At 71.4% G+C, this 56,588-nt stretch carries 50 protein-coding genes and 2 pseudogenes (1 of these 52 running past the window's edge); 24 read left to right on the top strand and 28 right to left on the bottom strand.

Annotated elements, in window-relative coordinates:
* Positions 1-250: 250 nt before the first annotated feature.
* The 3 genes from VFB40_RS15225 to VFB40_RS15235 are packed head-to-tail and all read right to left on the bottom strand — an operon-like array spanning position 251 to position 3,325.
* Positions 251-1,402, bottom strand: a complete 1,152-nt coding sequence (locus VFB40_RS15225) for an ABC transporter substrate-binding protein (RefSeq protein ID WP_324851187.1) — start codon at positions 1,400-1,402, stop codon at positions 251-253.
* Positions 1,403-1,416: 14 nt separating this feature from the next.
* The gene (locus VFB40_RS15230; RefSeq protein WP_324851189.1) at positions 1,417-2,217 is read right to left on the bottom strand and encodes an HAD family hydrolase; all 801 of its coding nucleotides are present in this window, start codon (positions 2,215-2,217) and stop codon (positions 1,417-1,419) included.
* Between the two features lies 1 nt (position 2,218).
* Positions 2,219-3,325, bottom strand: coding sequence for a TIGR03364 family FAD-dependent oxidoreductase (locus VFB40_RS15235; protein ID WP_349261490.1), 1,107 nt, complete (start codon positions 3,323-3,325; stop codon positions 2,219-2,221).
* Between the two features lie 305 nt (positions 3,326-3,630).
* On the opposite strand from VFB40_RS15235, the gene VFB40_RS15240 reads away from it, so the two are divergent.
* A complete protein-coding gene (locus VFB40_RS15240) occupies positions 3,631-4,413 on the top strand; it encodes a GntR family transcriptional regulator (RefSeq protein ID WP_349261488.1) in 783 nt (260 codons plus the stop codon).
* 10 nt (positions 4,414-4,423) lie between these two features.
* On the opposite strand, the pseudogene VFB40_RS15245 reads toward VFB40_RS15240, so the two are convergent.
* The 10 genes and pseudogenes from VFB40_RS15245 to VFB40_RS15290 form a co-directional block, all read right to left on the bottom strand.
* Positions 4,424-5,561 (bottom strand): annotated as a pseudogene (locus VFB40_RS15245) (FAD-dependent oxidoreductase).
* A 166-nt stretch (positions 5,562-5,727) separates the two neighbouring features.
* Positions 5,728-6,564: a class I SAM-dependent methyltransferase gene (locus tag VFB40_RS15250; RefSeq protein WP_324851195.1), complete on the bottom strand. Its 837-nt coding sequence runs from the start codon at positions 6,562-6,564 to the stop codon at positions 5,728-5,730.
* Between the two features lie 22 nt (positions 6,565-6,586).
* Positions 6,587-7,828, bottom strand: a complete 1,242-nt coding sequence (locus tag VFB40_RS15255) for a cytochrome P450 (RefSeq protein ID WP_324851197.1) — start codon at positions 7,826-7,828, stop codon at positions 6,587-6,589.
* A 7-nt stretch (positions 7,829-7,835) separates the two neighbouring features.
* Complete coding sequence (locus tag VFB40_RS15260) at positions 7,836-9,272, bottom strand: condensation domain-containing protein (protein ID WP_324851199.1); 1,437 nt, start codon at positions 9,270-9,272, stop codon at positions 7,836-7,838.
* Positions 9,269-11,857, bottom strand: a complete 2,589-nt coding sequence (locus VFB40_RS15265) for an aminotransferase class I/II-fold pyridoxal phosphate-dependent enzyme (RefSeq protein WP_324851201.1) — start codon at positions 11,855-11,857, stop codon at positions 9,269-9,271. Before VFB40_RS15265 ends, VFB40_RS15260 begins: the two co-directional genes overlap by 4 nt.
* 60 nt (positions 11,858-11,917) lie before the next feature.
* Positions 11,918-12,874 (bottom strand): efflux ABC transporter ATPase subunit, DrrA-related, encoded by a 957-nt coding sequence (locus VFB40_RS15270; RefSeq protein ID WP_324851203.1) that lies wholly within the window; start codon positions 12,872-12,874, stop codon positions 11,918-11,920.
* An 88-nt stretch (positions 12,875-12,962) separates the two neighbouring features.
* Positions 12,963-13,727 carry an ABC transporter permease gene (locus VFB40_RS15275; RefSeq protein WP_324851205.1) on the bottom strand — a complete coding sequence of 255 codons (765 nt, stop codon included), beginning with the start codon at positions 13,725-13,727 and terminating at the stop codon, positions 12,963-12,965.
* Positions 13,711-14,943, bottom strand: coding sequence for a glycosyltransferase (locus VFB40_RS15280; protein WP_324851207.1), 1,233 nt, complete (start codon positions 14,941-14,943; stop codon positions 13,711-13,713). Before VFB40_RS15280 ends, VFB40_RS15275 begins: the two co-directional genes overlap by 17 nt.
* Positions 14,940-15,275, bottom strand: a complete 336-nt coding sequence (locus VFB40_RS15285) for an acyl carrier protein (protein ID WP_324851209.1) — start codon at positions 15,273-15,275, stop codon at positions 14,940-14,942. Before VFB40_RS15285 ends, VFB40_RS15280 begins: the two co-directional genes overlap by 4 nt.
* A complete protein-coding gene (locus VFB40_RS15290; RefSeq protein WP_324851211.1) occupies positions 15,272-16,195 on the bottom strand; it encodes a methyltransferase domain-containing protein in 924 nt (307 codons plus the stop codon). The genes VFB40_RS15285 and VFB40_RS15290 overlap by 4 nt, the downstream gene beginning before the upstream one ends.
* A 795-nt stretch (positions 16,196-16,990) precedes the next feature.
* Here VFB40_RS15290 and VFB40_RS15295 point away from each other — a divergent pair.
* The 14 genes and pseudogenes from VFB40_RS15295 to VFB40_RS15360 all read left to right on the top strand — a co-directional run bounded on the left by VFB40_RS15295 (position 16,991) and on the right by VFB40_RS15360 (position 30,403).
* Positions 16,991-18,406, top strand: coding sequence for a class I adenylate-forming enzyme family protein (locus VFB40_RS15295; RefSeq protein WP_324851213.1), 1,416 nt, complete (start codon positions 16,991-16,993; stop codon positions 18,404-18,406).
* Between the two features lie 141 nt (positions 18,407-18,547).
* Positions 18,548-18,817, top strand: coding sequence for an acyl carrier protein (locus VFB40_RS15300; protein ID WP_324851215.1), 270 nt, complete (start codon positions 18,548-18,550; stop codon positions 18,815-18,817).
* Between the two features lie 2 nt (positions 18,818-18,819).
* The gene (locus VFB40_RS15305; protein WP_324851217.1) at positions 18,820-19,059 is read left to right on the top strand and encodes a hypothetical protein; all 240 of its coding nucleotides are present in this window, start codon (positions 18,820-18,822) and stop codon (positions 19,057-19,059) included.
* Entirely contained in the window at positions 19,052-20,227 is a 1,176-nt protein-coding gene (locus VFB40_RS15310) for a beta-ketoacyl synthase N-terminal-like domain-containing protein (protein ID WP_324851219.1), read from the top strand. Before VFB40_RS15305 ends, VFB40_RS15310 begins: the two co-directional genes overlap by 8 nt.
* Positions 20,227-20,877 (top strand): beta-ketoacyl synthase N-terminal-like domain-containing protein, encoded by a 651-nt coding sequence (locus VFB40_RS15315; protein ID WP_324851221.1) that lies wholly within the window; start codon positions 20,227-20,229, stop codon positions 20,875-20,877. The genes VFB40_RS15310 and VFB40_RS15315 overlap by 1 nt, the downstream gene beginning before the upstream one ends.
* Before the next feature lie 71 nt (positions 20,878-20,948).
* On the top strand, positions 20,949-22,193 hold the full coding sequence (locus VFB40_RS15320) for a beta-ketoacyl-[acyl-carrier-protein] synthase family protein (protein WP_349261491.1): 1,245 nt from the start codon (positions 20,949-20,951) through the stop codon (positions 22,191-22,193).
* Positions 22,194-22,292: 99 nt separating this feature from the next.
* Positions 22,293-23,393, top strand: coding sequence for a 4-hydroxyphenylpyruvate dioxygenase (gene hppD / locus VFB40_RS15325; protein WP_324851225.1), 1,101 nt, complete (start codon positions 22,293-22,295; stop codon positions 23,391-23,393).
* A gap of 11 nt (positions 23,394-23,404) precedes the next feature.
* Positions 23,405-24,394, top strand: coding sequence for a phytanoyl-CoA dioxygenase family protein (locus tag VFB40_RS15330; protein ID WP_324851227.1), 990 nt, complete (start codon positions 23,405-23,407; stop codon positions 24,392-24,394).
* A 22-nt stretch (positions 24,395-24,416) separates the two neighbouring features.
* A pseudogene (locus VFB40_RS15335) lies at positions 24,417-25,223 on the top strand (DUF3050 domain-containing protein); the annotation flags it as partial.
* Positions 25,224-25,342: 119 nt separating this feature from the next.
* Positions 25,343-26,398: a thiamine pyrophosphate-dependent dehydrogenase E1 component subunit alpha gene (locus tag VFB40_RS15340; protein WP_324851231.1), complete on the top strand. Its 1,056-nt coding sequence runs from the start codon at positions 25,343-25,345 to the stop codon at positions 26,396-26,398.
* Positions 26,398-27,393: an alpha-ketoacid dehydrogenase subunit beta gene (locus tag VFB40_RS15345; RefSeq protein ID WP_324851233.1), complete on the top strand. Its 996-nt coding sequence runs from the start codon at positions 26,398-26,400 to the stop codon at positions 27,391-27,393. Before VFB40_RS15340 ends, VFB40_RS15345 begins: the two co-directional genes overlap by 1 nt.
* 96 nt (positions 27,394-27,489) lie before the next feature.
* Positions 27,490-29,115 (top strand): class I adenylate-forming enzyme family protein, encoded by a 1,626-nt coding sequence (locus tag VFB40_RS15350; protein ID WP_324851235.1) that lies wholly within the window; start codon positions 27,490-27,492, stop codon positions 29,113-29,115.
* Positions 29,116-29,150: 35 nt separating this feature from the next.
* Positions 29,151-30,077, top strand: coding sequence for a 3-oxoacyl-[acyl-carrier-protein] synthase III C-terminal domain-containing protein (locus tag VFB40_RS15355; RefSeq protein WP_324851237.1), 927 nt, complete (start codon positions 29,151-29,153; stop codon positions 30,075-30,077).
* A 35-nt stretch (positions 30,078-30,112) separates the two neighbouring features.
* Entirely contained in the window at positions 30,113-30,403 is a 291-nt protein-coding gene (locus VFB40_RS15360; RefSeq protein WP_324851239.1) for a phosphopantetheine-binding protein, read from the top strand.
* 904 nt (positions 30,404-31,307) lie between these two features.
* On the opposite strand, the gene VFB40_RS15365 is transcribed toward VFB40_RS15360, so the two are convergent.
* Entirely contained in the window at positions 31,308-32,054 is a 747-nt protein-coding gene (locus VFB40_RS15365) for a 4'-phosphopantetheinyl transferase family protein (protein WP_324851241.1), read from the bottom strand.
* Positions 32,055-32,077: 23 nt separating this feature from the next.
* Here VFB40_RS15365 and VFB40_RS15370 point away from each other — a divergent pair, with 23 nt between their 5' ends.
* Together VFB40_RS15370 and VFB40_RS15375 are read left to right on the top strand one after the other, a co-directional pair.
* Complete coding sequence (locus VFB40_RS15370; protein ID WP_324851243.1) at positions 32,078-32,845, top strand: SGNH/GDSL hydrolase family protein; 768 nt, start codon at positions 32,078-32,080, stop codon at positions 32,843-32,845.
* 10 nt (positions 32,846-32,855) lie between these two features.
* Complete coding sequence (locus tag VFB40_RS15375) at positions 32,856-33,599, top strand: DUF6518 family protein (protein WP_324851245.1); 744 nt, start codon at positions 32,856-32,858, stop codon at positions 33,597-33,599.
* Between the two features lie 58 nt (positions 33,600-33,657).
* Here VFB40_RS15375 and VFB40_RS15380 read toward each other — a convergent pair whose 3' ends face one another.
* The gene (locus tag VFB40_RS15380) at positions 33,658-34,041 is read right to left on the bottom strand and encodes a LamG domain-containing protein (protein WP_324851247.1); all 384 of its coding nucleotides are present in this window, start codon (positions 34,039-34,041) and stop codon (positions 33,658-33,660) included.
* Positions 34,042-34,250: 209 nt separating this feature from the next.
* Here VFB40_RS15380 and VFB40_RS15385 point away from each other — a divergent pair, with 209 nt between their 5' ends.
* Positions 34,251-34,448: a UTRA domain-containing protein gene (locus VFB40_RS15385; protein ID WP_324851315.1), complete on the top strand. Its 198-nt coding sequence runs from the start codon at positions 34,251-34,253 to the stop codon at positions 34,446-34,448.
* Positions 34,449-34,633: 185 nt separating this feature from the next.
* Here VFB40_RS15385 and VFB40_RS15390 read toward each other — a convergent pair whose 3' ends face one another.
* Positions 34,634-36,889, bottom strand: a complete 2,256-nt coding sequence (locus VFB40_RS15390) for an alpha-galactosidase (protein WP_324851249.1) — start codon at positions 36,887-36,889, stop codon at positions 34,634-34,636.
* 203 nt (positions 36,890-37,092) lie between these two features.
* Complete coding sequence (locus tag VFB40_RS15395) at positions 37,093-38,757, bottom strand: hypothetical protein (RefSeq protein ID WP_324851251.1); 1,665 nt, start codon at positions 38,755-38,757, stop codon at positions 37,093-37,095.
* Positions 38,758-38,959: 202 nt separating this feature from the next.
* On the opposite strand from VFB40_RS15395, the gene VFB40_RS15400 reads away from it, so the two are divergent.
* The gene (locus VFB40_RS15400) at positions 38,960-40,111 is read left to right on the top strand and encodes a MalY/PatB family protein (RefSeq protein WP_324851253.1); all 1,152 of its coding nucleotides are present in this window, start codon (positions 38,960-38,962) and stop codon (positions 40,109-40,111) included.
* Between the two features lie 18 nt (positions 40,112-40,129).
* On the opposite strand, the gene VFB40_RS15405 is transcribed toward VFB40_RS15400, so the two are convergent.
* Entirely contained in the window at positions 40,130-40,489 is a 360-nt protein-coding gene (locus tag VFB40_RS15405) for a bleomycin resistance protein (RefSeq protein WP_324851255.1), read from the bottom strand.
* Positions 40,490-40,716: 227 nt separating this feature from the next.
* Between VFB40_RS15405 and VFB40_RS15410 the strand changes: the two genes are divergently transcribed.
* Positions 40,717-41,100, top strand: a complete 384-nt coding sequence (locus VFB40_RS15410) for a hypothetical protein (protein WP_324851257.1) — start codon at positions 40,717-40,719, stop codon at positions 41,098-41,100.
* Between the two features lie 90 nt (positions 41,101-41,190).
* On the opposite strand, the gene VFB40_RS15415 is transcribed toward VFB40_RS15410, so the two are convergent.
* A complete protein-coding gene (locus tag VFB40_RS15415; protein ID WP_324851259.1) occupies positions 41,191-42,006 on the bottom strand; it encodes a helix-turn-helix transcriptional regulator in 816 nt (271 codons plus the stop codon).
* A 286-nt stretch (positions 42,007-42,292) separates the two neighbouring features.
* Here VFB40_RS15415 and VFB40_RS15420 point away from each other — a divergent pair, with 286 nt between their 5' ends.
* On the top strand, positions 42,293-42,592 hold the full coding sequence (locus VFB40_RS15420; protein WP_324851262.1) for a LysR substrate-binding domain-containing protein: 300 nt from the start codon (positions 42,293-42,295) through the stop codon (positions 42,590-42,592).
* A 33-nt stretch (positions 42,593-42,625) separates the two neighbouring features.
* Here VFB40_RS15420 and VFB40_RS15425 read toward each other — a convergent pair whose 3' ends face one another.
* The 9 genes from VFB40_RS15425 to VFB40_RS15465 form a co-directional block, all read right to left on the bottom strand.
* Entirely contained in the window at positions 42,626-44,113 is a 1,488-nt protein-coding gene (locus tag VFB40_RS15425) for an RICIN domain-containing protein (RefSeq protein ID WP_324851264.1), read from the bottom strand.
* A gap of 81 nt (positions 44,114-44,194) precedes the next feature.
* Positions 44,195-44,959, bottom strand: coding sequence for a 2-dehydro-3-deoxy-D-gluconate 5-dehydrogenase KduD (kduD, locus tag VFB40_RS15430; RefSeq protein WP_324851266.1), 765 nt, complete (start codon positions 44,957-44,959; stop codon positions 44,195-44,197).
* 12 nt (positions 44,960-44,971) lie between these two features.
* Positions 44,972-45,796, bottom strand: coding sequence for a 5-deoxy-glucuronate isomerase (gene iolB / locus VFB40_RS15435; protein WP_324851268.1), 825 nt, complete (start codon positions 45,794-45,796; stop codon positions 44,972-44,974).
* A 62-nt stretch (positions 45,797-45,858) separates the two neighbouring features.
* Positions 45,859-47,043 carry a glycoside hydrolase family 88 protein gene (locus VFB40_RS15440; protein ID WP_324851270.1) on the bottom strand — a complete coding sequence of 395 codons (1,185 nt, stop codon included), beginning with the start codon at positions 47,041-47,043 and terminating at the stop codon, positions 45,859-45,861.
* Between the two features lie 93 nt (positions 47,044-47,136).
* Positions 47,137-47,799 (bottom strand): hypothetical protein, encoded by a 663-nt coding sequence (locus VFB40_RS15445; RefSeq protein WP_324851272.1) that lies wholly within the window; start codon positions 47,797-47,799, stop codon positions 47,137-47,139.
* A 2-nt stretch (positions 47,800-47,801) separates the two neighbouring features.
* Positions 47,802-48,686, bottom strand: a complete 885-nt coding sequence (locus tag VFB40_RS15450) for a carbohydrate ABC transporter permease (RefSeq protein ID WP_414642095.1) — start codon at positions 48,684-48,686, stop codon at positions 47,802-47,804.
* A gap of 8 nt (positions 48,687-48,694) precedes the next feature.
* A complete protein-coding gene (locus VFB40_RS15455) occupies positions 48,695-49,624 on the bottom strand; it encodes a carbohydrate ABC transporter permease (protein WP_324851276.1) in 930 nt (309 codons plus the stop codon).
* Positions 49,625-49,783: 159 nt separating this feature from the next.
* Positions 49,784-51,100: an ABC transporter substrate-binding protein gene (locus VFB40_RS15460; protein WP_324851278.1), complete on the bottom strand. Its 1,317-nt coding sequence runs from the start codon at positions 51,098-51,100 to the stop codon at positions 49,784-49,786.
* Complete coding sequence (locus VFB40_RS15465; protein ID WP_324851280.1) at positions 51,097-53,244, bottom strand: DUF2264 domain-containing protein; 2,148 nt, start codon at positions 53,242-53,244, stop codon at positions 51,097-51,099. The genes VFB40_RS15460 and VFB40_RS15465 overlap by 4 nt, the downstream gene beginning before the upstream one ends.
* A 240-nt stretch (positions 53,245-53,484) precedes the next feature.
* On the opposite strand from VFB40_RS15465, the gene VFB40_RS15470 reads away from it, so the two are divergent.
* The 3 genes in view from VFB40_RS15470 to VFB40_RS15480 are tightly spaced (at most 23 nt apart) and all read left to right on the top strand, a layout consistent with a single transcriptional unit that may run on beyond the window.
* Positions 53,485-55,443, top strand: coding sequence for a heparinase II/III domain-containing protein (locus VFB40_RS15470; protein WP_324851282.1), 1,959 nt, complete (start codon positions 53,485-53,487; stop codon positions 55,441-55,443).
* Positions 55,440-56,555, top strand: a complete 1,116-nt coding sequence (locus VFB40_RS15475; RefSeq protein WP_324851285.1) for a substrate-binding domain-containing protein — start codon at positions 55,440-55,442, stop codon at positions 56,553-56,555. Before VFB40_RS15470 ends, VFB40_RS15475 begins: the two co-directional genes overlap by 4 nt.
* Positions 56,556-56,578: 23 nt before the next feature.
* On the top strand, positions 56,579-56,588 hold the 5' portion of the coding sequence (locus tag VFB40_RS15480; protein ID WP_324851287.1) for a carboxymuconolactone decarboxylase family protein. It continues 602 nt past the right edge of the window; 10 of the gene's 612 nt are visible here — the first part of the coding sequence; the start codon lies at positions 56,579-56,581; the stop codon falls past the right edge of the window.

The raw sequence follows: 56,588 nt of genomic DNA on the forward strand, positions 1-56,588 counted from the left end.
CGCAGGGATCGGTCGGTGGGGCGGAGGTGCGGGAGGCGGGAAATGGGCTAGCGGACGAGGACCGCCCGAGCGGGATGGCCGCCCTGGCGGATCGGGTCGGCCGGGCGGCACGTCCAGCCGAGCGAGACGGGCAGCCGAGACGGACCGGACCGGCCGAGCGGGACGGGACCGGCCGAGCGGGACGGGACCGGCCGAGCGGGACGGGACCGGCGCGGTGCGCGCCGCGGTGCAGTCCCGTCCCGGTGTGCGGCTAGCCGAGCGCGGAGGCCCACTTGGCGGTGACGGTGTTCTGGGCGTTCGTCAGCTGCGTCGCGCTCGGGAACTGCGGCGTGCCGGTCACCTTCGGCAGGTTCGCCAGGTCGGCGGAGTCGAGGGTGCTCGCGGACTGCATCGCCGTGAACTCGGCCGGGCGGGCGTAGCCGCCCATGAAGTCGTTCTGGCCGGTGGTGGAGTACAGGTACTCCTCCCACAGCCGCGCGGCGGCCGGGTGCGGGGCGAACTTGTTGACGGCCTGGTCGTAGTAGGCCGAGTAGAGTCCGTCGCTCGGCACGGTGACGGTCAGGTCGATGCCCTTGGCCTTGAGGTCGGCGGCGTACTGGGAGTTGTTGAACTCCCAGTCGATGGAGATCGGGGTGGAGCCCTGCTCGATGGTCGACTCGGTCGAGTGCGTCGCGTTGAACACGCCGAGCGACTTGAGCTTGGCGAAGAAGTCGATGCCGGGCTGGATGTTGTCCAGGGTGCCGCCGGTGGCGAGGGCGGCCGCCCATACCGCGCTGAAGGCGGCGTTGGCGCTGGTCGGGTCGCCGTTGATGGCGACCTTGCCCTTGTACGCGGCGGCGTTCGCGGGGTTGGCCAGGTCGGCGAAGGTCTTGGGGCAGGAGGCGCCGGAGATCTTGGAGGCGTCGCAGGCGATGGTGATGTAGCCTCCGTAGTCGCCGTACCAGGCGCCGTTGGCGTCCTTGAGCGAGTCGGGGATGTCGGCCCAGGTCTGCACCTTGTACGGGGCGAACAGGCTGACGTAGGGCAGCGCGTGCGAGTTGCCGACGTCGACCACGTCGGGCGCGGAGGACAGGCCCTTCTGGTGCTGCAGGGCGTTGATCTCGTCGCCGCTGGAGCCGTCCGGGTTGGCGTCGGTGATCTTGATGCCGTACTTCTTGGTGAAGTCGTCCATGATCTTGCCGTAGTTCGCCCAGGTGCGCGGCAGCGTGATGACGTTGAGCTGCCCCTCCTTCTTCGCGGCGGCGACCAGGGCGTCGAGGCCGCCGCCGGCCGAGGCGGAGGTCGCCTTGGACCAGTCGGCGGCGGATCCGCCGGAGGAGGCGGCCGGGGCCGAGTTCCCGCAGGCGGTGGCCGCGAGTGCGAGGCCCGCGGCGAGCGACGCGAGCTTGGCGATGCGATTCATGGTCGGGTGCCCTATCAGTCGGGTGCGGTGGTGAACGTGGAGTGCAGCGGGTTGAGCGGTGCGGGCGCTTCGTCGGGCCCGGTGAGCACAGCGGGGAGCCGAGCCGCGCTGTCGGACGGGTGCGCCGCGCCGGGCGTGGGGCCGGGTGCGGCGAGCAGGGCGGGGAGGTTGGCGATGCTGTCGAGCAGGTGTGTGGCGCCGGCTTCGGTGAGGCGGTCGCGGTCGTGGGCGCCGGTCAGGACGCCTGCGACGATCGGGGCGCCGGCGGACAGGCCGCAGCGGATGTCGCCGGCGGTGTCTCCGGCCACGGCGACGCGGGCGGGGTCGCCGTCGGCGAGGCCGGCGGCCGCGGCGAGGACGAGGTCGGGGTGCGGGCGGCCGCGTCCGCCGACGTCCTGCGGGGTGAGGGAGAGGTCGATCAGGGTGCGCCAGCCGAGGTGCTCGAGCAGCGCGTCGGCGGTGGCGCGGGAGAATCCGGTGGTCAGCGCGATGCGGACGCCGCGCTCGCGCAGGGACTCCATGGCCTGGACGGCGCCGGGGACCGGGGCGGCGCGGTCGATTCCGCGGGCGTAGGCGGCCTCGAAGGCGCGGTTGGCGTGCTGTGCGCGCTGCTCGTCGCCGGGGAACAGCGCGCGGAACACGGTGATCTTCGATTCGCCCATGGTGGCGAGGACGTACTCGGTCATCCGGCCGCGTTCGGCCTCGCCGATGACGCCGAGTGCGTCGAGCGCGCCGTGGAACGCGGCGAGCACGGTGCCGCCGTCGGCCACGGTCGTGCCGGCCATGTCGAGGCAGGCGAGGGTGATCCGGCTCATCTCAGGCACCGGGTTCCGCCGCGGCGAAGGTTTCTTCGGCGATCGCCGGGGAGCAGGTCATGCCGCGTCCTCCGGGGGCGGTGACCGCGATGACGCCGGGGCGCACGGTGGAGCGGTGGTAGAGGGCGCCGTCGGTTGTCTCGCAGTAGACGCCGGCCCAGCGGCGCACGACCGGGGGCAGGGTTCTGCCGAGCAGCGCTTGGGCGACGTCGCGCAGGTGGCCGTAGGGCGCTTCGTCGAGCGCGAAGTCGAAGGGCTCGTCGTACGCGTGGGTGTCGCCGATGGTCAGGCCGCCGTCGGCGCGCTGCACCATGAGCAGCTGCATGCGGTGCTCGGCGGCGATCGGGCGCTGCGCGGGCAGCTCTTCGAGTCCGGCGTCGCGGTACGCCGGGTAGTAGCGCAGCGAGTCGGCGTCGGCGACCGCGGTGGTCAGTTCCTCGCCGAGCGGCGCGGTCTGCATCATCTGCAGGCGGCAGCGGCGGATCGCGGCCGAGGAGAGGTGCCGGCCGGCGATCGCGGTCAGCGCCGCGCCGGGCGTCAGGACGACCAGGTCGCCGGTGTGCCACACGCCGGTGTGGTCGCGCACCCCGGCGTCGCGCAGCTCGACGGCCTGACGGCCCGGCAGGTAGGTGTATCCGGGGTCGGATGACAGGTGGGCGCGGATCGCGCCGAGCACCTGTGCGGGTTCGACGGAGCCGTCGCGGTGGCACAGCAGCCCGCCGAGCAGGTCGCCGCGAAGCGCCGGGTTCGCCTTGCGTACGCCTTCGGCGTCGAGCAGTTCGAAGCCGCGCTCGGCCGCCTGGGCCGACTGCGCGGCGCGCTCGCAGACCGCGAACTCCGGCTCGGTGCGCGCGAGGGTCAGCGAGCCGCGCGGACGGAACCCGACCGCGGGTACCCGCTGCGCGATGTCGGCCCACAGGTCGCGGGCGCGCTGGGCGAGGGCGAGCTCGGGTCCCGCGGCGCGGCCGGAGACCCACACGAGGCCGAAGTTGCGCACCGAGGCGCCGCGCGGGCCGGCCTCCCGTTCCAGGTGCACGACCTGAAGGCCGCGCTCCCGGGCGGCGAGTGCATGCATCGTCCCGAGCACGCCGCCGCCCACGACGACGATCCGCGCTGCGCTGGGTGTCGATCCGGCCACGCTGCGTTCTTCCGTTCCCCGAACCTGTCTGGACAAGTCGAAGTAAGCACGGCCTCGGTGACCGAGCGGTTAACGGGATGCGAGTCGCCGCAGTCGCGGCGCGCAACAACGCGCGTCACCTGCCGCTGACCGCCGGATCCGGGTGCTGTTCCGGATACTGGCGCCCTTGCCCGGGCCCGCCGCGGCCGCGTTATGATCGCCGCACTCCAGCGCGCAGCGGTGCACCGAGGCGGCGCGGTCAGGCAGCGGCGTCAGCAGAGAGGAGGGGGTGCGGGGTGTCCGCGCGGTACCAGCAGATCGCCGCCGAGTTGCGCCTCGCCGTCGACCGGGGCGAGTACCCGATCGGTTCGGCGCTGCCGTCCGAGGGCGAGCTGGTGCTGCGGTACGGGGTGGCGCGCGGGACAGTGCGGCAGGCGGTAGCGATGCTGGAGCAGGACGGGGTGGTCGCGCACCGCCAGGGCGCGCGCCGCATCGTCGTCGGGCCGGTGCCCACCCAGAGCTTCAGCGAGATGCAGAGCTTTTCGATGTGGGCGGTCAGCCAGGGCCACGTCCCCTCCGCGCGGGTGCTGCGCGCGCAGATCCGGCGCGTGGCGCACGCGGACGCCGAGCGGTTGGGCGCCCCGCTGGGCGAGGAGGTGCTCGACCTGCAGCGGGTGCGGCTGCTGGACGGCGCGCCGGTCATGGTGGAGCGCACGCTGTACGCGGGCCTCGTCGCGCGGCTCGTGCTGGCGATGGACCTGACCACCGGATCGATCACCGAGCGGCTGACCGAGCGCGGGTTCGTCTACGCGCACGCCGACCACCGGATCGACGCGGTCAGCGCGGGCGTCGCGGAGGCCGGGCTGCTCGGCGTGCGGCGCGGCAGTGCGCTGCTTCGCCAGCGCCGGGTGACCACCTCGCCGACGGGGGTCGCGCTCGAGTGGTCGGACGATCGTTACCGCGCCGACGCCGTGACCATCAGCGTGCGCAATTCCATGTCCGCGAACACGCTCGCGCGGCTGTCCGCGCGCGGGCCGGCGCCGGCGCGCACCGTCCAGGCGGCCGAGCGGCCGCGTTGAGGCTGTTGTCTTAGGCGGGTAGCAGCGGGGTGGTCCAGTCGAGTTGCCGCAGCAGGTCGTCGTGCGGCGCGGGCGCGCCTTGCGGGGATGGCCGTCGTCCGGCGGTCAGCTGCGCGCTGGCCAGGATGTTGTGCTCGACCCTGGGGCGGCGCGCACGCTCGTAGGCGGCCAGTGCGGCGGCCGGGGCGGGGGCGTCGCGTAAGCGCCTTGGCCAGCACGACGGCGTCCTCGAGCGCCATCGAGGCGCCCTGTCCGGTCGCCGGGGACGCGGCATGGGCGGCGTCGCCGATGATCAGCGCCCGCCCGGTGCGCCACGCGATGCCGACGGGCAGGTCGCAGGCGTTGGTGACCATCAACTGATCACCGGTGGCCTGCACGATGTCCGCGGCCGGTGTCGCGTCGGGGCGCAGCACGGGGACGAGCCGCTCGCGCCACTGCCCGGGTGCGGTCGCGGCGATCTCGTCGGCGGGCGCCGGCGGGCCGGGGACGCGGGCGAACCAGAAGGTCTCGCCGTCGGGCGAGCATGCGTAGCCGAAGGCGGCGCCGCTCGCGCGGATCATGGTGATGTGGCCGCTGGGCTCGGGCGGCGCCTGGGTGGTGTAGCCGTAGAAGACCCGCTGGCCGGCGTATCTGGGTTCGATCGCGGCGGGGCCGAGCAGGGCCCTTACGGTCGAGTTGAGCCCGTCGGCTCCGATGAGCAGCGCCCCGGCGGCGCCGCTGCCGTCGGTGAACGTGGCGGTGACGCCGTCGTCGGTCTCGCTCAGCGCGCGCAGCCGTGCGGCGTGCTTGAGGGCGATGCCGCGGCGCTCGGTCTCCCGCTGCAGCGCGACGGCCAGGTCGGCGCGGCGCAGGCAGCGGTACCGGGTGCGCGGGTCCTCGTGCTCGCCGAGCGGGGCGTCGGCGACGGTGGCGCCGGACGCGTCGAGGACCCGCAGCCGGGTCAGGGGGAAGCCGGCGTCCGCGACGATCGAGGCTACGTCGATCTGCGCGAGCGCGCGCATGCCGTTGCTCGCCAGGGTCAGGAACGCCCCGAGGTCCTCGGCGCTCTCGGGATGCGCCTCGTAGACGACGGGTTCGAACCCTGCCTTGTGCAGCGCCAGCGCGGTGGCGCAGCCGGCGATGCCGCCGCCGATGATCAGGATGCGCATGCGCGCACGGTGTCGTGGAGCCGGCCGGCGTGCTCGCGCAGGGACAGCTCGAAGTCGCTCAAAGATCCTCCCGTGACGTACCGTCCCAGCCTAACGGCCGAGCGTGATCTGCGCGTGGGAGCGCAAGCCGGCGGCGGGTGTTCGAGCCCGAAGCAGCCGGCGAGGGTTAGGCGACGGCTTCGATGTAGATGGACTCGTCGCTGCGCATGCTGGTGTCCAGGTCCGCCACGTCGGCGCGCGCGCCGCTCCGGAAGCCGCACACGCTGATCTTCTCGGCGTCGAAGCCGGCCTCGCCGAGCACGAAGCGCAGCTCCTGCTCGTCGTAGATCCAGCGGTGCCCGAAGTGGTAGAAGATCTGGTTGACCATGAACGCGCGGCGCGCCGGCATCGGCGGGCCGACGCGCACCATGGCGAGCCTCCTGCGGTGCTTGGCGAAGAACCCGCCGCCGCCGTAGCCCTCGACGTACACGGCCAGGTCCGGCGTGGTCAGCCGCAGCAGTCCGCCGGGGGCCAGGACCCGTCGCACCTGCTTGAGCCAGCCGACCGCGACCGGCAGCGGCACGTGCTCGATCAGGTGCTCCGCGTAGACCCACTCCAGGCTGGCGTCGGCGAACGGCAGCGGCTGCGCGATGTCGAGTTCGGTGAACAGGCTCTCGCCGTCGACGCGGTACAGCGGGCCGCGCCGGGTGGCGAACGGGGCTTCGGCGCCGGCCTGCTCCTGCGGCAGCTCCTCTGACGCCGCGTCAGCCGAGCCGGGCTTGCGGGCCCGCACGCTCACCAGGTCGCTGGCCAGGCCCTGCGGGTGCTGGGTCTTGAACGCGGCGAACTCGATCCCGCTGATCCCGGCCGCGCGCAGTGCGGCCCGCTCGCACGGGAGCGCGGGGGCGACGCGTTCGAGGGTGTCGAAGGTGGCGATGTTCGCGGTGAAGGACTCGAATCTGGCGTCCAGCGCGTCCGGGTCGTGCCAGTCCCAGCCCTCGAACGGGTTCTGCTCGGCGTGCATCTTTCCCCTTCAGCTGTTCGGGTCATGCGACGGTGACCGGGATCTGCTCGTAGCCGTGGAAGGTCATCAGGTCCAGCGTGCGCGGTTCGCCGGCGACGGCGAGCTTCGGGAAGCGGCGCAGCAGCCGGGGCAGGGCGAGCTGGATCTCCAGGCGGCTCAATGCGGCGCCGAGGCAGTAGTGCGGGCCGACCGAGAAGGACAGGGGGTGGTTGTCGGGCCGGTGCGGGTCGAACACGTCCGGCTCGGCGAAGCGGCGCGGGTCCCGGTTGGCCGCGCCGAGCAGCACCAGCACCTCGCCGCCGGCTGGCACCGGCACTCCCATGACCTCGGTGTCCTGCGCCGCCCATCGCACGCCGAACTGCACGGGCGTCTTGTAGCGCAGGACCTCCTCGACGTAGGCGGCGGCCAGCTCGGGCCGCTGCCGGAGTTCGGCGCGCAGCGCCGGGCGGCGGCACAGCAGCATCAGGCCGTTGCCGATCGAGTGGACGCTGGTGAGGAACCCGGCGTTGTAGAGCCCGATGAGGTTGGCCACCAGCTCCTCGTCGCCGATGTCGGCCGCGCCGCTTTGCTGCGCCTCGATCAGGGCGCTGATCAGGTCGTCGCGGGGTGCGGCGCGGCGTTCGGCGACGAGGTGCGCGAAGTAGGCGGTCAGCTCCCGCGCCGCCCGGTCGCCCTTGATCAGGTAGCGCCAGTTGTGCGGTCCGGGCTCCAGCACCAGGGAGAAGGGCTCGGAGCGGGCGGGGAACCAGCCGCGGTCCTGCTCGGGCACGCCCATCAGCTCGCCGATCACGTCGCTGGGCACCGGGTAGGCGAAGTGCGCCATGAAGTCGAGCCGCGCTCCCCCGGCGCCGAGCTGTTCCAGCCGGTCGAGCCGCCGATCGACGAGCCGGATGAGCGCGGGCTCCAGGGCGGCGATGCGGCGGGCGCTGAAGGCCTGCGCCAGCGGCCTGCGCAGCCGCGTGTGGTCCGGGGGGTTGAGGAAGAACACGGTGCGCTGCAGGGTCCGCAGCGAGGGGCGGCGGCGCCACAGCTCGCCCTGGCCGCCGGTGCGCTGATCGAGGTAGGCGTAGTCGAGCATCCGGAACACCGGGTCGCGCATCACGCGCTCGACGGCCTCGTAGCCGTGTACGACCGCCGAGTACCGGTCGACGGCGGGGTCGAGCGGGCAGGCCTGGCCCAGCTCGTGCAGCCGGGCGTAGAAGGGGTAGGGGTCCTTGCGCCCCTCGGGCGAGAAGAGGTCCGCCAGGGCGACCATGGTCTGCATCAATGCCTCACCGTGCCTGGGTCTGCCGCGGGCCGGGGGCGCCGGCGGGTACGTCGGTGCGCAGGTCCGGATCGCGGGCGGCTTGGATCGCGAGCGATTCCAGTTCGCGCGCGAGCTGCACCATCCGGGCCCTGGGCACGTACGCGGTGTCGGCCAGGACCAGCAGCCCGGTCGCGCCCGGCACGTCGTCGATGGTCACCATCAGCCGCTCGTTGAAGAACGGCAGCTCGGTCCAGCGCGGCGGGCTGGTGCGCGGCAGGGCGGCCTCGATCTCGCGCATGGTGACCGGGGCGCCGGCCGGGTCGGCGCGGTGCTGCGAGGGCCGGTCGTTGTAGTAGCACTTGAGGTCGACCACCCCGCCGCGGTCCCGGTTGACTGCGGCGACCAGGTCCTTCCATTTGGCGAAGTCGAAGTACGCGTGCTTGTAGGCCTTCATCGAGGCCTGACGGGAGCGCGCGATCGCCTCGGCCACGGTGGTCTCCGCGACGTCGACGACGAACAGGCCGGCCTGGCTGACGTTGCTGACGATCTCGGCGAACCCGGGCCGGAAGCGGTTGCTGACCACCATCTGCGCGACCACCGGGTTGATCCCGGCGATGCGCGCCACCCCGACCGCGAACACGCCGAGCAGCGCGGTGCTCACGTCGGTGCCCAGGCGCGCGGCGATCGCCCGCAGCGCGAGCAGCATCGCGGGCGAGTCCATGCGCACCTGGCCGTAGCGCCCGGGGCCGGAGTCCGCCGGGTCGGGTTCTACCGGGTCGGGGAAGCGGCGCATCGGGATCGCGCGCAGCAGGGCGTCCCAGTAGCGCAGGGACGCCTCGCTCTGGCGCAGCGCCGCGGGCGTGCGCTGCTGCGCGGCCAGCTGGAGCGGGTGCATGGCCGGCGGCGTGCCCGCCGCGCCGGTGTGCGGGTCGCGGCCGAGGTAGTCGCGGTACATGGTCATGGCGCCGACGGCGTCGGTCGCGAAGTGGCACAGCGCCATCACCAGGTGCGTGAGCGCGCCGCCGCGGCGGATCAGCGTCATCTTGATGGGGAACTCGCGTTCGTAGTCGAACGGGGCGTCCTGCTGCCAGGCGGCCAGCTTCGCCGCGGCCTGCGCGGGATCCTCGTGCGCGGGCACGTCGAGGATGCGCAGCGGGATCTCCCCCGAAGCGACGACCTCCTGCAGGGGCAGCGCGCCGGGCACCAGCCGCAGCCGGGTGCGCATCGACTGGAAGCGGCTCGCGTAGAAGGACAGTTCGTCGGCGTAGTCCTGCACGCGCGCCCCGGCGGGCAGCTCGCGCACGGCGCACATGTTCATCGGCGAGCCGAGCTCCTGGACGGCGTTCCAGATGTGCTGCTGCCCCCAGGTCAGTGCGTCGACGCCGCAGCCCTCCCCGGCGAAAGGCACCATCACCACCTCGGCCGCCGCGGCCACGCCGGTCACCTGCGCGGTCTCTGTCACGTCGACTCCAGTTCCCGCGCGGGCCGCGGCCCGCGGCTCTCGGCCTCGATGAACCGCGCGAGCCGGGCCACCGCCTCCCGGATGCGCTGCGGTGTCAGGGCGCTGAAAGCCAGCCGGATCTCGTGCTCCCCGCCGCCCTCGGGGTGGAAGTAGGACATGGGCGTCCACAGCACGCCGAAGTCCCGGGCGCAGCGGGCCAGCGCGGCCTCGTCCGCGCGGAACGGCACCCGCATGCGCAGGAAGAAGCCGCCGGACGGCGCGTTCCAGCCGACGCGCGAGGCGGCGCGGCGGTGGGCCGGGAAGTGCCGTTCGAGCTCTTCGAGCAGCACGTCGAGGTTCCCCCGGTAGTGCTCCGCGGCCTGGGCGTTCGCGTCGGACAGCCGCCCGTCGCAGGCCAGCAGCAGGCCGGCCACCGCCGCCTGGCTCAGCGTCGCGGTGTTCACCGTCACCATGCTCTTGATCTTGGCCAGTTCGGCGGCGAGCAGGCCGCTGGACCCGTCCGGGTCGGTGACCACCTGGTCCGCGACCACGTAGCCCAGGCGCGCCCCGGGGAACGCCGACTTCGCGTAGGACCCGAGGTGCACCACGCGGCGGGCTCGGTCGAGGCTCTTGAGCGTGGGCAGCCGCCGGCCGGCGCTGACGAGGCGGTAGGGGCTGTCCTCGATGAGCAGCAGGTCGTGGCGGGCGGCGAGGTCGAGCAGCGCGCGGCGCGCCGGCAGGGACAGGGTGGCGCCGGAGGGGTTGGAGTGGTCCGGCACCAGGTAGAGCGCGCGCGGGCGCCGTCCGCTCGCCCGCTGGGCGAGGATCGCGGCCTGCACGTCCTCGGCGGCCAGGCCGTCGTCCCGCTCCCGGACGGCGGCGAAGGTGATGCCCAGCAGCTTGGCCGCGCCGATGATGCCGACGTAGCAGGGCGTCGCGACCAGCAGGACGTCCTCGGGGTCGGCGAACAGCGCGCGCAGGGTCAGCAGCATGCCTTCCTGGGCGCCCACCGTCACCACGATCGATTCCGGGGCCGCGTCGATCGCCTCGTCGCGGGCGAGCGAGTCGGCGATCAGCTCTCTGATCTGGGCCTGGCCCGCTGCCGGACCGTACTGGTAGAGGGCGGCGCGGATCTGGTCGGCGCCCAGGCCGCGCGCCGCGAGGTGGGCGAGGTAGCCGCGGATGTGCTCGAAGACCCGCTCGAGGTCGAAGGAGCCCTCGTGCGGCCGCCCGGGTGCGAAGGACAGGGCGTCCGGGAAGCGGTCGGTGACCTCGTTGAGGAACGCCATCGAGTCCAGGTCGGGATCGCAGAGGCTGGCGTGTAGTTGCGCCTTCGCCAGGTCGGCCCCGGCAGGCGGGTGCGCCGGCCGGGAGCGGTCTCGGGGGTGCTCGCGGACGCGCGGCGCGGCACGAGGCGGCGCGGCGGGTGGCGCGATCGCAGCGACGGGAGCGGAGAGCAGGTCGGGTCCGGCTTGCGCCACGGTCGCGATCCCGCACAGCGTCATCGCCTCGCGCAGCTCCCGCTTGAGGATCTCCAGCGCAGCGAGGGCGCCGTCGTAGCCGGCGACGGCCAGGGCGTGCAGCAGCGGACGACCCGTCAGCACCGCGTCCGCGCCGAGCGCGAGCGCCGCGAGGATGTCGGTGCCGCGCCGGATCCCGCCGTCGACCAGCACCGGGCAGGCGCCGGCGACCGCGGCGGCGACCGCGGGCAGGGCGTGCAGCGCGGCCGGTGCGCCGTCCAGCTGGCGGCCGCCGTGGTTGGACACGATGAGCGCGTCCACGCCCTCGGCGACGGCCCGCTCGGCGTCGCGCGCGCACAGCACGCCCTTGAGCACGATCGGCAGGGCGCTGAGAGAGCGCAGCCAGCCGATCACGCTCCAGTCGAGCCAGGGGTCGAACTCGGCCAGCGCGTGGGCCGCCGGGTCCGCGGCGTCCAGGCCGGGCAGGTTCGCCGGGCGCACGCCCGCCGGCAGCCGGAAGCCGTTGCGCAGGTCGCGCAGGCGGGAACCGAGCACCGGCGCGTCGACGGTCAGCACCAGCGCTTCGACGCCGCACTGCTCGGCCCGCCCGATCAGGTCCCTGACCCGGGTGCGCTCGCGCAGGCAGTACAGCTGCAACCACAGCGGCGAGCCCGCGAGCGGCGCGATTTCGGTCAGGGAGCGGCCGGCGAACATGCTCAGCACGGTCGGCAGCCCGGCGGTGGCGGCCGCACGGACCGTGGCCAGCTCGCCGTCCGGGTGCGCGAGCGTGTGGTACGCCATCGGCGCGACGGCGAGCGGCGCCGCCCACGTGCGGCCCAGGACGCTGACCGTGGTGTCGGCCGGGCCCGAGCCGGTCAGCACGCGCGGGACGAGCCGCACGGCGTCGAAGGCGGCGAGGTTCGCGGCCAGCGTGCGCTCCTGTCCGGCGCCGCCGTCGATGTAGTCCCACGTGTGCGGATCCATGCGCTGCTCGGCGAGCCGGGCGATCTCGCGCAGCGTCGGGCCGAGCGCGGGATCGGGACCCTTCGCCGGGGCCGGGGCCGGGGCCGGGGACGGCGCGGGGCGCGGGGGCTGATCGGCGGCGGCTCGCGACGTCACGGGCCCGTCCGTGTCAATGCTCGTCATCGCGCGGCGGCTCCGTCGCCCTTCGCGACCGGTCCGCGGCCGGGCCGGGGGCGGCGCACGTCAGGACTCCCGCAGCGAGCGGCCGGTCTTGGTCAGGAACACGTCGTCGAGCGTCGGGCGGTGCAGCTCGATGGTGGACAGCTCGATGCCGGCGCCCTCCAGCGTCCGCATCACCTGCGGGATCGCCGTCTGCCCGGCCTCGACGGTCAGCCGCAGCTCGTCGTCGTCGCGGGCCTCGACCGAGCGCAGGTACGGCTGGCCGGCCAGCAGCTGCGCGGCCTTCCGCGCCGCGCCGGCCAGCCCGACGGTGACCACGTCGCCGGAGATCGCCCGCTTGAGCGCGTCCGGGGTGTCCTCGGCCACGACCTCGCCGTGGTCGATGATCGCGATCCGGTCGCACAGGGCGTCGGCCTCGTCCAGGTAGTGCGTGGTCAGGAAGACCGTCATGCCCTCGTCGCGCAGCTTGCGCACCAGCTCCCACATGTGCGCGCGGCTCTGCGGGTCCAGCCCCGAGGTGGGCTCGTCCAGGAACAGCACCTTGGGCCGGTGCACGACGCCGAGCGCGATGTCCACGCGGCGGCGCTGCCCGCCGGAGTAGGTCTTGCAGTTGCGGTCGCCGTACTCGGCCAGGTCGAAGGAGTCCAGCGCGGCCGCGGCCCGCTCCTGCGCCTCGGCCTTGCCGATGCCGTGCATGCGCGCCTGCAGCACGAGTTCCTGGCGGGCGGTCACATCGTCCCAGGTGCCGCCGCCCTGCGCGACGTAGCCGATGTGCCGGCGCACCCGCGCCGGCTCGGTGCGCAGGTCCGCGCCCGCCACCCGGGCCTCCCCGTCGTCGGGCGGCAGCAGGGTGGCGAACATCCGCAGGGTGGTGCTCTTGCCGGCGCCGTTCGGGCCGAGGAACCCGAAGATCTCGCCCTCGGCCACTTTCAGGTCCACCCCGGCCACGGCCTCGACCACGCTGGTCTTGCGGCGGCGCTTGGTGCGGAACGACTTGCGCAGGCCCTTGGCCTCGATCACAGCACTCCTCCTTCGCTCGGCGCGTCCGGCTGCGGCCCGGTCGGGGTCACGGTCTGGGTCGTGGGCGCGGTCGGGGTCACGGGCGCGCTCACCGCACGGACCGGGTGAACAGGCGTGCCGACCAGGCCAGGGCGACCACGGCGATGCCCGCCATGATCGCGATGCTCTGCCAGACCACGGCGTCGGCGGCGTGCCCGGCGAACAGCGCCCGCATCCCGGAGACCGCCCAGCTGAACGGGTTCCAGTCGGCCACCCGGCGCAGCCACAGCGGGGCCAGCGCGATCGGCAGCAGCGTGCCGGACAGCAGCATCAGCGGCTGCGCCAGGTTGTTGATGACCTGGCCGAGCACCCCCGCGTTGCTGATCTTCAGGGCGATGCCGTAGGAGATCGCCGAGCTGGTCAGCGAGATCAGGGCGAGCAGCGCGTAGGCGAGCAGCAGGTCCCCGACGCGCACCAGCAGCCCGAGCGGCAGGGAGAGCAGGATGATGATGGCCGCCTGGATCGCGAGGGTGACCACGTCCCGCAGCGCCCGGCCGAGCAGCAGCGCCACCCGGCTGACCGGGGTGACTCTGGCGCGCTCGATCACGCCGGAGCTGAGCTCGGCCAGCAGCCCGAAGCCGACGTACAGGCCGCCGCCGAGCGCGAGCGCGACCAGCATGCCCGGGATGTAGATGCGGTAGGCGGCGGCCATCGACCCGTTGTCGAGGGAGGAGAGCGCGGGCTTGAGCAGCGGCGCGAACAGCGCCATGTACACCACCGGCTGCGCCACGCCCAGGAACACCCACAGCGGCGAGCGGACCATCAGCAGCAGATGCCGCTGGAAGACGATCCACACGTCACGCGACACCTTCATATGCCACCTCGCGTTCTACCGGCGGGACGGTTCGGGTCAGGGCCTCGAGCAGGCGGGCGGCCTGCGCGGCGCCGCCGGCCTCGCGGAATGAATCGCGCACGCACAGCGCCGCCGCGCGGTAGGAGGGATCGTCGAGCACTGCGACGAGCGCTTCGCGCAGCGCCTGCGGCCCGCTGCGGGCGAAGCGCACCCGCACGCCCGCGCCGGCCGCGGCGACCTGCGCCGCGTTGATCGGCTGGTCGCCCTTGATGGGGGCGATGACCAGGGGCACGCCGTGCGCCAGGGCCTCGCACACGGTGTTCAGGCCGCCGTGGCTGACCACCGCGTCCAGGCGCGGCATCAGCTCGAGCATCGGGACCTGGCGCACCGCCAGCACGTGCCCGGGCGGATCGGGGATCGCGTAGTGCGGCGCGACGACGATCGCCTGGAGCCGCTCGCCGAGGGGTTCGAGCGCCTGCGTCATCCGCCGGTAGAAGCCCTCGGCCAGGTCCATGGAGAGCGTGCCCATGGTGATCAGCACGTGTTTGCGGCCGGGGTCGAGCCAGTGCCAGGGGAATTCGTCGCCTGCGGCGCGCGGTCCGAGCGCGGGGCCGACGAACGCGGCGCCGCGCAGCCACGGCAGCTGCTCGGGGGCCTCTGGTTGGCGGCCGTGCGCTGCGGGTGCGCCGACCAGCGCGGTGCCGGTGAACGCGATCAGCAGGTGCGGTGAGAAGCACAGGTCGTGCGGCGGCCGGCCGGGCAGGCCGGCCTCGGTCCACAGCTCCTCGAGCAGGCCGAGGATCCAGGACTCCACCTTCGGCAGCGCCCGGTAGGGGCGGGTCAGCTCCATCGTGGTCGGCGCGAGGCTGGCCCACGGCAGGGCTCTGCGATGGGCGATCAGCGCGCCGGCCACGGCGTGCTGGTCCACCGCCAGGGCGTCCGGGCGGAAGGCCTGCACGGCCTGGTCGATGCCGCGCAGCGTGGTGCGGGCGTGCGGCACGATGTATCCGGCCCACCGCGACCTGACCGCGGCCATGCCCAGCTCGCCCTGGCCGCCGCGATGCGCGCGCAGTGGGATCGGGTGCACGCGCGCCTGCGGCCCGACCAGCGGGCGCAGGAAGCGTTCGGAGCCCGCCCAGGTCACCTCGTGGCCGCGCGCCTCGAGCTGCCTGGCGACCGCGGCGATCGGCAGCGCGTGGCCCATCAGCGGCAGCGTGACGAAGAGGTACCTGCTCACCGGCGCCCCCCGGCGGTGCGCGCGGCGACGTAGGCGGCCGCGTCGGCGAGGGTGAACTCGATGATCTGATCCAGCGCCAGGCCCGCCACGTGCGCGACCAGGTCCACCTGCTCGCCGTAGCGGCGGGCCAGCGCCTCGCCGAGCTCGGCCAGCTCGATGCTCTCCAGCAGCAGGTCCGCGTCCAGGCGGGTGTGCGGGCCGAGGGCCGCCAGCCACTGCTCGTCCTCGCCGGTGACCTCCCGCAGCAGCGCGGCGATCTGCGCGACCAGCGGGCCGTCCGCCGCGCCCGGCCCGGTGAGCGTCGTCGTGTCCTGCGATCCGCCGAGTGTCACGGGCGCGCCGCCGGTTCGGCTTCGGGCTGCGGCTTCACGGCGCGTACCGCGCCGTACGTCATGGCGCCGGTCTCGAAGCCTTTGAGCATCAGCGGGCCGGCGTAGAAGAACCCGAGCACGTCGACGCCGCGGTCGCGGGCCAGTTCGCGCATCGCCCGCGGGCCCTCGACCCTCGGCACCAGCGCGAAGGCCGGATCCCAGGAGTTGGCCACCGCCGCCGTCCAGTCCACCGCGGCGACGCGCTCGAACCCGGCCGCGGCCGCCAGCCGCTCGTGCTGCGGCAGCGAGGAGAAGCTCGGCATGACCTGGTGCCGCAGGATCTGCTTGACCAGCGCGTCCTCCTCCGCGCTCAGCTCCCCCTCGCGCACCGCCCAGGTCGCGATCGCCAGCACGCCGCCCGGCCGCAGCAGCCGCAGCGCCTCGGCGAAGAACGCCGCCCGGTCCGCGATGTGCATCAGGCTCTCCAGCGCCCAGATCGCGTCGAAGCACTCGTCTGGATATCCGGTGCGCAGCGCGTCCGCCTGGTGGAAGCGGGCCCGTCCGTCGAGTCCCGCGTCGCGTGCCTTCTGGCGCGCGCGCTCGACCTGGGCCGCGCTGAGCGTGACCCCGTCCACCGTGCAGCCCAGGCTCCCGGCCAGGTACAGCGCGGAGCCGCCGATTCCGCAGCCGACGTCCAGCACGTGCGCCCCGGCGCCGATGCCGGCGAACGCGACCAGCTCCCGCACCAGGCGGTCGGTCGCGGCGCGCCGGTCCGCGCCCTCGGCGCCCGGGGCCTCGCCGGGGTCCCAGTATCCGTGGTGGACGTGCTCGCCCCACAGATCCTCGTACAGATCAAGGGTCGTGTCGTAATAACGCTCCACCGCCGCGTTGAGCCCGGACGGCGCGGCGGAGGCGGGCGCGGCGCTCATGTCGACATCCACGGCGGCGAGTCTCCTGAAGATCCCCTGGAAGAATGCATTCGGAAATGGCTTTTCCGGGAGCACGGGAAAAGAGGCCGCGCTCCCCGGGAAATGAGCAGGCCGAACGCGGCCGCTTATTCGGCAGGCCGTCAAATCAGCCACTTGATGCGACCGCGGCGACGCTGGCGGCGCGGCGGCCGTGAAACTTACATTTACCTCGGATAACCAGCGAAGACATGGTATATACCAATCTCAGCTGGCGTAAAGACCGAATCTCCAGAGCTTGTGATCTGAGAAGGATTCGGCATACTGGCAGCTCAGACAAGGTAGTGCCTTGCCTTAGACCACCTACGTGCTGACCCCTCGCCAACACGATGACGAACATTAAATCAGTGCTGTCGGTCAGCGACGAGGTTGCCACGAGTGACTTCTTCCGTCAATTCCCCAATCCGTTCCAAGAAGCGGACCCTGTCATCCAGGTCGTGACCTGGGCAAAGAAAACCGATCAGACACAGGGTCTTGCGGCGCCCCAAATCCTGTGATGAGAATGGCGCCGAACGGGGGGTTGGCCACCGCTGAACCCCCGTCACCTCGCCGGTCCGACAAAGGGCCGGCTCCAGCCCGCCGACCGCTCACAACGGCGGGCACCCGCGACAGCACGCGCCGGGCCCGGTACGCCGGGCCTTTTGCACTCTGCGCCCAGCGCGCCGCACAACGCACCGCCATCAGGCAACACAGGCAACTTAGCCAAACGGCTCAAGACCGCGCCCGGTCTCAGTTCGCCATGCACCGGAGCGCGAAGGGGGAAGGTGTCTCGTGATCGACGGCGCGCACCCGCCGCTGGATCCAGGCTGGGTCGACGACGTGCTGCTGGCCGGCCGCCCGGCCGACCCCTGCCTCGACCTCGGCGCCCCGGTCACCCGACAGGCGCTCCGCGCACTCGTCGCCGACCAGCAGGCGGCACTCACCGCCGCTGGCCTGCGCGAGCGCGGCGTGGCCGCCCTGTGCCTCCCACCCTCCCTCACGTTCATCAGCACCCTGCTCGCGACATGGCGCATCGGCGCCCAGGCCATCCTGCTCGACCACCGGCTGACCCCCTACGAGGTGGACCGCGCGCTCACCCGACTAGCGCCCCAGGTCGTCGTCCGCGCGAAACAGGCACCCGACGGCGCGCTGCGCGGATACGCCCAGGTCGACGCAGAGGTCTCCGCCCGCCCCGGCCTGCCCGCCGCCGGACCGCACGCACTCGTCCAACTCAGCTCCGGCTCCACCGGCCCCTCCAAGGTCATCGGCCGCACCGCCGCCGACCTCATCGCCGAGATCGACCGGTACCGGCAGATCGACGGAGTACCGCGCGAAGGCGAACGCATCGTGTCGCTGGCCTCGATGGTCCACGTCCTGGGACTGGTCGGCGGCCTGCTCTACGGCCTGAGCGCCGGCGTACAGCTCGCGATCCCGCCACGCATGACACCGCACGGCATCCTCGACACCGTGGCCGCCAGCCGCGAGCCCACCACGCTGCTGGGCGTCCCCTTCCACATCGAACTACTCGCCTCCGTGGCCGAACCGCCGCCGCTGCCGCAGCTGACCGGGATGACCACCGGCGGCGAGCTGGTCCGCACCGGAGTGTACGAGTCCTTCGTCAACCGCTACGGCGTCCGGCTGGGCAACATGTACGGCATGACCGAGGCCGGCGTCATCGCCACCGACCTGTTCGGAGCCGGCCGCCCCGCCCTGCGCCCCGCACCCGGCCTGACCGTCCGCGAGCGCGACGGCGAACTGCACCTCGCGATGCAAAACTCCCCCTACCTCGGCGACACCGACCCCGCCCGCTGGTCCGACGGCTGGCTGCACACCCGCGACGCGGGCTCGGTCGACGCCGACACCGGCCTCGTGCGAGTCCTCGGCCGCCGCGACTCACAGGTCTCCGTCGGCGGACTCAAAGTCGACCTCACCGAGGTCGAGCACACGCTCGCCGACCTACCCGAAGTCGAAGGCGCGGTCGTCGTGTTCGACAAAGCCGTCGAGGCGTACATCATGCTGCGCACACCAGACGCCGAGACCCGCGTCAGGGAACTGCTGGCCCAGCGCCTCGCCGCGTACAAGCGACCCCGCGTCCTGCACATCGTCGACCAATTGCCGCGCACGGCGACCGGGAAGCTCGTGCGAGATCACAGCGTGCTGCGCGGCGCGAGGCAAGACCGCGAGGCCGCGCTGAACCTCACCCGCTGAGCACTCCATCGGGCCGCCCGCCCGCCAACGCAGCAGCCGACCAAGCCCGCGATCCGGGTCCGGTCGGCTCCGCGGGCGGCTGCCTCATCCCGCACCGCCGCCGCCCCCGCCCTCCCCCACCGCAGAAAGGACGCCTCCGAGATGACCGACGACGAAATCCGCGCGTTCATCATCCAGTCGCTCAGCGCGATGAACTACGACATCACCGACGTAGACGCCGACACCCTGCTCGGCCCGGCCGGAGCCGATCTCGAGTCGCTCGCACTGGCCGAGCTCTCCGTGCGGGTCGAGGACCAGTACGGCGTCCGGTTCGACGACGACGAGGCCGAGAAGCTCGTCGCGATGACCATCGGCGAGTTCGCACGGGCCGTGGCGCAGCGCGTCGAATCCGCGTCGGCGGCAGGGCGCTGAACGTGTCCGGCTTCCCTGAGCGCGCCGAGCTTCTCACCATGCTCGCGGCCTTCGGCGACCGCAGGCCCGAGCAGGTGCCGGAGAACATCGACTCGATGGAGCTGGCCTGGCTCATCCATCAGGTCGAGGAGCGCTACGGGCGGCGAATCGACCTCGACGATGCGGCACTGGCCCGCATGACGAGCGTCTCCGGCGCGGCCGAGGTGCTGCGCGACCACGTTTTCGAGGCGGCCGATGACTGACGCGATCGCCCTCGCCGATCCTCCGGTCGCACGGCGCGGCGCCGAGCCCGTCGTGATCACCGCGGCCGCCGTCTCCAGCGCGTTCGGGCGCGGAGTCGCACCGCTGCTCTCGGCGGCGCTCGAAGGCACACCCGGCTTCGAGACCGTGCGCCGCTTCGACGTCGCGGACCGGCGAGTCGGCGTCGCGGCGACGCTACCGGGATCACCCACGCTCGGCGACGAACTGGACCAGGTCATCCACGAGGCCTGCGACGAAGCCGGACTCTCCTCCGGCCGGCGCGCGCAGTGCCCGCTCTATCTCGCAGTGCACGGCGATCCAGACCTGCCACGAACGCAGGGCGCCGAGGCCAACGAGCACAGCGCGGCCGCCTTCGCACGATCAGTGGCAAAGCGCGCAGGACTGTCAACCGAAGCAGCCCGCGCATACACCTCCGCATGCGTCGCTGCCAGCACAGCAGTCGCCGACGCCGCAGCCGCCGTAGCCCGCGGACGCGTCAGCAGCGTCGTGATCGCAGCCGGTTACCTCGTCGATCCGGATCAATTCGCCCTCTTCGACGCAGGACGCGCACTCGCCCCCGACGGCCGAGTGCGGCCGTTCAGCGCGCGGCGCGGCGGACTGCTGCTCGGCGACGGCGTAGGCGCGCTCGTGGTCGAATCCACCTCGTCCGCCCAACGCCGCGGCGCCAAGATCCTCGCCAGACTCGCCGGGTGGGGCCGGGCCGGGGACGCCTACCACGTCTGCCGACCACGCCCCGACGGCGCCGGCCTCGCGCGGGCGATCACAGCGGCCATGCAGCGCGCCGCCATCCGCCCCGAGGCGATCGACTACGTCAACGCACACGGCTCAGGCACCGAACACAGCGACGCGGCCGAAGCTGCCGCACTGCACCTGGCGCTCGGCGAATCCGCCGCGACAATGCCGGTCAGCTCCACCAAATCAGTGCACGGCCAGGCGCTCGAAGCAGGCGCACTGATCGAGCTGATCGTGACGGTCCACGCACTGCGCGCCGGGCGCCTTCCGGTCAACGCCGGCTACCTCGGTCCAGACGAAGCCTGCCGGCTGAACCTCGTGCTCGAAACCGGACAAGAACGCCCGATCGACTACGCCCTCAGCATCAACAGCGCGTTCGGCGGAGCGAACACCGCACTGCTGGTAGGTGCACCGTGATGCCGCTGCACACCCCGAGCGCCGTGATGCCGGCCGAGGCAACCGACCCGGTCGGTGACGTGCCCCCAGTCCGCATCCTGCCGTCTCAGACTTCTGCGACAACGTTGGCAGACCGGGCGCAGGCAGCCGGCCTCGCCGTGCTCGCGGCCTCGGCCTGGCCCGAGTCTCCCGCCGACACCGCGCCACCCGCGGTCGCCGGATTCGTGAACTCCTCCTTCAGCCCGATGGCCGCGGAGGTGGCGCGGCGCTGCCTTCATCGGCGAGCGACCATCACCACGAACGCGGCCGAAGCCGCGTCGCCCTGCACTGCGGTCATCATCGCCAGCGCCCTCGGCGACCTGGCAAGCGCCCGACACGTAGCGCAAGCCGTCGACGCCGGAGTCCGGATCGGCCCGCTGCTGTTTTTTCAATGCGTGCCGAACGCAGTAGCGGGTCACGTTGCTGCCCAATTAGGACTTGTTGGGCCTGTTATCTCTGTCGGTGACGAGCGATCCGGGCTGGACGCCGCCGGACTGCTGATCGAGGACGCGGACGCCGACCAGGTGCTGCTGATCCGGGTCGAGCAGGCGGCCGCCGCGCACGACCGTGACCGCGCCGAGGCGGTCCTGCTCGCGGCCGGCGCCGCGACGCACGAGAGGAGTCGGACATGAGCGAGCGCAGCGTTGACGGTCGCGGTGTTGACGATCGCGGCGTTCGCCACCGCAATGTTCACGGCCGCGGCGTGGTGATCACCGGCATGGGGCTCGTGACGCCGGTCGGCGAGAGCGCCGACGCGATCATGTCGGCGATGTGCGAGGGCCGGTCGGGACTGAGCCGCCCGCCACAGGACCACCCGCTGGCCGAGTGCCTTGAGGTCGCGGGTTTCGCGCCGCCGATCGACCCGACCAGCGTGCTGCCGCCGCCCGAAACCCGCGTGGTGGACCGGTATGTCGTGATGGCGCTCAAGGCCGCCGCCGACGCGCTGGCCGACGCGGGACTCGTCGTGGGCCGCGATGCCGACCCGTTCCGGACCGCGGTGATCGTCTCCGGCACCGGAGGACTGGCCACCCTCGAGGACCAGGTGGTCACGCGCACGCAGCGCGGGCGCCTCGGCGTCAGCCCGTATCTGCTGCCCGGCATGCTGCCCAACATGGGCGCGGCCCGCATCGCCATCAAGTACGGAATCCGCGGCTACAGCTCGTCGATCGGCACCGCCTGCGCGGCCGGCGCCCAGTCGATCGGCGAGGCGACGCGGCTGCTGCGCGCCGGAGAGGCCGACGTGGTCGTCTGCGGGTGCAGCGAAGCCCCGCTGTTCCCGACCCTGGCCGACACCTTCTCCAATGCGCGGGCCCTGGCCCGCGGCTGGGCGCACGACCCGACCGCGGCGAGCCGCCCCTTCGACCGGCGGCGGGCCGGCCTCGTCCTCGGCGAGGGAGCCGGCATCTTCGTCCTCGAACGCGCGGAGCACGCGGACGCACGCGGAGCGGCCGCCTACGCGGACATCGTGGGCTGGGGCGCCACCAACGACGCGCACCATCCCACGATGCCGGACCCCGAGGGCGGCGGCGCCGCCGAATGCATCCGCCGGGCACTGGCCGACGCGCACATCGCGCCCGGCGACGTGGGCTACCTCAACGCGCACGGTACGAGCACGAAGCTCGGCGACGTGGCCGAGGCCCGCGCGATCCGCGCCGCGTTCGGCGCACACCTGCCGCCGGTCAGCTCCACGAAAGCGGTCACCGGGCACATGCTCGGCGCCTCCGGGGTCGCCGAGGCCGCGGTCACCGTGCTGGCGCTGCGCCGCGGGCTGCTGCCGCCGACGCAGAACCTCGACGACCCGGATCCGGACTGCGACCTCGACCACATCCGCAAGGCGCCGCGCCAGGCGCAGGCCGGCTACGCCCTGTCGAACTCGTTCGGCTTCGGCGGCCACAACATCAGCCTCGTCTTCGGACCGCCGAGCACCCGGCTCGCCCGCGCGGTCTGACGCACCGCAAGCCATAAACCAGACCCCTCAGACCCGATCCGTGAAGTCCGTTCCGCGCCGCCACACCATGCGGCCGCCGGCGAAAGGAAGGTGAGCGAAGTGGACGTGCTCGCTGTCGACCACGTCGAATTCTTCGCGGGCGACGCCCGGCAGGCGGCCTTCGTGCTGTGCCGCGCGTTCGGCTTCCGCGTCCTCGGCCAGGGCGGCCCGGACACCGGCGCGCCGGGACGGCGCAGCCTGCTGGTCGGGCAGGGCGAGAGCAGGGTGCTGCTGACCTCCGGCCTGGCCGCGCACCATCCGGCCGCCGAGTACGTGGCCAGGCACGGCGACGGCGTCGCGACGATCGCCTTCCGGGTGGAGGACGCCGCGGCCTCGTACGCCGAGTCCGTCGCGGCCGGCGCGACGCCGCTGCAGCAGCCGCGGGTCTACGAGCACGACGGCGAACGGATCGTCACGGCCGTGGTCTCAGGCTTCGGCGACGTGGCGCACCGCCTGGTGGAGCGCAGCGGCCCCGGAGCCGGATTCCTGCCCGGCCTGGTGGAGAGCGCCGACGCGCCGGCGCCCGGCGCCCCGGACCTGCTCACCGCGATCGACCACGCCGCCTTCTGCGTGCCGGCCGGCGAGCTGGAGCCGACGGTGCACCACTACCGCAAGGTCTTCGGGTTCGAGCCGATCTTCGAGGAGTACGTCGAGGTCGGCGACCAGGGCATGTTCTCCCAGGTGGTGCAGAGCCCGTCCGGCGCGGTGACCTTCACCCTGATCGAGCCGGACGTGAGCCGCCGCCGGGGCCAGATCGACGACTTCCTTGCCTGGCACGGCGGCGCCGGGGTCCAGCACGTGGCGCTGAGCACCGACGACATCGCCGGGGCGGTGGACGCCTTCGCCGCCCGCGGCGCGGGGTTCGCGCCCACGCCCGCCGCCTACTACGAGCAGCTCGGCTCGCGGCTCGGCCCGATCGACATCCCGGTGCAGCGGCTCAGCTCGCGCGGGATCCTGGCCGACCGGGACCACTGGGGCCTGATGTACCAGATCTTCGCCAGGTCCATGCACGTGCGCAGCACCTTCTTCTGGGAGCTGATCGAACGGCACGGCGCGCGCACGTTCGGCACCAGCAACATCCCCGCGCTCTACGCGGCGAAGGAGCGGGAGCTCTCCGCCGTGCGCAACCCGGCGCCCACCGAAACGCGGAGGCCTGCGTGAGCATCTCGCCCATGTCCATCTCAACCGTGCCCATCTCAACCGTGCCCAGCTCAACCGCGTCCGTTCCCCCGCTCACCGAGGCGGAGCGCGAGCTGCTGCCCACCGACGACGAGGTGGCGCATTACGAGGAGCACGGCTGGTATCTGACCAAGAAGCTGCTGACCGACGAGGAGATCGACGAGCTGGTCGACGCGAGCGAGCGGTTTTACGCCGGCGCGCGCAGCAGGACCCTGCCGCTGCGGCCGCCGCGCCTGGCGTACTGGGAGCCGGGCGACGGCGCCGTGCAGCGGCACAACGACTACATCCACGTCGAGAGCGACCCGATCGCGCGGATCCTGCGCAAACCGCTGATCGGCGCGGTCGCGGCGCGGCTGGCCGCGACGCAGCGGATCCGGCTGTTCCAGTCCACGCTCATCCACAAGCCGCCGGTCGCCGACGAGCCGAGCAACATCGTGCCCTGGCACTTCGACAAGCACTACTGGGCGACCTGCGCCTCCGAGCGGATGCTGACCGCGTTCATCCCGTTCCACGACTGCGGCCCGCGCATGGGCACGATCACCATGATCGACGGCAGCCACCTGTGGAAGGAGATCGGCCGCGAGGACTCGATGACGAAGCACTTCGCGGATCGCGACAAGTCAGACCTCGAACGCGTCCTGGCCGAGAACGCGGCCTACAACAACGCGCAGGTCCGCAAGGTGCAGATGGAGATTCCCAAAGGACACATGAGTTTCCATCACTGCCGCACCTACCACGGCAGCGGGCCGAACCGCAGCGACCGGCCGCGCCGCGCCGTCTCGCTGCACCTGCAAGACGGGGACAACGAATACCGCCGGTTCGAGCTGAGCGACGGCGCCGCCGTGACGTACAACCACGACGCGCTGGTGCGCCGGCTGCCCGATGGCCGCCCCGACTACGCCGATCCCGAGTACTGCCCGGTGATCTGGAGCGACGGTACCCAAAACTTCACCACCGAACTCGGCGGCGCCGCGCTCGGCTGAGCCACGACCGTCAGGAGGAGCCATGTCGCGCTACGACTGGGGACGCAGACACCCGGGGATCGACCGGCTAGAGCAGCGTATCGGCACGGCGCGCGAGCGCGTGGTCGGCCACCCGCTCTACGCCCGCCTCACCGACCTGCCCGCGATCCGCACGTTCCAAGAACACCACGTGTTCGCGGTGTGGGACTTCATGTCCCTGCTCAAGTCCCTGCAACGCTCACTGACCTGCGTCGAGGTGCCATGGGTGCCGACCGGGCCGACCGGCAGCAGACGACTGATCAACGACATCGTCCTGGTCGAGGAGAGCGATGAGCTGCGCGGCGGCTTCATCAGCCACTTCGAGCTCTACCTCGGCGGCATGACCGAGGCCGGCGCGGACACCGGCCCGATCACCGCGTTCCTGCGGCTCTTGCGCGCGGGGCGCCCGGTGCCGCAAGCCCTGGCCGAGGCGCAGGTGCCAACGCCGAGCGCCGAGTTCGCCGCCACCACCTGGCGGTTCATCGAGCAGGCTCCGGTGCACGCCCGCGCCGCCGCGTTCGCGTTCGGCCGCGAGGATCTGATCCCGGAGATGTTCCAGCAGGTCATCGCGGTCAACGAGCTGGTCGGCGGGCTCGACACCTTCGTCGACTACCTGGCCAGGCACATCGAGGTCGACGGCGAGCAGCACACCCCGATGGCCATGCAGATGCTGGCGGACCTGTGCGGCGAGGACGAACAGAACTGGGAGGACTGCGCGCAGACGGTCAACGCCGCGCTCGCGGCGCGGGCCCGGCTCTGGGACGGCATCCTCACCGCGATCGGCGAGCCGGCACACGCGCACGCGGGCGGCGCAGACCGCGCAGACCGCGCAGACGGCGCAGACGGCGCTGACGGCCCGGACGCAGTGACCGTCGCCGCGAGTGGAGCGGCACTCTGACCGGTTCGCGGCTGCACGCAGAAGGGACTCCCATGGGTCACGATGCCGATCTCGAGAGCGCTGATGTCGACAGCGCTGATCTCGACACTGCCAGCATCGACAGCGCCGGCTTGCACCACGCCGGCGTCGATCGGGCCGGGCTGTATCGGACCGTGCGGTTGATCCGGCGGTTCGAGGAGCGCGCGATCGAGCTGGTGCGCTCGGGCGTGATCGTCGGCGGCATCCATCCGTACATCGGCGAGGAGGCGATCGCGGCCGGGGTGTGCGCGGCGCTGCGCCGCGACGACTTCATCACCAGCACCCACCGCGGCCACGGGCACGTGCTGGCGAAGGGAGCCGATCCGGCGCGGATGCTCGCGGAACTGGCCGGGCGCGTCACCGGGCTCAACCGCGGGCGCGGCGGGTCGATGCACGCGGCCGACTTCGGCATAGGCATCCTCGGCGCCGACGCGATCGTGGGCGCGGCGGCCCCCATCGCGGCGGGCGCGGCCTGGGCGTCCCGGCGGACCGGCGTCGACCGGGTCACCGCGGCGTTCTTCGGAGACGGCGCGGTCAATCAGGGCGTCGTGCTCGAGACCTTCAACCTGGCCGCGCTGTGGCGGGTACCGGTCGTGTTCGTCTGCGAGAACAACGGGTTCGCCACCTCGACGCGGACCGAGGACGCGGTAGCCGGCACGATCACCGGACGCGGCGAGGCCTTCGGCATTCCCGCGCACACGGTCGACGGCATGGATCCAGAAGCCGTGTACGCGGCGGCCGCCGAGGCGGTGGCCCGTGCTCGCGCAGGCGACGGACCGTCACTTCTCGAATGCGTGACCTACCGGGTCGATGCGCATCACACCTTCGAGTACGCAGCCCGGCCGCGATATCGCAGTGCTGAAGAGGTGGAGGCCGCGCGAGCGCGCGATCCGCTGGAGATCCAGGGCGCGCGATTGCCGGAACCGGTGCGTGCGCGGATCGACGCCGAGATCGAGGAGCTGCTGACGGAGGCGGTGCTGTTCGCCGCCGGCAGCCCGCATCCGGATCCTGACTCGGCGCTGGACTACCTGTACGCCGACGGCACCCGGACCAGGAGCGGGGTGGGCTGATGGCCAACCAGTCTTACCTCAAGGCCCTCAATCGGGCGCTCGGCGACGAGATGGCGCGCGATCCGGCGGTGTGCGTCTTCGGCGAGGACGTCAGGTCCGCCGCCACCAACGTCACGGCCGGCCTGCTGACCCGGTTCGGCCCGCAGCGGGTGCTGGACACGCCCATCTCCGAGCAGGCCTTCACCGGCTTCGCCACCGGCGCGGCGCTGGCCGGCCTGCGCCCGCTGATCGAGTTCCAGATCCCGGCGCTGCTCTTCCTCGCCTTCGAGCAGATCGCCGACCAGGCGCACAAGCTCTCGCTGATGACCGGCGGCCAGGCGCGCGTGCCGGTGACGTACCTGGTGACCGGCTCGGGTTCGCGCGAGGGCTGGGCCGGGCAGCACTCCGACCACCCCTACAGCCTCTTCGCGCACGTCGGGGTAAAGACCGTGGTGCCGGCGACCGTCCGGGACGCGTACGGCCTGCTGGTCGCGGCCATCCGGGACGACGACCCGGTCGTGCTCTTCGCGCCGTTAGGAGCGTTGCGCCGCCGCGAGGATCTGGACTTCGCCGACGTGCCGCCGGTGCCGCTCGGGGTCGGCCGGGTGCAGCGCCCGGGCACGCAGGTGACCGTCGTCGCGGTAGGGCACCTGGTTCACGACGCGCTCTCGGTGGCCGAGGAGCTGGCCGGTGAGGTCTCGGTCGAGGTCTTCGACCCCAGATCGGTGCATCCCTTCGACTGGTCGGGCCTGGCCGCCAGTCTCGAACGCACCGGGCGGCTCGTCGTGTTCGACGATGCGAACCGGTCCTGCGGCATCGGCGCCGAGATCGTGGCCGCGGCGGCCGAGAGCATGCGGCTCGTCGCGCCGCCGAGGCGGGTGACCCGGCCGGACGGCGCGGTCCTGCCGTTCGCCCTCGAACTCGACCGGGCGCTGCAGCCGAGCCGGGAGCAGTTGCGCGCGGCGATTCTGACGACCGTCGGATCGGCGCAGCTCGCGGGAGCGGCACATGGCTGACGAGACACAGCACCCCGAGAAAGAGCACCCGAAACAGCGCTACCGAAACTGCGCTGCGGCGCGGGCCCGGGTTCCGAACAAGAGGGAGAGAACGCCATGAGTATCGCCGGCATCCGGGCGGCGCTGGCCGCGGATCCCGAGCTCGGTGCGGGCAACGTGCTGCCGAAGCTGATCGAGCACGGCGCGCCGCTGGACGGTCCGGGGATCGCCTTCGACCGCGCGGTGGACGGCCTGCCTGCCTGGCAGGGGCTCACCCTCGGGCAACTGCACGAGCGCGTCAGGGCCCGTGCCGCGTGGCTGGTGCGCCGGGGCGTCGGCCCCCGCGACCCGGTCGCCGTTCACGTGTCGAGCTCGGCCGACTGCTTCCTGAACACGCTGGCGCTGAACTGGATCGGCGCTATTGCGGCCCTGATGAATCCGGACCTGCCCGCGGACGTGGCGGCCGAGTACATCAGGCGGCTGCGCGGCACGGCCCTGCTCACGGACGCGGAGCACCGGCAGCGGCTGGCCGGCCAGGACCTCGCCGTCGGCCTCGTGATCGACGCGGCCGACACCGGCACCGGCGATCCGGGCGCCGCTCCCCCGCCGTACCGCCTGCACCCCGATGATCCGATCGCCATCACCCATTCGTCCGGCACCACGCGGATGCCCGCGGCGGTCGTGCATTCGCACGGCAGCCTTTTCGCGGCGACGCGGATGATTCGGCTCGGCTCGCCTCGCGCGCAGGGCACCGAGCGGATCCTCAGCGCTCTGCCCTCGGCGCACGCGGCCGGGATCATGACGGTCAACCACGCGCTGTGCAATCGCAGCGAACTGCTTTATCTCTCGCAGCAGCGCGACGGCGCCACGATCCTCGACGCGATCGCCCGATGGCGGCCGACCGGTGTCTTCGGCTTCGCGGTCACCTGGGCCGAGCTGGCCAGGTTCGATCTGACCGAGTATGACCTTGACTCGGTGTCGCTGTGGTTCAACACCGGGGACTGCGCGCACGAGCCGCACGTCCGGCACCTGGTCGCGGCCGGTTCGCGCAACACCGTCACCCGCGACGGCGTCCAGCGGGTCCCCGGCTCGAGCTTCGTGGACGGCCTCGGCTCCACCGAGATGGGGCACTCGGCCTTCCACATCACACACCGCACCGACACCGAGCGCTACGGCCGGTGCGTCGGCAGGCCGCACGTGTTCGCCGACGTCGCGCTGCTCGACCTGGCGACCGGGCGAGAGGTGCCGATCGGCGAGGTCGGCCACTTCGGGCTCAAGGCGCCGACCCTGGCGCCGGGCTACTGGAACGACTCGGTGAACACCTATCGCAACCGGCTCAACGGCTACTACCTGACCGGCGACCTGATGTACCGGGACGACGACGGCTACTACTACCACGTGGACCGTGCGGTCGACTCGGTGGACCTCGGCGGCGGCGAGTGGCTGTACACGGCCATGTCCGAGGAGCGCATCCTCAAGGCGTGTCCGGATGTGCGCGACTGCACCATCGTCGCCGCGACGGCGACCGGCGGCGTGTTCACGGACGTGCTGTTGAGCCTGCACACCTGGGCCGACCCGGGCGTGGACCGCACCGCCGCGATCCGGGCCGCCCTGACCAGCGCCGCCGCGGCGACGCTGCGCAACGTCGTCGTGATCGACGACGGGCAGCTGATCCTCGGCCCCACGGGCAAGGTGCGCAAGTTCCTGATGCGCCAGCGGCATCTGGCCGAGACGGCGGCGTGAATGCCGAGCAGAGCTGAGGAGCGGAGGAACGCGCCGTGACCGCGCTGCTGGACGTCGCGGTCCACCTTCCCGGGCAGCGGACGACCGTCGATGACGTCGCCTCCCGGTACAGGCTCACGCCAATGCAGGTCAAGGTCTTCCGCAGGTATCACAAGCTCGGCGAGGTGCGCCGGGACCCGGACGGCGACCTGATCGACCTGCTGCGCGCCGCCGTCGCCGGACTCGACGGCCTGCGCGGCCGCGAACAGCACGTCCGCTATGTCGTGCACGCGCGCACGTTCCCCTCCGTCGTCCCCTATCCGCTGCACCCGGTGCACGAGCTGTGCCGCGAGCTCGGGCTCGAGCGGGCCAGCGCGTTCGCCGTCGGCCACCACGCCTGCGCGTCCGGGCTGCTCGCGCTGGACGTCGTCGGCCGCCTGCTCGCCGCCGATCCCGATCCCGGCGCCCTCGCGCTCGTCCTGGCCGGGGAGAAGACGTTCACCGCCGAGGCCGAGATCCTGCCGGACACCACGTTCTTCAGCGAGGGCGCCTCGGCTTGCCTGGTCGGCGCCGACGGCCCGCGTGACCGGATGCTGGCTTACGCCGTGGACCAGCGCGCTGAGTACGACGACGACGCCGAGGAGGTCGCGCTGGCTTTTCAGCGCGACTACGCGCAACTGCTCGCGGACACGATCCGGGCCGCGCTCGAGCGTGCGGCGCTGCCTCTCGGCGCGGTCAGCGCCCTGCTTCCGCACAACGTGAACGCGCCGATCTGGCGGCAGGTCTGCCGGATCCTCGGCTTCCCGCTGGACCGGGTCGTGCTCGACAACCTGGCCGCATACGGCCACGTGTTCTGCGCGGACGCCTTCATCAACTACCGCACCGCCGTGCGCCGGGAGCTGCTCAGTCCCGGCGACCACTACGTGATGGCCGCGGGAGCGGGCCGTGGCGCGGCCTTCGCGGCCATGGTTTTCGAGCACTGACACACTGCGCCGGACGACTGGATAAGGGAGCGAACATGACCGAGCTGGACACCGCGGCCGATCCCGGGCTGCGCGATCGCGTCGTCGACGAGATATGCGGGCTGCTGCCGCGCGTACTCAAACGCGAGGTCTCCGGCGCGACGGCCGACACCACGCTCATGGAGGCGCTCGGTCTGAGCTCCACCGCCGCGCTGGAGCTGGTCCTCGAACTCGAGGAGCGCCTGGAGCGGGAGATCAGCGTCGAGGAGCTGGGCCGCGACGACTTCGCCACCATCGGCACGCTGGCCGGCTACATCGCCGCGAATCTGCTGCCCGAGGAGGATTGATGGCCTTCTCGGCGGTCGCGCCGCGCCGCGACGCCGCTGAACAAGCCGAACCCGCCGGCCTCGGCGACCCGGTATTGACGCAGGACCGGGCGGGTCACGCTTGGGGTGTGCGCGGGGCGGTGCGGATGGCGTTCCCGCAGCCGGCGCAGCAGGTTCACGACGCGGCGTACGCCGCGCGGCTCGACCTCTACATGCAGGACATGTTGCGCGAGCACGGGCTCGATGCGTCGTCCGACGATCGCGATTGGACTGGCTGGTCGTATAGCGAGATGGCGACCGCGCTGATCCAGCGTGCCGTGCCCGCGCACGAGAGCGTTGATCTGCTCGTGCTCGCGTACGCCATTCCGGACATCAACCCGGGCCGCAACATGGCCGCGCTGCTCAGCGGGCGCTGTCCGGGCAAGCCGCTTGCGTTCGGCCTCACCGATCAGGGCGTTGTGGCGCCGTTTACCGCACTGCGCCTGATCCGGGAGTATGCGCGGACCGCCGGGCTGCACCGCGCCCTGCTCCTTATCGTCGAGCAGGCCGCACTCCCCTACCGGGCAAGCGACGAAGTCGCGATTCCTGTCGGCCACACCGGTGTCGCCCTGCTTCTCGGGGACTCCCCGCGCGTGCCGAACTCGGCGCCGCCGCTGCGGCTCGGACCGATCGTCACGCGAGCTGGAATCCGCGAGGGCGCGATTGAGCAGGAGCTCAAGGCGCTGTCCGCGGAGCACTCCGCGTCGACGGTGATCTTCGGGTCGTCGTTGTCGGACCGGGCCGGTCACGCGGGCGCCATCGCGTCGGCGGGCGGCGGCAGGGTGCGCGTAGCGCAACCCGCGCAGCCGCTCACCGGCTTGTGGTGGGAACTCGCCGGCGAACTTGACGCACGCGTCGGCTCGCCGCGAAGCATCGCGCTGTGCGACTACGACTCGGTACAGGGCTGCGTCAGTCTGGCATTGCTCGGTGCCCACAGCGCTTCCGGCCACTCCCACGTCCGGGTCACAACGCGGAAGGGCTCGGCACCGATCAGCGCGACCGCGGCGCAATAGCCCGGTGGGGCCTCCAGATCCGCGACGCGGACCGGGTCCGGCGAAACGGCGGGCTGATGGACCGTCAGCGGGCCGGGGCCGTGCGCCGGTGCCGCGAGGCCCAGTATCAGACGGGAGCCGGCCGCTTTGACCAGCGCCTCCTTGCGGGCCCACAGTCGGGCGAACACGGCTCGCTGTTCGGCCGCGTCTTCGGCGGCGAGCACGAGCCGCACTTCTTCCGGCGGGAAATACCGCCGCGCCAGCGCTGCCGCCGTGGAATCGCTCGCCAACCGCTGGATATCGACGCCGACCGGACGCGACGCCGAGACCGCGACCATGCAGAATTCGTCCGAGTGCGACAGGTTGGCCTCGACGCGCCGCTCGTGTCCGCTCAGATGTGGCTTGCCATGCGGCCCGAGCTTCCACGCGACCTGCGACGGAGCGACGCCGATTCGGTCGCCGACGATGCAGTGCAAGGCGGCGTGTGCGATGACGTATTCGCGCCGGTCCGCCTCTGAGAGGCAGGCTTCGGCGCGCGTGCGCTCGTCCGGGCCGAGCAGCGCGCGCAGGTTCGCCAGGTCCGGGCATGACGCGCGGCCGTCGATCAGCCAGATTTCCACCGTGTCCGCGCCGTCGCCCATGAAACGGAAGTATCCCAACTCTGATGACCAGCGAGCATGCGGCGGCCACGCGAAGCCAAGGCGGCGCCGACTTCGCGGAGGCCGCCGATCCGTACTGTCTGGGTCCTGACGAGGCGCAGGCGCTGCTGGCCGGGCATCCGTGGCGTCGCTTCGCAGTGCTCGGGGACAGCATCGCGGAGGGTGTCGCGGAACCGATGCCCGGCTACAGCCCGCTGCCGCTGGCGGATCGGGTCGCCGCCGAACTGGACCGCGCCGGTCCCGGCACCGCGTACCTGAACCTCGGCCGCCGTGGTCTGCGCACGCACGAGGTGCGCGCCACGCAGTTGGATACCGCGCTGGCATTCCGGCCGGACCTGGCGCTCGTCGTGTGCGGAGCCAATGACGCATTGCGGCCCGGCTACGAGACGCGTGCCGACGGCGTTGACCGGGATCTGGCGGCGATGGTCGAGGCCTTACAGACACGAGGAGCGCGGGTGATCACCTTGTCGATCTTCGTGCGGTCCCTGTATCCGAGCCTGCCCGCGTGGCTCCAGCCGTCGCCGACCGAGCGCATGGCGACCCTTGGCCGCCGCACCAACGCGCTCGCGGCCCGACTCGGTACGACGCACGTCGACCTCGCCGACCATCCCACCGCCCGCGACCCGCGCACGATCAGCAGGGACGGGCTGCACGGCAACGGCCGCAGCCAGGCCGTCGCCGCGGCCGAGATCGTCCGCGCGCTCGGCGCATTACTGCCGCTGCCGCACACGCACGCCGCTCGGTTCACACCGGAGCAGGAGCGCGGCGGATAGTGTCGATCACATGACCGCTAACCCGCCGATGACCACGCCGGACGAACCTCCGCTCGCGGCCACGCCCGAGGGCGCGCCCGGGGCGTGGCGCGCGGATCAGCTGCGGCGGATCATCAGTGGCGTAGGCGCCGGTCGTGGGCGGGAATCCGGCTGGCACGCGGGCTTCGGCACCCTGCTCGCGCTCGCCGTGCTCGTCGGCGTACTGGTCGGTGTCGCCACGGATCTGCTTCAGGCGTACCTCGATTCGCCCTGGCTCAGCCTGGTGAACTCGGCGAGTCCGTGGCTCGCCCCGGCGTTCGCGGTCGGGATCGGGGCGCGCCGGTACTGGCATGCGGCCGTGGCGGGACTGGTGACCTGCGTGGTGGAGCTGATCGCTTACGACGTGACGGCCCACCTGCGCGGCATCGCGGTCGGCAGTGGAATCACCGCGTTCTGGGCCTTGTGCGGCGTGATCGGCGGGCCGACGTTCGGTGTCGCCGGGAAGCTGTGGCGGTCGGCGCGCGGGCCGGTTCGCGGGCTCGGGCTCGCGGTGCTGGCCAGCGCGTTCCTCGGTGAGGCGGCCATCGCGTACGGGCTGTATCTGGGCTACTACTCCAGCGCGGCGCTGTTCACGGTGATCGGCATCGTCCTCATCGCGGCGTTGGGCCGACGCGGGCGCCAACACGTGCGTAGCTGTCTTTGGATGCTCGTGACGCTTCCGGCCGCAGTGGTCGGCGAGCTGCTGCTGCATCTGGTCTACAGTCAGACCTTTTGATCCTCAGGTCGCGCCCCGGCCGGGAGATCCGGCCAGGGCGCGGCCCGCTGAGGTGGGGTCAGCTGTTCGGTACCGTGTCGACGAAGCTGGCGGCGGCCGACTGCAGTCCGGCCACGTTGCTGCTCACCTGCGCCGGGGAGAGGGCGACGCCGCCGGCGAAGTAGACCCAGCCGACCTGCTCCTCCCAGCTGCGCGGGGTCGAGCTGCCGTTCAGGTAGCCGTTGATGAACCACTCGTTGAAGTCGATGGTCAGGTTCCCGCGCGGATAGTACTTGCCGCTGGTCGACCAGTACTGGCTGCCGTCGATGTAGTACGTGACGGCGCCGCCGTGCACGGTCATCACCAGCGTGCGCCAGCCGGCGTCGCTCGCGGCGACGCTCGTGGAGCTGTTGTCCTGCGAGTAGGGGCTGTCGCAGTACGATAACCAGGTGGTGGTGTACATGCGCGGGCCGTTGACGCCCCAGCCGCCGTTGGGCAGGTATTCGAAGTCGTTCTCGCTGTAGTTCGGGTCATCGCAGCTGGCCAGCGGCGAGATCGTGTAGAAGGTCTCGTTGACGTCGTCGCCGTTCGGCCCGGAGATACGGCAGGATTCTGAGTCCGACGCCGGGGTTCCTGCCGATCCCGCTCAGCCTGGGCAACTTCGCCGACGCGATCCAGACCATCGAGCCCACGGTGACCAACCCGGACCAGGCCGACCTGCTCGACGTGCCGCTCTACTCCCCGGTCCTGCTGATCGAGCGCACCACGCGCGCCGCGACCGGCCGCATCGTCGAGTTCGCCCGCTCGATCTACCGGGGCGACCGGTACCGGATCACCTCCAAGCTGCGCTTCGACAGCTCGTCGGGTTGACGCCGCCGGCCGTCCGGATCTGACCTCGCTTCGATCACGGCGAGGGCGTGTGGCCGACCGCGGTCCGGTCGGCCACACGCCCGGTCCACGCGAGTGCGGTCGCGTGGTCTTAGCGCGGCGCTGCGCGTCGGCGGTCAACGCAGCGCCGCGCGGTCATAGAGGCGGTGTTGTCATGGAGGCTGTGGTCACGGGGCTAGGGTCCAGCGCTGGTTGAGTCCTCCGTTCGAGGGCCACTGGATCACGGCGGTACCCGGCGCGGTGCCGCCGTTGGACAGGTCGATCAGCTGGCTGTCGTACACGCTTTGCAGCGCGATCACGCCGGGCCCTTCGTCGACGAGCGTCCAGCGCGAGTTGCTGTTGCCGTCGTCCTGGTACTGGATCAGCTGGGTGCCCTGCGTGGTCGTCGGGCCGGGGATGTTGACGAGTTTGCCGCTGTTCGCGTTGACGATCGTGTAGGCGCCGCCGGACTGCTTGACGAAGGTCCAGCGCTGGTCGCTGCTGCCGTTGTCGGACCATTCGAGCAGCTGCGCGCCGTTCGCGGTGGAGTCGTTGTTCACGTCCAGCCGCCCGCCGGTCAGCCAGTTCTCCACGCGGTAGCCCTGGTTGGCGTCCGGGACCGGCGTCAGCGTCCAGCGCTGGTTGGCCCCGCCGTTGGACGGCCACTGGATCACCGGGGCGCCCGCGCTCGTCGAGGCGCCGGAGACGTCGGCCAGCAGTCCGTCCGAGACTGCGGTCAGCGTGTAGGAGCCGCTGCCTGCCGAGGCGAACCGCCAGCGCGAGTCGCCGGCGTTGTCGTCAGCCTTCTGTATCAGCTGGGCTCCCTGCGCGGCGGACGGAGCGGTCAGTTGCAGCCGGCTGGTGCGGTTGACCACCTTGTAGGTGCCGTCGCCGACCGGGACCAGCTGCCACTCCTGGTCGAGGGCGTTGTCAGCGCTCTGCTGCACGATCGCGGCGCCCGAGGCGGTGGAGTCGCCGGAGACGGCCAGGTTCATGCCGCTGTTGACGTTGACGATGTTGTAGGACATGGCGGTGTAGGTGACCGCGCTCGTCGGTGTGACCTTCAGCAGCGCCGAGCCGTGAGCGGGCAGCGCGGCGCTGTAGCCGGTGGAGAAGCTGCCCAGGTCGGCGTGGGACCAGTCGTCGTGCACGCTCGCCGCGGAGCCGGTGAAGCCGATGTCCTGCCAGTTCGCCGCGACCGTGGCGGCCGAGTCGGCGAGGTTGAAGAGGGCGAGCGTGTAGCTGCCGTCGCCGTTCGGCGCGTACCAGGCCTGCGACGTGGTGGTCGCGTCGACCGGGCGCGCCGGGTGGCCGGCCTGGTCCACGGCCAGCACCTCGGGGTTGGTGATCAGGCCGAGGTCCGTCGAGTCCAGGTTCGTCAGGTCCACGCCGAGGGTGAGGTTCGAGTTCTCGATCGCCCACAGCGTCAGCTGGGTCTTGCGCTCGTCCAGGGTCAGGCCGTCGTTGCTCCCGTTGCCCACCTCGATCGAGTCCAGGTCGTTCCAGCCGCCGGTGACGCCGTCGCCGATCCAGCGGGCGGCGTCGGTGAAGCGGCCCTTGACGTTGTTCCAGTCGGTGAGCGGGAAGGAGGAGCCGTTCGAGCCGCAGTAGCACTCGATGTCGCCGTCGATGCGCCAGCCGTTCGAGTACTGCTGCCAGGAGGCGATGTCGGCGGTGGTCAGCGAGTTGGACAGCTCCAGGTGGATGGTGCGCCCGCTCTGGTTGAGCGCCTGGGCCCAGTGCTGGACGTCGGCGACGGCCTCGGTGTCGCCGTCGTTCGGGCTGACGCCGTCCACCTTGAGGTAGTCGATGCCGTATCCGGCCAGCTGGTCGGCCCAGGAGTTGAGGTAGGCCTGCGCGGCGGCCGGGTTCTTGGCGTAGTCGATGTAGTACATGACGTTGCCGAAGTTGTAGTTCGTCTCGTGGCTGCTGGTGTCCGAGACGATGTCGCGGGCGTGGTACGAGGTGCCTTCGATCGGGGTGTTCTGGTTGTACGCGGCGACCGGGATGCCGGGCGTGAGGTACATGCCGAACTTCTCGCCGAAGCCGTGGATGTAAGAGCCCAGATTCGCCATGCCGTCGGGGAATTTGGAGGTGTCCGTCACCCAGCGGCCGTAGCTGTCGACGGTGGTGGAGGGGTTGAGGTACCAGAAGTCGTCGAGGTTGACGTACTTGTATCCGGCGGCGACCAGGCCGGAGGTGGACATGGCCTGCGCCTGGGCCTTCATTTTGGCCTCGGTGGGCGAGCCGCGCAGAAACGACCAGCTGCTCCAGCCCATCAGCGGGGTGAGCGCGGCCCCGTTGTTCTGCGCCCTGGCCGGGGTGCGCGGCCCGGCCACCGCGAACAGGGCGAGGGCGAGCGCGAGGCAGGCGGTGAAAAGGCGGCGCGGTCCGGTTCGCGGGGGCGGTCCGGTTCGTGCGGGCGGTGCTGATGCGATGCGCATGTTCGGACTCCTCGTTGCACGGTGGGTGTCGGGCGCCGCCGAGAAACAAACAGAAAAGCAAACATCACAACATTCATTAGAAAATTGTTAAACGAAAGTAAACGCAACCTCCCAAGGCGTCAAGTAGTCGGAGGTCTGCGGGCGTGCGAAGGGCCTACACCTGGAGAAGGTGTAGGCCCTTGACTTGCTGCCGCCGTATCGGCCTACCAGAGGTCGGAGCGCGGAGCGAAGGAGACGCCGCGGAACACGTCGCCGGGGCGGGCCGTGCGCAGCGTGCTGAACTGCTCGTCGGCGGGCAGGGTGATGGCCGCGGTCTCATCGGTGATGGCGACCAGCTTGTTCGGGTCGGCGCCGTAGTCGGACACGCCGCCGATCGAGGTGGTGACGCCGTAGAGGGTCACGGTGCCGTCGCGGTCGACCTTGCCGGTGAAGTTGCGGATGCCGTCGACGGCGGGCGTCCAGGGCCGGCCGGTGACGGCGTTCGTGCCGGCCGGGAGGCCGGGGACGGTGTACGGCACGCCGAGTCCGAGCCCTGCGTTGAGGGTGTAGTCGTAGGTCCAAGCGCCGTTCACCAGCGACCACTTCTGGATGCCGGCGAGGTTCTCCGCCGCGGCGTCGGTGTAGGTTCCGTTGCTGAAGGCGTCCGAGCCGTTGCCCGAGTCGGCGACGTAGAGCGTGGTGGGGTTGGCGAACCACAGGGCGCCGAACGCGGCGGTGTTGGCCGGAGCGCCCGTGTCCGGGGTCTTGATCGACTTCGCCAGCGCGGTCGGGAACCCGGCCAGGACGCACATGTTGCCCGCCGGCTGGCCGGTCACCGGGTCGTAGGCGTCGGGAGTCGAGGGAAGCGGCGCTCCGGGGACGGGCAGCCCGACGCCCTGCGGGCAGGCCTTGCCGGTGGTGTCCACGAAGTAGACGGTGTCGATCCCGTTGCCGCCGCTGCCCTTGGTGTAATACAGCACGTTGTCATGGATGGTCAGCTCCGCGAAGTTCGTGTCCTTGCCGAGCTTGTCCGCCTTCGTGTTGGCGGGCAGCTGGGTGATGCTGAAGCCGCCGGCCGGGGTCGGGCTGCCCGGGGTCTGCGCCTTCTCCGGCGCGTGCGCCGGGGTGATGAGCTGGGCGCCGGTCCCGAAGATCACGCCGGGCACGGAGGTCCCGGTGCCGTTGTTGGAGTTGCCGGCCGCGTAGTACCGGCCGGTGCCGTTGTCGAGGATCGCGGCGCGGCCGTTGTCGCCGCTGTAGGCGTTGCTCTCGGTGATCCGAATCCTGCCGTTGACGTCGAGCTCGGCGACGGCGCGGTAGACGGCCTGCGTATCCGGGTTCGTCGGGTCGACGACGCCGGGAGTGTTGCCGTTGGAGGCGTCGAGGGTGTTGGCCGGGGCGACGTAACCCATGAACGTGACCGCCGAACCGTCGGTGGACAGGTTCAGCGCCAGTTCGGACTTCGAGGAGAAGCTGCCGCTGAGCAGGTCGCGGCCACGCCCGGGCGCGCCGGCCGCGGCGTCCGGCACGGCGATCGAGCCGACCACGGCGCCGCGCCCGGTGAGCCGGTCGAGGTAAATCGGCGCGGTGACCCCGAAGTTCGCGTCGACCTGGACGTTGTCCCAGACGTGGGCGAAGCTGCCGTCGGCGATCGCGACGGCGCCGGTCGGCAGCACGGTGACGCCGGGGGTGATCAGGCCGGCGTACCCGGCGTAGTGCACCCGGCTCAGCAGCAGGTCGCCCGGGATGAACGGCGACCTGTCCCCCGCCGCCTGGGCCGCGCCGCCGCCGGACACGGTCACGACGCAGGCGGTGAGCGCGAACGAGGCGGCCAGCCCGAACCCGGTACGCCTGCCCCGCACCGGCTGGTGGCTTGAACGGTCGAACATGCGGCAGTCCCCTCCCATGGATCACGCGCGGAGCCGCGCGGCTCGCTTCGGATCAGACCATCGAGGGCCCGGTGGGAGGGCGGAGCGGGGGTGAACGGTGAGCAAACCTTCTTCGACGTCGACGACCCTCCGGCGGTGCGTCCAGGGGAAGGCGCCTCGGTGGGCTCGGTCGCAGCCGCGCTCGTCGCTCTACGCTGGCTTCATGCTCGATGATCTCGACCTTGCCGCCCTCACCCGGCGGCCAGGCGCCAAGTGGGCCCTGGCCACCGCGCGCGGAGCCCTGCCCGCGTGGGTCGCGGACATGGACTTCCCAGTGGCCGAGCCGATCCGCGACGCGCTGGTCGAGGCGGTGCACACCGATCTCGGCTACCCCGCCTGGGACGACAAGCCCGGGGAGAATCCGCTGGCCGAGGCGTTCGCGGACCGCATGAAGTCAAGGTACGGATATGTCCCGCAGCCGGAGCACGTACGCGTGTTCACCGAGGTGATCCAGGCGCTGCAAGCGGTACTGCACGTCGCGACGGATCCGGGTGACGCGGTGGCGATGCACACGCCCGCATATCCGCCCTTCGTCCGGACGCTCGAAGCGATGGGCCGGCCCCTCGTTCCGATCCCGATGCTGGATACCGACGAGGGCTGGTCCTTCGACCTCGACCGGCTCGCCGCGGACGTGGCGCGGCAGCGATGCAAGGCGCTGATTCTGGTCAACCCGCACAACCCGACCGGCCGGGCGTTCTCGGCCGGTGAGCTCTCCGCGCTCGCCGAGATCGCTCAGCGGCACGACCTGCTCGTCATCTCCGACGAGATCCACGCCGAGCTGACCTACCGGCCGCACCGGCACCTGCCCTTCGCCGCGCTGGCACCGGACCTGGCCGCGCGTACCGTCACGCTGACTTCCGCGAGCAAGGCGTTCAACCTGGCCGGCCTGCGCTGCTCAGTCGCGGATGTAGCGCCCGGCTCGGTCCGCGCCGCGCTCGACGCGCTGCCGCCGGTGCTGCTCGGCCAGTCCAGCAGCCTCGGCGTGACCGGTACGCTCGCGGCTTGGCGGCACGGCGATCCGTGGCTCGCCGAGGTGCTCGCCCTCCTTGACCGCAACCGGCTCCTCGTCGCAGACGGGCTGCCGTCCGGAGTGCGCCATCATCTGCCGGAGGCGACCTACCTGGCCTGGCTGGACTGGCGCGCCCTCGGACTTGGCGACGATCCCGCCGCCGCGCTGCTGGCCCGCAACAAGGTCATGCTCAGCCGCGGCCCGGACTTCGGGCCCGGCGGGGCCGGCTACGCGCGGCTCAACTTCGCCACCTCGGAGCCGATCCTCGCCGAGATCCTGCGCCGGCTAGGCACGGCAGAGTCCTGATACTCCCCGCGTGAGCCGCTAGTCCTCGGCCGCTTCCCTCATCGGCGAGCCGAAGCGGATGACGTTGCCGTCGCGATCGACGACGGCGCCCTCGTGCTGGCCCCACTCGGTGTCCTGCGGGGTGTGCACTTCGATGCCTGCGGCGCGCCACTCGGCCGCCAGCTCGTCGGCGTCGTCGACGAACAGGTACGCCGAACTGGTGCGCTTATCGCCCTCGGGCGCGACGCCCAGGTGGAGTTCGACGCCGTCGCGGGTGGCGAAGCCGTAGCCGCCGCCGGAATACGGCCGGACGGAGAAGCCCATCCGCGCGTAGAACTCCAGCGCCGCGTCCAGGTCGTGGACGGCGAAGATCGGTGCGATCAAGCGTGCAGTAGCCATGGCGTCAGCTTCGCACAAGGCTCCGACACCGACGGCCCTCAGGTGAGCGGGCGTCGCGGGCCCGTGCTCACGACTTTAGGATCGAGATAGCGGCCACACAATTACCCGAAGGTGGAATACCGTCGCCTTCCACCTTCGGGTAATTGTGTGGCCGCGAATGTCATGAATACGCTTTTTCTGGGAGCCCGCTGGTCGGCGGGCAAGGCCCAAACAAACGGGAGTTTTTCATGAAGGCAAGGACGTTCGGGGCGGCGGCGATTTCCGCCGCGGCCCTGGTGACCGTGGCCGTAACCGGCGCCGCGTCGGCGGCGTCGAGCAAGGTCCCCACGCCGGTGTCGCAGACACCGGTCAAGATCGTGCACGAGGCCGCGCCCCCGCAGAAGCCCGGCGGAATCCGTCCCATGCACGTCTCGGAGGTCGATCACGTGTGGGGCAGCACCTACGAGTGGGGTGCGAACGTCACGGTGGACTACGGGCTTTCCGGCGCGGTCACGGGGTGCAGCGACGGCACGGTCATCTACGGCCCGCTGGTCGGTCCGGGGTACTGGCAGTTCGGCGGCAACTGCTACGGTCACGGCTACTTCAGCTGGTACGACTTCTACAACGGCTGAGCCGCGAGACGGCGCGAGAGCCGGCTGTCAGGTGAACGGCCCGCCCCGCAGCCCGCGCGGGGGCGGGCTGCGGGGCGGGCCTCTTGGCGGTCAGCTGGGGCCGCTCGGCCGAACCGTGTCCTTCGCTGAGAAGAGCAGCGCGAGCTGGGTACGGTTGGCGCACTTCGTCTTGGCCATGGCATGAGTCAGATGCTTCTTGACCGTCTCGACGGTCACATACATGTGATCGGCGATCTGCGCGTTGGTCATACCGTCGGCCGTCAGCTGCGCGACCTGCCTTTCGCGTGGGGTGAGGACCGCCTGGGTCCGCGTTTCGCGCAGTCGTCCGAAATGAGCCTGAAGCCATGGGCCGACGTGGCGGTTCAGATGTTTCATCAGGGTGCGCTCGCGCCCTCGGATGAGGTTCTCGTCCGAAGCATAAGCGCAGACGAGTATGCCTCCCTCCGGCCCGGCGTCGATGGTGCCGTTGAGGACGTCGGCGATCCGGTGGCGATGGAGGTACTGATCGACGAATTCCCACTCGGCAGGCGTGCTGTGCGGATACATGTCGCACAACGTGATCGGGTGTTTGCGGCCCAGCAGGGAGTTGGCGCGGGAGGTCTTGAACGGGTTCCGGAGATACCATCGGTCAATGTATTCCTCAAGGAAATCGGCCGGCCGGTTGCTATGCAGATGATCGAGCAGAGCGGACTTCTCCGGAAAAGATCCGTGGCTTTGCGGTATGTCCACCAGGACCGTGTCGTCCCAACCGAGATGGCGGGCCAGCCCTTCCCGGAACTGATCGAAGAACTGCTCCTGGCCGACGCAATTCGCGACCGTTTCCAGGACGGCGAACAGGTTTCTGAAATCCTCCGGTTCCAAGATGTGCGGTTCCGCCCCCGCCGGACGGTCGAACTGAGCGATCACTTCACCGGCTCCCCGACTGCTTCTCGCTGTTGCGCAGTTCGCAGCTGGAAGCCGCAGACCTGCGCACCAAGCATCACCAGGGGAAGGCCGCTTAGGCATCCGAGTTCTCAGAGCTTGTGCTTCGTGCGTGCAGCTGCTATGCCCCGAGCAGGTCGAGGCGGTGATCCGGCGTCTCCGTCGCGGCGGCGAGGCAGCGCAGTGCGGCGTCGCGCGACGCGGGCGTGGCGGGAAGGAGCGGCAGCCGCACGTCTGGAGTCGGGATGCGGCCCGGGGTTTCATTGCGGCCTTGAGGACGGTCGGGTTGGGTTCGGCGAACATGGCCGAGGAGAGCGGGGCGAGTCTGCGGCCGAGCGCCAGGGCCTTCGCGACCGTGCTGGCTCTGGTCGCCGCAGGCCAGGGGGTCTCGCTGGTGCCGCAGCTGGCGGCCCGTGAAGCGCCGCCCGGTGTGCGGCTGCTTGCGCTGCGTACCCGCCGCCACACCCGGATCGCGTGCCGCCGCGGCGCCTCGCAGCATCCTGCGATCTCCGCATTCGTCCGCGCCATGCATGAGACCGCCGCGCACCAGCGGCCCGTCAGTGGGTGTTGAGACGCTGGTGCGCGGCGGCGTTCGGCGGTCAGGTCAGCCTGCGGGCACGAACTGCCACTGCTGGTTGGTGCTGCTGGACGAGCTGTACTGGCCGAGGTCGGAGCCGGAGGCGGTGCGGCCCATCCCGTCGATGTACAAGCCGGTGGCGCGATCGGCGAAGCGCACGTTGCTGCCGTCCGCCGAGGCCGTCCACTGCTGGTTGGTGCTGTTGGTGTCGCTCCACTGGCCCACCGCGGAGCCGTTGGCGGTGCGGCCCATGCCGTCGAGGAACAGGCCGGTGGCGCGGTTCTGGATGCGCTCGTAGCTACCGTCGGCCACGATGGCCCACTGCTGGTTGGTGTTCGCGCTGTCGCAGGTGGACTGCTGCGCCGTGGCTCCGTTGGTGGTGCTCCCGGTGCCGTCGATGCACAGGCCGGTCGCGGCGTTGCGGATCTGGTCGTAGGTCGCTCCGCCGCCGCTGCCACCGTTGCCGATGCCCCAGGCGTACTGCAGGCGGTCCAGCCCCGAGGAGTTCACCAGCGACAGCGTGATGCTCGCCCCGCTTCCGGTCTTGCTGGTCATGCTGTACCAGTCGCCGTCGCGCAGGCCGGGCCAGTAGACGCTGCCGACGCCGAGGGTACGCATCTCGCTGCTCTCGCCGCGAACGTAGTCGTCGAAGTAGTTGGTGTTGGGGACGTCGTAGTTGATGGTGTTGTAGTAGACGCCGTTCTTGGTGCCCGGGCTCATCGGGGCGCCCCACTCGGTCACCACGGTGCGGCTGGCGAAGCCGCCGATCTCGCCCGCGAGGTGGTTCGCCCACTGGGATTCGGTGGTGTAGGGCGGGCTGACGAAGAACGAGTAGTCGTGGATGCCGATCAGCGTGTTGGCCAGGCGGCTGTCGTTGCCGACCGCGGCGGCGTTCTGCGCGTAGCCGGAGCCGTCGAGGATCACTCGGCCGCGCGGCACGCTCGGGTACCTGGTCAGCCACGTGTTGTAGAGGTTGTCGAGGTTGGTGGTGCTGTAGGAATAGGGCTCGTTGATGACCTCGAAGTAGGCGTTGGGGTTGCTGCCGTACTTCGCGACGACGGTGTCCCACATCGAGTTGAACGCTGACGTGCTCGCCGGCGCGCCGCCGCTGTACGCCCAGTAGGCCAGGATCACGTTGCCCTTGCTCAGCGCCGCGTCGATCGCGCCGGTGTAGGTGCCCCAGAACGTTGACACGGTCGGCTCGTTGATCGGGATCCGGACCGTGTTGGCCCCGGTGATCGAGTACATCTGGCCGACGACCTGGCTGGCCACGGTGCTCGCCGAGGAGTAGGTGTCGGACGAGCTGAGGCCGGACGGGTAGAGCACGCCGTTGACGAAGTTGTCGCGCTGGTCGGCCCAGTTGACGCCGCGCAGCTGGTTGGTGGACGCGTTCGCCTGGTGCTGGCCGATCGCCACGGCGGCGGTCCCGGCAAGCGCGCAGGCCAGCAGCAGCCTGATCGCGCCGCGCCTGACCGCGTGGCCCCTGGTGCGAACGGATGGTCTCGCGATGTTCATCCTGTTGATCCCTTCAGCGTGGGTACTTCCTTGTACTCCGGTGGATCAGGAGAGCTCGTAGAGCCCGCTCTTAGGGTGCTGCTACCGGGCGAGCCACCCGCCGTCGACGGGCAGCACCGTCCCGTGCAGGTATCGCGCCGCGTCGCTGGCGAGGAAGACCACGGCGCCCATGAGGTCTTCCGGCTCACCCCACCGCCCGGCGGGAATGCGCTCGAGGATGCTCGCGGCGCGGACCGGGTCCTCGCGCAGCGGCGCGGTGTTGTCGGTCGCCATGTATCCGGGTGCGATGGCGTTGACGTTCACCCCGCGCGCGGCCCACTCGTTGGCCAGCGCCCTGGTCAGGCCCAGGACGGCGTGCTTCGCGGCGGTGTACGCCGGCACGCGCAGTCCGCCTTGGAAGGAGAGCATCGAGGCGATGTTGACGATGCGGCCGCCGCCTTGCGCGAGCATGACGCGGCCCGCGGCCCGCGAGAGGTGGAACACGGCGTCGAGGTCGACGGTCATCACCTCGTCCCAGTCCGCCGCGGTGACCTCGGCGGCCGGGGCGCGGCGGATGATCCCGGCGTTGTTCACCAGGACGTCGAGCCGGCCGAGTTGTCCCGCGGCGGCGTTGACGGCGTCCGCGAGCTGCGCCGGGTCGGCGGTGGCCAGGTCGCAGGACAGGTATACGGCGCTGCGACCCAGCCCTTTGACATGCGCGGTGGTTTCGGAGGGCTCGGTGCGGCCCAGCAGCGCGATGTCGGCGCCGGCCTCGGCGAGGGCGATCGCGCAGGCCTGGCCGAGGCCGCGGTTGCCGCCGGTGACCAGGGCGACGCGGCCGTCGAGCCGGAAGCTGTCGAGGATCATCCGTGCCGCCCGCTACAGCCCGAGGTCGCGCAGCATCGGGACGGTGCGGCCGACCCAGGCCAGGTCGGCGTCTTCGGTCGCCCCCTGCGTGCGCTGGGTGCCCGCGAGGAACCACAGGTAGTAGGTCGTGTACCCGGGCGCGCTGACCACGGTGTGATATCCGGACGGCATCATCTGCACGGCGTGGTCGCGAGCCGTGTAGTTCTCCTCGTAGCCCTCGTCCGTGTACACGCGGCTGATGCCGAAGCCGTCGCCGGGCTTGGTGCGGAAGTAGTACATCTCCTCGTGCTGCGCTTCGCCCGGCAGGTTGTCGAACGCGTGGCGGTGCGGCGGGTAGGTGCTCCAGTTCCCTGACGGCGTGTACGTCTCGCCGACGATCAGCCGGCGGGCCGGCAGGTCGGGCTGCGAGATCTCGGTGAGGATCTGGTGGTAGGTGCGGCCGAAGTTCGCGGCGCCCCACCGGCCCGCGGCCACGCGTGCCGGCTCGATGACGTACGGCTCGACGTCCAGGTCGCTGGGCGCGCTGGGCAGCGCGATCTCCACCGGCGTGGCCGCCTCGACGGTGACGGAGGATCCGGCGGGGATGTAGACCGAGTGCGGCTTGCCGGAGAAGACGTCGGCGCGCCCGCCCACGTCGGCGAACTTGTGGCCGCCGACGGTGAACGTGGCCGTTCCGCCGAGCACGACGGCGAGGATCTCGCGGTCGCCGGACTCACCGGACCAGGATCGGCCCGCGCCGAGTCTCAGCAGGTTGAGGCCGAGGAGGCGGCACGGGTTGAACGGCAGCGCGTTGAGGCCGTCCTGCGCGGGGATGTCGCAGTGGTACCGGTAGTCCATGAGTCCTGTCTTTCGTGCGTCGCGGTGCTGGCTGCTCTCCTGCGGAGTGGCGCGGCGGCGGCTTACCAGGGGTCTGACCAGCCGGCGCAGGTCGCGCGGGTGAGCGCTTCGAGGTAGAAGTAGTCGCCCCAGAGGGTGCCTTCGTCGACGCCGACGCCCTTGGGCTTGTCGTACACGCCGTGCAGCAGCAGCGCGTTCGAGTGCGGGTCCTCGGCGGTGGAGTATCCGCTGATGAGCGAGGTCAGGATGCCGGCCGCGGCGGCGCGGTAGCCGTCGGCCTGCGGACCGTTCGGCAGCTGTTCGGCGAGTTCCATCAGGCCCGCGGCCGCGATCGCCGCGGCCGAGCTGTCGCGCTCCTGCGCGCTGCCGTCGGTGAATTCGAGGTCCCAGTAGGCGACGCGGTCGGCGGGCAGGTGGGCCAGGAAGTAGTCTGCGCAGCGCCGCGCGGCTTTGAGGAACGAGTCGTCGCCGGTGTAGCGGTAGTTCAGCGTGAAGCCGTAGACGCCCCAGGCCTGCCCGCGCGCCCAGCAGGAGTCGTCGGAGTTGCCCTGCTCGGTCTCCCCGCGCCGCGGCTCGCCGGTCTCCAGGTCCCAGTAGAAGGTGTGGAACGTGGTGTCGTCGGGTCGCAGGATGTTGTCGCGCAGCTGCTCGGCGTGCCGCCGGGCGGCGTCCCGGTAGCGGGGATCCCCGCTGGTCTGGCTCGCCCAGAACAGCAGCGGCGTGTTCATCAGGCTGTCGATGATGGTGCGGCCGCGCTGGCGCGGGTCGTCGAGGTCCCCCCAGGCCTGGATGATTCCGGCCGGTTCGAGCACCCGGGTGAGCAGATGGTCGGCGGCGCTGAGGGCGGCGCGGCGCGCGGTCTCGTCGCCGGTGCGCCGCCAGGCGGTCACGCAGCCGAGGGTGTAGAGGAACCCGAGGTCGTGGGTCGCCAGATCGATGCGGCGCTCGACGCGGTTGACGAAGCTGCGCACGTGGGCGCTCGCGGCGGCCAGGTACGCCTCGTCCTCGGTCAGGTCGAAGGCGAGCCAGAGCATCCCCGGCCAGAAGCTGGTGGTCCAGCCGAGGTTGGCGCCCTCGGGCAGGCCGAGGGCCGCGGGCCGCAGCCGGTACCTGCCGTGCACGGTCGTGTCGCCGGGATAGCGCTCGCCGAACTCGGCGATGTTCGCGTCGATGGTGCGCAGCGCGGCGGCCACCGCAGGTCCCGTCGCTTCGGCGTCGGGGCTCGGACGGACGTCGATCGCCGTCATTGCTGGTCCTCTCCTGGTTCATACGCGGGCCCGCGGCGTGCGCGGGCCGGCACCTGCGCGCCGGGTGCGGCGCAGGCGGTCGGGCGGTGCGGCTCAGCCGGGGATCGGTCCCAGCGCCTCCCGCAAGGTGAAGCGGCTGTTGGCCCAGACGACGTACAGCAGCGGCGCCGCCGCCAGGCCGAACGCGATCGCCGGCCGGCTCGCCGCGAGCGCTTCGAGCAGCGCGAGGACGGCCAGCGAAAACGCCGTCAGATACCAGCGCCGCAGCGACAGGTAAAGGCAGGCGCGCAGTGCGTCGCGCAGCCGGACCGCCGGGCGTTCGGCGATCACGACGAGGGCAAGAAGCGAGGTCGCCGTGATCAGAACCATTGCCGTGATCAGCATCGGAATCGCGGCGGCGCCCACCGCGTGCCCCCAGGCGGCGCGCGCGTCCACGCCCAAAACCACCAGCGCCGCGGTCGCGAGGGCGCCCAATGCGGCGGCCCGGCGCAGCGATGCACGCCAAGCCGCGACGAACGTGCGCGCCACCGCGTTATTGCCCGTGCTGCTGAAAGCGGAGAGCACCGCGAACGCCGCGCACACGCCGGGCGCGCACAGCGGCGCGACCAGCGCCAGCAGCGGCCAGGAGCGTGCCGGGTCGGTCGCCACCAGCCCCGCCACGAGCGGCAGACAGCTGACGACGAGCAGCAGATTGGTCATGAGCGCGACGTAGACCAGGTCGAACACCGTGCCGAGCGTCTCGTGCTTGATCCGCATGGTCATCCCTTCAGGCCGGTGGTCGCGATGCCCTCGACGAAGTAGCGCTGGCCGAGCAGGAAGATCACCGCGATCGGCAGCACGGAGAGCACCGAGCCGGTCATGATCAGCGCGTACTCGGCGTTGTACTGCGAGATGAAGGTGCTCAGCCCCAGCTGGATGGTGCGCAGGTTCGGGCTGCGCAGGTAGATCAGCGGCCCGAGGTAGTCGTTCCAGGTGTTGACGAAGGTGAGCAGCGCGAGGCTGGCCAGCGCCGGGGCCGAGAGCGGCAGCATGATGCGGCGGTAGATGCCGTATTCGCTCATCCCGTCGATCCGGGCCGCCTCGCTCAGCTCCTCCGGGATCGACTCGTAGTACTGCTTCATCAGGAACACGCCGAGCGCGCCGAAGGCCTGCAGCGCGATGATCGACCACAGCGAGTTAGACAGGTGCAGGTGCGACATGAGGATGAACTGCGGGATCATGTACGACTGCCAGGGCACTGCGATGGTGCCGACGTAGACGATGAAGAGCAGGTCGCGGCCGGGGAAGCGCACCTTGGCGAAGCCGTACGCGGCGAAGCTGCCGGTGAACAGCTGCAATGCGGTCACCACGAAGGACAGGATCAGCGTGTTCTTGAGCCACGTGGTCATCTGCGACTTGCGCCAGATGTCCAGGTAGTTGTGCCAGATCACGCTGTGCGGCAGCCACTTGATCGGCACGGTGAACACGTCGTTGTCCGTCTTCAGCGACGAGACGACCATCCAGTAGAACGGCAGCAGCACGCCGGCTGCCGCCGCGATGAGCAGCACGTAGATGAGTACCCTGACGACCGGGTTGGCGCGCTTTCCGGGGCGCCGGCGCGCGATGGGCGTCAGCAGGGCGTCCGCCGGCGCGGACTGCAGCATCGTGTCCATCACACGCTCCTGCGCTTGTTCACGAGGAACTGGACGATGGTGACCACGAAGCAGAGCACGAACAGCACCACGGAGATCGCCGAGGCGTATCCGAAGTGGTTCTCCTGGAAGCCGGTCTGGTAGATGTACTGCGAGAGCACCAGGGTGGACTGGCCGGGGCCGCCGTTGGTCAGCAGCAGGATCAGGTCGAAGACCTTGAAGCTGCCGATGGTCAGCATCACCGTGACGAAGAAGGTGGTCGGCCGCAGCGACGGGACGGTCACCGCCCGGAACCGCTGCCAGGCGTTCGCGCCGTCCACCCGGGCCGCCTCGTAGAGCTGCGCGGGGATGGTCTGCAGTCCGGCCAGGAAGATCAGCATGTAGTAGCCCATCTCCCGCCAGGTGCCGACCAGAATGACGGCGGGCATCGACCAGGTGGTCGAGACCGTCCAGCCCGGCGGGTGGGAGATCCCGACCACCCGCAGCACCGCGTCGACCGGCCCGTACTGCGGGCTGAACAGCATGTTCCACACCTGGGCGGCGGCCACGATCGAGGTGATGTAGGGGAAGAAGGCGACGGTGCGGAAGAAGGCCACGCCGCGCAGCTTCCGGTTGAGCAGCAGCGCCAGGCCGAGCGCCGCGCCCATGGTCAGCGGGATGTGCAGGGCCGTGTAGTAGAGGGTGTTCTCCAGCGCCGTCCAGAAGCTCTGGTCGTGGATCAGCCGCTGGAAGTTGGCCAGGCCGGTCCACTTGGCCACGCCGAACACGTTCCAGTCGGTGAAGGCCAGGTAGAACAGCACCAGCACCGGCGCCAGCGTGAGGACCGCGAAGCCGATGAAGTTGGGCAGCAGGAAGGACCATCCCACCGCGGTGTTGCGCCACACCTGCCGGCTGCGCCGGCGCCGCGCGGGCCGGGTCGGCCGGGCGGGGGCTTCGATCGTCGTTGCCATGGGCTCTCTCGGTTCGATCGGCGGCGCGTGACCGGGTGTGGGGCGCGGTGCGCGGGTGCGGCGCGCACCGCACGCCGCACCCGGTCACGCATTCACTGCCTTTTCTGTGCTTTTCTCACTGCCAGCGCATTGTGGCGGCCGCGGGTGCGGCGGCCTGCGTCACTGGTTGAGCACTTGGCTCTTGGCCTGGGACTGCGCGGAGCTGATGGCGCCGTCAATGTTCTTGCTGCCTGACATCACGGCCGTGTGCAGGTCGTTGAGCAGGTCCTGCAGCTGCGCGGTGTACTTGGACACCGGGTTCTCCGGCTTGGTGTCGTGGGTGGCGAAGGCGAACTTCGACAGGGAGTCGCTCGGCATGCCCTTGAGCGAGAAGAAGTCCGAGGCCACCGCCGCCGTGTCGGCGGGGGTGATGCCGATGCCGGCCAGCGACTTGGCGCCTTGCACGCCCGCCGCGTACTCGAGGAAGGCCTTGGCCGCGGAGACCTTGTCGGAGCTGATAGCCGGGTTGATGCCCAGACCGGTCGGGTCGCCGAAGGTGACCGGGGTCGCCGAGGTCCCGGCGGTGCTCGCGTCGAACTGCGGCGCGGGCGCCATGCCCCACGGGAACGTGTCCGCGTCACCGGTGCCCTGCTGCTTGAGCAGGGTGGCGATGTACCAGGTGCCCATGAGCATCATCGCGGCCTGCTGCTTGCCGAACTCGGCCTGGTACGTGAGCTTGTTGGTGCTCACGGTGCCGAAGGTCGGCTGCGCGCCCGCGCTCTGCAGGGCCAGCGCCCGGTCGTAGTACGGCTTGAGGTAGCTGAAGTCGCCGCTGGTCAGCTTGGCGCCGGGGGTCTGGGCCAGGGCGAAGCCCTGCACGGTGGACTGCCAGATGTGCTGGTAGTCGCCGACCGCCTTGGAGCCCTTGCCCTTGAGCGCCGTGGTCAGCTGCTCGGAGACGCTCACGTACTTGTCCCAGGTCCACGAGCCGTCCGGGTAGGCGATGCCGGCCTTGTCGAACAGGGCCTTGTTGTAGAACAGCACCCACGAGTCCTGGCGGTACGGGATGGCGTAGGTCTTGCCGTCGACCTGATAGTCGGACAGGCCGCCCACCTGGCTGCCCAGGGTCTTGGCGACGTCTGAGACGTCCACCAGCTGTCCGCCGCTCTGGTAGGTGTAGAAGTTCTTCAGGTTCTTGAGTACGTAGATGTCCGGGGCGGAGTGCGCGGCCAGGTCCGCGATCATCTGCGTGTCGTAGTTGGTGGCGTCGTACTCCTTAAGCTGCACGGTCACGTTGGGATGAGCCGCGTGGAAGCCGTCCGCGAGCGTCTTGAACTCCGGCGTGGTGGACAGGCTCCAGCCCGCCAGCGTCAGCGTTGTCGGGCCGCTGGGCACGCCGGCGCTGGCCGACGCCGCGGGGGATCCGCTGCTGCATCCGGCCACCAGCAGCGAGGTCGCCGCCGTGAGGCCGAGCGCGGCGGAGATGAGGCGCTTCATCCGCTCTCCTTTGAGACGAGGGCCCGTGGCCGGGCCTGGATTGCCGCCGGGTCGCCGCTGCGGCTCCCCCGGGGTGTGCGCGTGGATAGGCGCGTGTACGTGCTGCGGCCGTCCGGCCACTCGACCCTGACGCCGGGCGCCTGATCACCCGAGCCGGGGTACACACGATCTTGAATGCCAGAGCCCTGGTCAGCCGGGCCCTGATCAGCCGCGTCGAGGGTGACGCGGCAGGTCCCCCGGTGCCGGCGGGCTGCGTTTCCCGAGAGTCCGAGGAGCGCGGCGACCCAGGCACCGGGACGAAGAGCGTGATCCAGCCACGGGACGCGCACCGGGTTGCCGAGCGGGCCGGCGTCGTCGTGGACGGAGACGCCCGCTTTCGCGGCCGCCGGCGCATCCGGTCCGGCGCCGTCGATCGGGACGCTGTCGACACTGGAAGTCAGTGCCGCGCCGGTCGCGGTCGCTCCGGTAGCGGTCGCGCCGTCCGCTGAGATATCTGCCGCTCCGTCACCCGCCACCGCCCAGCCGGTGATCCGCAGCCGCAGCTCGCCGGCGTCGAGCCCCTCGGCTACAGCGTCAACTCGGCAGAGGCGCAGCTCCCAGGCCCCGCGCACCAGTGAGTACACGGTGAGCTGACCTGCCGGTACGACGTTTCCGGTCCGGCCGCTGCCGTGATCGCGCTGGCCGGGCGCTGGATCGACCCAGTGCGCGAGCGTAGTCGATCCGGTGACCCCCACAGGCCCGGCTTCGCCCTCGTCGACACATACGATCAGCGTTCGCATTCCGCTGCGATGCGTGGCTCGCCCCCGCGCGTCGAGCACGGCGACGCACTGGTCGGCCGGTCCGGCCCATCCGTCCTCGTCGAGCACGGGGGCTGTCGCGGTGGAGTAGCCCAGACGCGCGTAGAGCGGGGAGTCGGAAACGGTCGATCCCTCGACGGCGTGGTCGGTGCCGTGGTTGTTCACGCGCACGATGCCGTCCGCGCGGGTGCCTGAGATGAGCCAGCCCGGCGCGCGCACCGCCCGCACGAAGTCGTCGGTCTCTACCGGCAGCGGTTCAGCTGGCGAGGTCCACACCGGGTGGTCCTCCGGTAGCGCGAGGCCGAGCAGTCCCTTGCTGGCCCAGTACGGTGAACCCGGACCGGAGTAGGCCTGCGCCAGCCGCGGCCATGAGCCGTGCCAGCCGAGCGTGAGCAGGCCTCGCTCATCAGGCACGCCGCGCTCGGCGAAGTGCGCGACGACGCGGCCGGCGGCGTAGCGCAGCTGACCGGGCATCAGCGAGGGCACGCCTGCTATCGCGCCCACCCAGAACGGCGCCGCGGCTGCGAACCGGTAGATCAGGCTGCGACCTTGGATCAGTGGCGATCCGTCCCCGCCGACGAGGGCAACGGCGTCCTGGAGGAACCGGTCAAGCGCGGCGACATCGCGCTCGCGCCGTTCGGCCGCCAGATCTGCGGCGCCCGACATCCGGGCCCAGAGCGTGGGATACAGGTGCAGCGCCCAGCCGGCGTAGTGGTCGAAGGCGCGCTCCTGGCCGTCGGACAACCAGCCGTCGGCACGGAGGAAGGTGTCGTGCGTGGCCAGGTCCTGCGTGATTTCGTCGATGGACGACGGTCCGCCCACCGAGCGAAGGAAGGTCTGCACGACGATGCGGAACCAGACCCAGTTGATCTGCGGATAGGTCGGGTCGCCGACCACCGGGGCGAGGTATTCCACTACGCGTTCCTGTGCCGAAGGCGTGAGCCGGTCCCAGATCCACGGCCTGGTGAGGTCGAGCACCAGCGCGATGGACGCGGCCTCGACCTTGGCTTGCGCGTGCTCGGTAAGGCGCACCCACCGCTCCGGCGAGGCGGGGTCGGTTCCGGTCGCGATGCCGGCGGCGTACCAGTCGGCCAGCTCGTCGAGTCCCGCGCCGCGCTCTCCGGCGATGCGGAAACCGGCGAGCAGGAACGTGCGGGCGAATCCTTCGAGCCCGTCGACAGCCCGGCCGTAGCCGCCCTCGGGTCCGGGCGGCGTGATCCGCGCGTGGCCGGGCGAGGCGTAGCGACGCGCGGAGGCGAGCAGCAGGTCAGCGAAGCGAATCCAGTCCTGGCGGGTCCAGTCCGCCTTGAGCGCACGGCCCTGATCCGCCACCGGATCGCTTCGCATTTCCCCTCCTGCGCCGTGCTCACAAGGTGAACGGGTGTGTTGCAGGGACATGAAATCGATCGAAAGCGAGCATGTCAAGACTGCCAGCAGCGTCATATGATCAAATCCGATCCCATACGGTCGGACGATCCAGACATTTAACGCAGTCACGGGCCCTCTTGTAGCCAAGCGACCGCTACACATCGATCTGATACGATCAGAATCGATCAGCCGGGCCTCGTGGACGCGTGATGGGGAGACATGTCGATCAGCACGGACCGTTTCGCCGGGCCGTTGGCGTCCGCATGGCCGCAGCTCACGCCCGCACGGATAGCCGGGCTGCTCGCTCCCCCGCGCGATTGCCTGCCGGTGCCGCCGGCTTCGGACCGCGACTGCTGGGATCCCGGGCGGCTGGACCAGGCGACGATCAGGGTTCTGCGGGAGCGCGCCGAGGCGGATCTCGCCTCGCCGTGGCCGATTCCGCTCGCGAACGGCTACGCCCGATACTTCCGCGACGGCGACCGCGACGCCTATGAGCAGGTGATCTGGGCGCGGGAGTACCGCCTCACCCGCGCCGCCGTACTCGCCGCCGTCGACCTCGAACCTGTGTCACTCAACAACGCCGTGTCGCTCAAGAACCTCTGGCTCGACGAGGTAGCCGACGGCGTGACCCTGCTGTGCGAGCAGAGCAGCTGGTGCTGGCCTGCCCACGATGACACGCTGCGGCGGTACGGGGCGCTCGTGCCGACCGTGACCGACCCCTTCCTCGACCTCGGCGCCGGCGAGGTCGCCGCGCAGCTGGCGTGGATCGATCACCTGCTCGGCGAGCAGCTCGACGCGCGGATCCCGGGGCTGCGGGCCAGGATCCGGCACGAGGTCGACCGGCGCGTGCTCACCCCGTTCACCGCGCGCCGCGACTGGCACTGGCTCGGCCTCGACGGCGACGTGCACAACTGGAACCCGTGGATTCACGGCAACGTGCTGATCGCCGCGCTGCGCCTGGTCGACGACGCGGCACGCCGGGCCGAGCTGATCGGCTCGGTCATCGAGGGCCTCGATCGGTACCTCGCGTCGCTACCGCGGGACGGGGCGATCGACGAGGGGTACGCCTACTGGTGGAACGGGGCGTGCCGCCTCCTCGACGCGCTTTCAGTGCTCGAATACGCCACGAAGGGTGAGCTGAGCGCGACCGGCATAGACGCCTTGCGTCAGACCGTGGCCTTTCCGCATCGGATGCACCTCGGCGGGGACTGGTACGTCAACCACGCGGACGGCCCGGCGCGCCCGCCGACCCACCAGCCGTGGCAGGCGCTGCACCACGCGGCACGGCGGATCAGGGATCGCGACGCGCAAGCCCACGCGGCCGCACACCGGCGGCCCGGCCAGCCGGTCGCGCATGAAAATCAGGGCCTTGGCCGACTGCTGCGCGCGCTCACCGACCGGGAATGGGTCGAGGCGGCGCCGGCCACATCTCCGCTGCCCCGCGACGTCTGGCTCCCCTCCACGCAGGTGCTGCTCGCCCGCCCCGCCGCGGGCTCCCGCTCCGGCCTGACCCTCGCGGTGAAGGGCGGCCACAACGGCGAGCACCACAACCACAACGACGTGGGCAGCGTGATCGTCGCCCTCGACGGCGTGCCGGTTCTCATCGATCCGGGCCGTCCCACCTATACCGCGCGGACTTTCGGCCCGGATCGGTATGAGATCTGGACGATGCAAAGCGGCTGGCACAATGTGCCCGAGATCCGCGGCAGCGCGCAGGCACCGGGCCGCGAGTACGCGGCCCGCGACGTGTCAGTGGTCATCGACGATGAGGGGTCCGGATTGACCCTCGACCTCGCGGCGGCCTACCCGCGCGACGATGTGCGGCACTGGTGGCGTTCGGCGCGGTTGGACCGCGTCACCGGCCGGATCACCGTGCGCGACTCGTGGCAGCTGAATCCGGCCGCGGACGCCCCGCCGGGCCGGAGCCGGGTGCATCTGATCGTCGCGGGCACGGTGAGCCTGGGCACAGGACGCGCCGAAATCAGCACGCCCGACGGCGCCGGTACGGTATGCCTGGTCTGGAACCCGGCGGACGCCCCCTGCACCACCACGGTGCGCGACCTCGACGACCCCATGCTGAGCACGGTGTGGGGAGAACGGCTGACCCGGCTGGAGATCGACGTCACGGCGTCGGGCCCGGCCGGCGCCCTGGAACTGACTGTGGAGGAGTTGCGGTGAGCTCACCCGAGACTCGCGGGCCGCTGCAGGTCGCTCGCCGCGCGCAGCTGCTCGAGGCACTGCGGCACGACGGCGTGCTGCGCGTGTCCGATCTCAGCGGCAGGCTCGGCGCCGCCGCGGTGACCATCCGCCGGGACATCGCCCAGCTCGCCGCCGAGGGGCTGGTGCGCCGGGTGCACGGCGGCGTGGCGCTTCCGGAGTTCGACGAGGACGCGGCGGCCGAGGACGCGGCCTCCGCAGCACCGTCGGGCGGGGCCCGGACGGTCGGCATGCTGGTGCCCTCCCTGGACTACTACTGGCCGGACGTGGCGCGCGGCGCGGAGGAGGCGGCGCGCGAACTCGGCGCCCGCATCGTGCTGCGCGGCTCCTCCTACGAGACCGAGGACGACAGGCCGCAGCTGATCCGGCTGGTCGAGCAGCTGAGCGTCGACGGCTTGATCGTCGCGCCGCGGATGGACGCACCCACCGCCGAGCGCACGGTCGAGTGGCTGGCCGCGACCGGCATGCCCGTGGTGCTGATCGAGCGCACAGCCACCGTCGGGCCGCACCGCGCCGTGGTCGAGTCGGTGGTGACCGACCACGCCCTGGGCGCCGCCGTGGCCGTGCGCCACCTGGTCTCGCTCGGCCACCAGAAGGTCGGCGTGGTACTCGGCGAGCACAGCCCGACCAGCCCGCACGTGCACCGCGGCTGGCTGGAGGCGGTCACCGACTGCGGACAAGACGCCGCGGCGACGGTGGACGCCCGGGTCCCCTCGCGCCCCGCGAGCTGGGAGACGTCGCTGGACGAGGTCCTGGACCAGTGCCTCGCCACGCGCACGACCGCCCTGGTCGTGCACGCGGACGCCGAGGCCATCGCGCTGGTGCAGCGGTGCGAGGAGCGTCGCCTGTCCGTGCCGGGCGACCTGTCGGTGGTGGCCTACGACGACGAGATCGCAGGCCTCTGCAGCCCGCCGCTCACCGCGGTCCGGCCGCCGCGCCGCTCCATCGGCCGCGCCGCCGTCCGCTTGATCACCGACCGCCTCGCCGACCCCGACCTGCCCGCGCACCGCGTGGTCATCAGCCCGTCGCTGACCGTCCGGGAGTCATCGGCGCCCCCGCGCTCCACCCGCTGATCATTCCGAAAGGGCCAGCAACGATGGCATCTG

Origin of the sequence: Actinocrinis sp. (assembly GCF_035650855.1) — a bacterium.
Lineage (GTDB): Bacteria > Actinomycetota > Actinomycetes > Streptomycetales > Catenulisporaceae > Actinocrinis.

Bases quoted from the DNA above. Each gene is read 5' to 3' on its own strand.
- VFB40_RS15225 (WP_324851187.1), bottom strand. From the start codon at position 1,402: ATGAATCGCATCGCCAAGCTCGCGTCGCTCGCCGCGGGCCTCGCACTC.
- VFB40_RS15230 (WP_324851189.1), bottom strand. From the start codon at position 2,217: ATGAGCCGGATCACCCTCGCCTGCCTCGACATGGCCGGCACGACCGTG.
- VFB40_RS15250 (WP_324851195.1), bottom strand. From the start codon at position 6,564: ATGCACGCCGAGCAGAACCCGTTCGAGGGCTGGGACTGGCACGACCCG.
- VFB40_RS15255 (WP_324851197.1), bottom strand. From the start codon at position 7,828: ATGCAGACCATGGTCGCCCTGGCGGACCTCTTCTCGCCCGAGGGGCGC.
- VFB40_RS15265 (WP_324851201.1), bottom strand. From the start codon at position 11,857: ATGACGAGCATTGACACGGACGGGCCCGTGACGTCGCGAGCCGCCGCC.
- VFB40_RS15275 (WP_324851205.1), bottom strand. From the start codon at position 13,727: ATGAAGGTGTCGCGTGACGTGTGGATCGTCTTCCAGCGGCATCTGCTG.
- VFB40_RS15300 (WP_324851215.1), top strand. From the start codon at position 18,548: ATGACCGACGACGAAATCCGCGCGTTCATCATCCAGTCGCTCAGCGCG.
- VFB40_RS15310 (WP_324851219.1), top strand. From the start codon at position 19,052: ATGACTGACGCGATCGCCCTCGCCGATCCTCCGGTCGCACGGCGCGGC.
- VFB40_RS15315 (WP_324851221.1), top strand. From the start codon at position 20,227: ATGCCGCTGCACACCCCGAGCGCCGTGATGCCGGCCGAGGCAACCGAC.
- VFB40_RS15330 (WP_324851227.1), top strand. From the start codon at position 23,405: ATGTCCATCTCAACCGTGCCCATCTCAACCGTGCCCAGCTCAACCGCG.
- VFB40_RS15340 (WP_324851231.1), top strand. From the start codon at position 25,343: ATGGGTCACGATGCCGATCTCGAGAGCGCTGATGTCGACAGCGCTGAT.
- VFB40_RS15345 (WP_324851233.1), top strand. From the start codon at position 26,398: ATGGCCAACCAGTCTTACCTCAAGGCCCTCAATCGGGCGCTCGGCGAC.
- VFB40_RS15350 (WP_324851235.1), top strand. From the start codon at position 27,490: ATGAGTATCGCCGGCATCCGGGCGGCGCTGGCCGCGGATCCCGAGCTC.
- VFB40_RS15360 (WP_324851239.1), top strand. From the start codon at position 30,113: ATGACCGAGCTGGACACCGCGGCCGATCCCGGGCTGCGCGATCGCGTC.
- VFB40_RS15365 (WP_324851241.1), bottom strand. From the start codon at position 32,054: ATGGGCGACGGCGCGGACACGGTGGAAATCTGGCTGATCGACGGCCGC.
- VFB40_RS15370 (WP_324851243.1), top strand. From the start codon at position 32,078: ATGACCAGCGAGCATGCGGCGGCCACGCGAAGCCAAGGCGGCGCCGAC.
- VFB40_RS15375 (WP_324851245.1), top strand. From the start codon at position 32,856: ATGACCGCTAACCCGCCGATGACCACGCCGGACGAACCTCCGCTCGCG.
- VFB40_RS15380 (WP_324851247.1), bottom strand. From the start codon at position 34,041: ATGTACACCACCACCTGGTTATCGTACTGCGACAGCCCCTACTCGCAG.
- VFB40_RS15390 (WP_324851249.1), bottom strand. From the start codon at position 36,889: ATGCGCATCGCATCAGCACCGCCCGCACGAACCGGACCGCCCCCGCGA.
- VFB40_RS15395 (WP_324851251.1), bottom strand. From the start codon at position 38,757: ATGTTCGACCGTTCAAGCCACCAGCCGGTGCGGGGCAGGCGTACCGGG.
- VFB40_RS15400 (WP_324851253.1), top strand. From the start codon at position 38,960: ATGCTCGATGATCTCGACCTTGCCGCCCTCACCCGGCGGCCAGGCGCC.
- VFB40_RS15405 (WP_324851255.1), bottom strand. From the start codon at position 40,489: ATGGCTACTGCACGCTTGATCGCACCGATCTTCGCCGTCCACGACCTG.
- VFB40_RS15410 (WP_324851257.1), top strand. From the start codon at position 40,717: ATGAAGGCAAGGACGTTCGGGGCGGCGGCGATTTCCGCCGCGGCCCTG.
- VFB40_RS15425 (WP_324851264.1), bottom strand. From the start codon at position 44,113: ATGAACATCGCGAGACCATCCGTTCGCACCAGGGGCCACGCGGTCAGG.
- kduD (WP_324851266.1), bottom strand. From the start codon at position 44,959: ATGATCCTCGACAGCTTCCGGCTCGACGGCCGCGTCGCCCTGGTCACC.
- iolB (WP_324851268.1), bottom strand. From the start codon at position 45,796: ATGGACTACCGGTACCACTGCGACATCCCCGCGCAGGACGGCCTCAAC.
- VFB40_RS15440 (WP_324851270.1), bottom strand. From the start codon at position 47,043: ATGACGGCGATCGACGTCCGTCCGAGCCCCGACGCCGAAGCGACGGGA.
- VFB40_RS15445 (WP_324851272.1), bottom strand. From the start codon at position 47,799: ATGCGGATCAAGCACGAGACGCTCGGCACGGTGTTCGACCTGGTCTAC.
- VFB40_RS15450 (WP_414642095.1), bottom strand. From the start codon at position 48,686: ATGCTGCAGTCCGCGCCGGCGGACGCCCTGCTGACGCCCATCGCGCGC.
- VFB40_RS15455 (WP_324851276.1), bottom strand. From the start codon at position 49,624: ATGGCAACGACGATCGAAGCCCCCGCCCGGCCGACCCGGCCCGCGCGG.
- VFB40_RS15460 (WP_324851278.1), bottom strand. From the start codon at position 51,100: ATGAAGCGCCTCATCTCCGCCGCGCTCGGCCTCACGGCGGCGACCTCG.
- VFB40_RS15465 (WP_324851280.1), bottom strand. From the start codon at position 53,244: ATGCGAAGCGATCCGGTGGCGGATCAGGGCCGTGCGCTCAAGGCGGAC.
- VFB40_RS15470 (WP_324851282.1), top strand. From the start codon at position 53,485: ATGTCGATCAGCACGGACCGTTTCGCCGGGCCGTTGGCGTCCGCATGG.